This window comes from Dyella sp. 333MFSha (assembly GCF_900102405.1).
Taxonomy (GTDB): Bacteria; Pseudomonadota; Gammaproteobacteria; order Xanthomonadales; family Rhodanobacteraceae; genus Luteibacter; species Luteibacter mycovicinus.
In genome coordinates this window covers 1-54,001 of record NZ_FNBR01000008.1, presented here as the reverse complement: position 1 = coordinate 54,001, position 54,001 = coordinate 1, and the positions used below count along the sequence as shown (strand labels likewise).

63 protein-coding genes and 1 pseudogene (1 of these 64 cut by a window edge) are annotated in these 54,001 nt (G+C 64.4%); 9 read left to right on the top strand and 55 right to left on the bottom strand.

From position 1 onward, the window contains the following. Positions 1-288, bottom strand: the 5' end (the start) of a protein-coding gene (locus tag BLT40_RS19310) for a hypothetical protein (protein WP_090356057.1). 1,314 nt of this gene lie to the left of the window's left edge; only the first 288 of its 1,602 coding nucleotides appear in the window; the start codon lies at positions 286-288; its stop codon lies off the left edge, out of view. After that, positions 288-749: a DUF3574 domain-containing protein gene (locus BLT40_RS19305; RefSeq protein WP_090356054.1), complete on the bottom strand. Its 462-nt coding sequence runs from the start codon at positions 747-749 to the stop codon at positions 288-290. The genes BLT40_RS19310 and BLT40_RS19305 overlap by 1 nt, the downstream gene beginning before the upstream one ends. Before the next feature lie 298 nt (positions 750-1,047). Between BLT40_RS19305 and BLT40_RS19300 the strand changes: the two genes are divergently transcribed. Beyond that, positions 1,048-3,480, top strand: coding sequence for a TonB-dependent receptor plug domain-containing protein (locus BLT40_RS19300; RefSeq protein ID WP_090356050.1), 2,433 nt, complete (start codon positions 1,048-1,050; stop codon positions 3,478-3,480). A gap of 278 nt (positions 3,481-3,758) precedes the next feature. On the opposite strand, the gene BLT40_RS20390 is transcribed toward BLT40_RS19300, so the two are convergent. From BLT40_RS20390 to BLT40_RS19285, 3 genes are all read right to left on the bottom strand, one after another. Further along, a complete protein-coding gene (locus BLT40_RS20390) occupies positions 3,759-3,929 on the bottom strand; it encodes a hypothetical protein (RefSeq protein WP_176167876.1) in 171 nt (56 codons plus the stop codon). 275 nt (positions 3,930-4,204) lie between these two features. Beyond that, a complete protein-coding gene (locus BLT40_RS19290; RefSeq protein ID WP_036115365.1) occupies positions 4,205-5,302 on the bottom strand; it encodes an OmpA family protein in 1,098 nt (365 codons plus the stop codon). Positions 5,303-5,499: 197 nt separating this feature from the next. Then, entirely contained in the window at positions 5,500-6,951 is a 1,452-nt protein-coding gene (locus BLT40_RS19285; RefSeq protein WP_036115368.1) for a bifunctional 2-methylcitrate dehydratase/aconitate hydratase, read from the bottom strand. A 291-nt stretch (positions 6,952-7,242) separates the two neighbouring features. Between BLT40_RS19285 and BLT40_RS19280 the strand changes: the two genes are divergently transcribed. Then, entirely contained in the window at positions 7,243-7,920 is a 678-nt protein-coding gene (locus BLT40_RS19280) for a TerC family protein (RefSeq protein ID WP_079522685.1), read from the top strand. 86 nt (positions 7,921-8,006) lie between these two features. Here the strand turns inward: BLT40_RS19280 and BLT40_RS19275 are convergent, their stop codons facing one another. From BLT40_RS19275 to BLT40_RS20385, 6 genes are all read right to left on the bottom strand, one after another. Beyond that, a complete protein-coding gene (locus BLT40_RS19275; RefSeq protein WP_239708983.1) occupies positions 8,007-8,861 on the bottom strand; it encodes an outer membrane protein in 855 nt (284 codons plus the stop codon). A gap of 153 nt (positions 8,862-9,014) precedes the next feature. After that, entirely contained in the window at positions 9,015-10,406 is a 1,392-nt protein-coding gene (locus BLT40_RS19270) for an acetate kinase (RefSeq protein ID WP_090356040.1), read from the bottom strand. A 3-nt stretch (positions 10,407-10,409) separates the two neighbouring features. Then, entirely contained in the window at positions 10,410-10,946 is a 537-nt protein-coding gene (locus BLT40_RS19265; RefSeq protein ID WP_090356036.1) for a hypothetical protein, read from the bottom strand. Then, a complete protein-coding gene (locus BLT40_RS19260; protein ID WP_079522688.1) occupies positions 10,943-11,626 on the bottom strand; it encodes a C39 family peptidase in 684 nt (227 codons plus the stop codon). Before BLT40_RS19260 ends, BLT40_RS19265 begins: the two co-directional genes overlap by 4 nt. Then, on the bottom strand, positions 11,623-11,985 hold the full coding sequence (locus BLT40_RS20695; protein ID WP_255364069.1) for a hypothetical protein: 363 nt from the start codon (positions 11,983-11,985) through the stop codon (positions 11,623-11,625). Before BLT40_RS20695 ends, BLT40_RS19260 begins: the two co-directional genes overlap by 4 nt. Positions 11,986-12,072: 87 nt before the next feature. Continuing rightward, positions 12,073-13,020, bottom strand: coding sequence for a hypothetical protein (locus BLT40_RS20385; protein ID WP_090356031.1), 948 nt, complete (start codon positions 13,018-13,020; stop codon positions 12,073-12,075). A 307-nt stretch (positions 13,021-13,327) separates the two neighbouring features. On the opposite strand from BLT40_RS20385, the gene BLT40_RS19245 reads away from it, so the two are divergent. Continuing rightward, positions 13,328-15,346: an NADPH-dependent 2,4-dienoyl-CoA reductase gene (locus BLT40_RS19245; protein ID WP_090356027.1), complete on the top strand. Its 2,019-nt coding sequence runs from the start codon at positions 13,328-13,330 to the stop codon at positions 15,344-15,346. A 161-nt stretch (positions 15,347-15,507) separates the two neighbouring features. On the opposite strand, the gene prpC is transcribed toward BLT40_RS19245, so the two are convergent. From prpC to BLT40_RS19230, 3 genes are all read right to left on the bottom strand, one after another. Next, positions 15,508-16,662, bottom strand: coding sequence for a bifunctional 2-methylcitrate synthase/citrate synthase (prpC, locus tag BLT40_RS19240; protein WP_036115388.1), 1,155 nt, complete (start codon positions 16,660-16,662; stop codon positions 15,508-15,510). Between the two features lie 12 nt (positions 16,663-16,674). Next, the gene (prpB, locus tag BLT40_RS19235) at positions 16,675-17,562 is read right to left on the bottom strand and encodes a methylisocitrate lyase (RefSeq protein ID WP_090356023.1); all 888 of its coding nucleotides are present in this window, start codon (positions 17,560-17,562) and stop codon (positions 16,675-16,677) included. Between the two features lie 77 nt (positions 17,563-17,639). Continuing rightward, positions 17,640-19,253 (bottom strand): alpha/beta hydrolase, encoded by a 1,614-nt coding sequence (locus tag BLT40_RS19230; protein ID WP_090356018.1) that lies wholly within the window; start codon positions 19,251-19,253, stop codon positions 17,640-17,642. Between the two features lie 71 nt (positions 19,254-19,324). Here BLT40_RS19230 and BLT40_RS19225 point away from each other — a divergent pair, with 71 nt between their 5' ends. The 3 genes from BLT40_RS19225 to BLT40_RS19215 are packed head-to-tail and all read left to right on the top strand — an operon-like array spanning position 19,325 to position 21,931. Then, positions 19,325-20,104: a phosphatase PAP2 family protein gene (locus tag BLT40_RS19225; protein WP_255364068.1), complete on the top strand. Its 780-nt coding sequence runs from the start codon at positions 19,325-19,327 to the stop codon at positions 20,102-20,104. A 40-nt stretch (positions 20,105-20,144) separates the two neighbouring features. Further along, positions 20,145-21,092 (top strand): diacylglycerol/lipid kinase family protein, encoded by a 948-nt coding sequence (locus tag BLT40_RS19220; protein ID WP_036115397.1) that lies wholly within the window; start codon positions 20,145-20,147, stop codon positions 21,090-21,092. Continuing rightward, positions 21,089-21,931: a metallophosphoesterase family protein gene (locus BLT40_RS19215; RefSeq protein ID WP_090356014.1), complete on the top strand. Its 843-nt coding sequence runs from the start codon at positions 21,089-21,091 to the stop codon at positions 21,929-21,931. Before BLT40_RS19220 ends, BLT40_RS19215 begins: the two co-directional genes overlap by 4 nt. Here the strand turns inward: BLT40_RS19215 and BLT40_RS19210 are convergent. Further along, positions 21,922-22,728 (bottom strand): SDR family oxidoreductase, encoded by an 807-nt coding sequence (locus tag BLT40_RS19210; RefSeq protein ID WP_090356009.1) that lies wholly within the window; start codon positions 22,726-22,728, stop codon positions 21,922-21,924. The genes BLT40_RS19215 and BLT40_RS19210 overlap by 10 nt on opposite strands. A 165-nt stretch (positions 22,729-22,893) precedes the next feature. Between BLT40_RS19210 and BLT40_RS19205 the strand changes: the two genes are divergently transcribed. Then, positions 22,894-23,925 (top strand): oxidoreductase, encoded by a 1,032-nt coding sequence (locus BLT40_RS19205; RefSeq protein ID WP_090356006.1) that lies wholly within the window; start codon positions 22,894-22,896, stop codon positions 23,923-23,925. Positions 23,926-23,949: 24 nt separating this feature from the next. Here the strand turns inward: BLT40_RS19205 and BLT40_RS19200 are convergent, their stop codons facing one another. From BLT40_RS19200 to BLT40_RS19190, 3 genes and pseudogenes are all read right to left on the bottom strand, one after another. After that, positions 23,950-24,810 carry a sulfurtransferase gene (locus BLT40_RS19200; RefSeq protein ID WP_079522697.1) on the bottom strand — a complete coding sequence of 287 codons (861 nt, stop codon included), beginning with the start codon at positions 24,808-24,810 and terminating at the stop codon, positions 23,950-23,952. Further along, a pseudogene (locus tag BLT40_RS19195) lies at positions 24,804-25,609 on the bottom strand (CoA pyrophosphatase). The gene BLT40_RS19200 and the pseudogene BLT40_RS19195 overlap by 7 nt, the downstream one beginning before the upstream one ends. A gap of 13 nt (positions 25,610-25,622) precedes the next feature. Further along, positions 25,623-26,345 carry an FKBP-type peptidyl-prolyl cis-trans isomerase gene (locus BLT40_RS19190; protein ID WP_239708973.1) on the bottom strand — a complete coding sequence of 241 codons (723 nt, stop codon included), beginning with the start codon at positions 26,343-26,345 and terminating at the stop codon, positions 25,623-25,625. A gap of 146 nt (positions 26,346-26,491) precedes the next feature. On the opposite strand from BLT40_RS19190, the gene BLT40_RS19185 reads away from it, so the two are divergent. Continuing rightward, positions 26,492-27,274: an enoyl-CoA hydratase/isomerase family protein gene (locus BLT40_RS19185; RefSeq protein WP_090356003.1), complete on the top strand. Its 783-nt coding sequence runs from the start codon at positions 26,492-26,494 to the stop codon at positions 27,272-27,274. A gap of 49 nt (positions 27,275-27,323) precedes the next feature. Here the strand turns inward: BLT40_RS19185 and BLT40_RS19180 are convergent, their stop codons facing one another. The 5 genes from BLT40_RS19180 to BLT40_RS19160 form a co-directional block, all read right to left on the bottom strand. Beyond that, positions 27,324-28,214, bottom strand: a complete 891-nt coding sequence (locus tag BLT40_RS19180) for a DUF1684 domain-containing protein (protein WP_036115410.1) — start codon at positions 28,212-28,214, stop codon at positions 27,324-27,326. A gap of 45 nt (positions 28,215-28,259) precedes the next feature. After that, positions 28,260-30,113, bottom strand: coding sequence for a DNA mismatch repair endonuclease MutL (mutL, locus tag BLT40_RS19175; RefSeq protein ID WP_090355999.1), 1,854 nt, complete (start codon positions 30,111-30,113; stop codon positions 28,260-28,262). 52 nt (positions 30,114-30,165) lie between these two features. Beyond that, entirely contained in the window at positions 30,166-31,917 is a 1,752-nt protein-coding gene (locus tag BLT40_RS19170) for an N-acetylmuramoyl-L-alanine amidase (RefSeq protein WP_255364067.1), read from the bottom strand. A gap of 121 nt (positions 31,918-32,038) precedes the next feature. Continuing rightward, positions 32,039-32,500: a tRNA (adenosine(37)-N6)-threonylcarbamoyltransferase complex ATPase subunit type 1 TsaE gene (gene tsaE / locus BLT40_RS19165; RefSeq protein ID WP_090355996.1), complete on the bottom strand. Its 462-nt coding sequence runs from the start codon at positions 32,498-32,500 to the stop codon at positions 32,039-32,041. Beyond that, positions 32,497-33,969 carry an NAD(P)H-hydrate dehydratase gene (locus BLT40_RS19160; protein WP_090355992.1) on the bottom strand — a complete coding sequence of 491 codons (1,473 nt, stop codon included), beginning with the start codon at positions 33,967-33,969 and terminating at the stop codon, positions 32,497-32,499. The genes tsaE and BLT40_RS19160 overlap by 4 nt, the downstream gene beginning before the upstream one ends. A 35-nt stretch (positions 33,970-34,004) precedes the next feature. On the opposite strand from BLT40_RS19160, the gene queG reads away from it, so the two are divergent. After that, entirely contained in the window at positions 34,005-35,075 is a 1,071-nt protein-coding gene (gene queG / locus BLT40_RS19155; RefSeq protein WP_090355988.1) for a tRNA epoxyqueuosine(34) reductase QueG, read from the top strand. 56 nt (positions 35,076-35,131) lie between these two features. On the opposite strand, the gene BLT40_RS19150 is transcribed toward queG, so the two are convergent. The 32 genes from BLT40_RS19150 to BLT40_RS18995 all read right to left on the bottom strand — a co-directional run. Next, on the bottom strand, positions 35,132-36,133 hold the full coding sequence (locus BLT40_RS19150) for an XVIPCD domain-containing protein (protein WP_079522705.1): 1,002 nt from the start codon (positions 36,131-36,133) through the stop codon (positions 35,132-35,134). A gap of 13 nt (positions 36,134-36,146) precedes the next feature. Next, entirely contained in the window at positions 36,147-36,719 is a 573-nt protein-coding gene (locus BLT40_RS19145) for a hypothetical protein (protein ID WP_143025922.1), read from the bottom strand. A gap of 95 nt (positions 36,720-36,814) precedes the next feature. Then, positions 36,815-38,188 carry a class II 3-deoxy-7-phosphoheptulonate synthase gene (locus BLT40_RS19140; protein WP_036115425.1) on the bottom strand — a complete coding sequence of 458 codons (1,374 nt, stop codon included), beginning with the start codon at positions 38,186-38,188 and terminating at the stop codon, positions 36,815-36,817. 43 nt (positions 38,189-38,231) lie between these two features. After that, positions 38,232-38,732, bottom strand: a complete 501-nt coding sequence (locus BLT40_RS19135) for a disulfide bond formation protein B (protein ID WP_079522707.1) — start codon at positions 38,730-38,732, stop codon at positions 38,232-38,234. 180 nt (positions 38,733-38,912) lie between these two features. After that, positions 38,913-39,299, bottom strand: coding sequence for a 50S ribosomal protein L17 (rplQ, locus tag BLT40_RS19130; protein WP_036115431.1), 387 nt, complete (start codon positions 39,297-39,299; stop codon positions 38,913-38,915). Between the two features lie 210 nt (positions 39,300-39,509). Beyond that, positions 39,510-40,508 (bottom strand): DNA-directed RNA polymerase subunit alpha, encoded by a 999-nt coding sequence (rpoA, locus tag BLT40_RS19125; RefSeq protein WP_036115434.1) that lies wholly within the window; start codon positions 40,506-40,508, stop codon positions 39,510-39,512. An 18-nt stretch (positions 40,509-40,526) separates the two neighbouring features. After that, positions 40,527-41,153: a 30S ribosomal protein S4 gene (rpsD, locus tag BLT40_RS19120; protein ID WP_036115436.1), complete on the bottom strand. Its 627-nt coding sequence runs from the start codon at positions 41,151-41,153 to the stop codon at positions 40,527-40,529. Between the two features lie 11 nt (positions 41,154-41,164). Continuing rightward, positions 41,165-41,551 carry a 30S ribosomal protein S11 gene (rpsK, locus tag BLT40_RS19115; RefSeq protein ID WP_007513384.1) on the bottom strand — a complete coding sequence of 129 codons (387 nt, stop codon included), beginning with the start codon at positions 41,549-41,551 and terminating at the stop codon, positions 41,165-41,167. A gap of 12 nt (positions 41,552-41,563) precedes the next feature. After that, complete coding sequence (gene rpsM, locus BLT40_RS19110; RefSeq protein ID WP_036115440.1) at positions 41,564-41,920, bottom strand: 30S ribosomal protein S13; 357 nt, start codon at positions 41,918-41,920, stop codon at positions 41,564-41,566. Positions 41,921-42,046: 126 nt separating this feature from the next. After that, positions 42,047-43,366 (bottom strand): preprotein translocase subunit SecY, encoded by a 1,320-nt coding sequence (gene secY, locus BLT40_RS19105; RefSeq protein ID WP_036115442.1) that lies wholly within the window; start codon positions 43,364-43,366, stop codon positions 42,047-42,049. Positions 43,367-43,370: 4 nt separating this feature from the next. Continuing rightward, complete coding sequence (gene rplO, locus BLT40_RS19100; protein WP_036115445.1) at positions 43,371-43,802, bottom strand: 50S ribosomal protein L15; 432 nt, start codon at positions 43,800-43,802, stop codon at positions 43,371-43,373. 3 nt (positions 43,803-43,805) lie between these two features. Next, on the bottom strand, positions 43,806-44,009 hold the full coding sequence (gene rpmD / locus BLT40_RS19095; RefSeq protein WP_036115449.1) for a 50S ribosomal protein L30: 204 nt from the start codon (positions 44,007-44,009) through the stop codon (positions 43,806-43,808). After that, the gene (gene rpsE, locus BLT40_RS19090) at positions 44,002-44,511 is read right to left on the bottom strand and encodes a 30S ribosomal protein S5 (RefSeq protein WP_029213879.1); all 510 of its coding nucleotides are present in this window, start codon (positions 44,509-44,511) and stop codon (positions 44,002-44,004) included. Before rpsE ends, rpmD begins: the two co-directional genes overlap by 8 nt. A gap of 127 nt (positions 44,512-44,638) precedes the next feature. Then, positions 44,639-44,989 carry a 50S ribosomal protein L18 gene (gene rplR / locus BLT40_RS19085; RefSeq protein ID WP_036115451.1) on the bottom strand — a complete coding sequence of 117 codons (351 nt, stop codon included), beginning with the start codon at positions 44,987-44,989 and terminating at the stop codon, positions 44,639-44,641. Positions 44,990-45,019: 30 nt separating this feature from the next. Beyond that, positions 45,020-45,547, bottom strand: a complete 528-nt coding sequence (gene rplF, locus BLT40_RS19080) for a 50S ribosomal protein L6 (RefSeq protein WP_036115453.1) — start codon at positions 45,545-45,547, stop codon at positions 45,020-45,022. Positions 45,548-45,558: 11 nt separating this feature from the next. Further along, the gene (gene rpsH, locus BLT40_RS19075; protein ID WP_036115455.1) at positions 45,559-45,954 is read right to left on the bottom strand and encodes a 30S ribosomal protein S8; all 396 of its coding nucleotides are present in this window, start codon (positions 45,952-45,954) and stop codon (positions 45,559-45,561) included. A 167-nt stretch (positions 45,955-46,121) separates the two neighbouring features. Then, positions 46,122-46,427, bottom strand: coding sequence for a 30S ribosomal protein S14 (gene rpsN, locus BLT40_RS19070; RefSeq protein WP_036115457.1), 306 nt, complete (start codon positions 46,425-46,427; stop codon positions 46,122-46,124). A 14-nt stretch (positions 46,428-46,441) separates the two neighbouring features. Continuing rightward, positions 46,442-46,981 (bottom strand): 50S ribosomal protein L5, encoded by a 540-nt coding sequence (gene rplE, locus BLT40_RS19065; protein WP_036115460.1) that lies wholly within the window; start codon positions 46,979-46,981, stop codon positions 46,442-46,444. Positions 46,982-46,993: 12 nt separating this feature from the next. Further along, positions 46,994-47,305 carry a 50S ribosomal protein L24 gene (rplX, locus tag BLT40_RS19060; RefSeq protein ID WP_036115464.1) on the bottom strand — a complete coding sequence of 104 codons (312 nt, stop codon included), beginning with the start codon at positions 47,303-47,305 and terminating at the stop codon, positions 46,994-46,996. 13 nt (positions 47,306-47,318) lie between these two features. Beyond that, positions 47,319-47,687, bottom strand: a complete 369-nt coding sequence (gene rplN, locus BLT40_RS19055) for a 50S ribosomal protein L14 (protein ID WP_036115467.1) — start codon at positions 47,685-47,687, stop codon at positions 47,319-47,321. 14 nt (positions 47,688-47,701) lie between these two features. Then, positions 47,702-47,962 carry a 30S ribosomal protein S17 gene (rpsQ, locus tag BLT40_RS19050; RefSeq protein ID WP_036115469.1) on the bottom strand — a complete coding sequence of 87 codons (261 nt, stop codon included), beginning with the start codon at positions 47,960-47,962 and terminating at the stop codon, positions 47,702-47,704. 11 nt (positions 47,963-47,973) lie between these two features. After that, entirely contained in the window at positions 47,974-48,159 is a 186-nt protein-coding gene (gene rpmC / locus BLT40_RS19045) for a 50S ribosomal protein L29 (protein WP_036115473.1), read from the bottom strand. Then, positions 48,159-48,572, bottom strand: a complete 414-nt coding sequence (gene rplP / locus BLT40_RS19040) for a 50S ribosomal protein L16 (RefSeq protein WP_036115475.1) — start codon at positions 48,570-48,572, stop codon at positions 48,159-48,161. Before rplP ends, rpmC begins: the two co-directional genes overlap by 1 nt. A gap of 11 nt (positions 48,573-48,583) precedes the next feature. After that, positions 48,584-49,306 (bottom strand): 30S ribosomal protein S3, encoded by a 723-nt coding sequence (rpsC, locus tag BLT40_RS19035; protein ID WP_036115478.1) that lies wholly within the window; start codon positions 49,304-49,306, stop codon positions 48,584-48,586. A 15-nt stretch (positions 49,307-49,321) separates the two neighbouring features. Beyond that, positions 49,322-49,657: a 50S ribosomal protein L22 gene (gene rplV / locus BLT40_RS19030; protein WP_036115481.1), complete on the bottom strand. Its 336-nt coding sequence runs from the start codon at positions 49,655-49,657 to the stop codon at positions 49,322-49,324. Next, positions 49,657-49,929, bottom strand: coding sequence for a 30S ribosomal protein S19 (gene rpsS, locus BLT40_RS19025; RefSeq protein ID WP_029213892.1), 273 nt, complete (start codon positions 49,927-49,929; stop codon positions 49,657-49,659). The genes rplV and rpsS overlap by 1 nt, the downstream gene beginning before the upstream one ends. A gap of 13 nt (positions 49,930-49,942) precedes the next feature. Beyond that, complete coding sequence (gene rplB, locus BLT40_RS19020) at positions 49,943-50,764, bottom strand: 50S ribosomal protein L2 (RefSeq protein ID WP_036115484.1); 822 nt, start codon at positions 50,762-50,764, stop codon at positions 49,943-49,945. Positions 50,765-50,782: 18 nt separating this feature from the next. Continuing rightward, positions 50,783-51,076: a 50S ribosomal protein L23 gene (gene rplW / locus BLT40_RS19015; RefSeq protein ID WP_036115487.1), complete on the bottom strand. Its 294-nt coding sequence runs from the start codon at positions 51,074-51,076 to the stop codon at positions 50,783-50,785. Further along, entirely contained in the window at positions 51,073-51,675 is a 603-nt protein-coding gene (rplD, locus tag BLT40_RS19010) for a 50S ribosomal protein L4 (protein WP_036115490.1), read from the bottom strand. Before rplD ends, rplW begins: the two co-directional genes overlap by 4 nt. 11 nt (positions 51,676-51,686) lie before the next feature. Further along, positions 51,687-52,328 (bottom strand): 50S ribosomal protein L3, encoded by a 642-nt coding sequence (rplC, locus tag BLT40_RS19005; protein ID WP_036115493.1) that lies wholly within the window; start codon positions 52,326-52,328, stop codon positions 51,687-51,689. Between the two features lie 20 nt (positions 52,329-52,348). Then, positions 52,349-52,660: a 30S ribosomal protein S10 gene (gene rpsJ, locus BLT40_RS19000; protein WP_014402136.1), complete on the bottom strand. Its 312-nt coding sequence runs from the start codon at positions 52,658-52,660 to the stop codon at positions 52,349-52,351. Between the two features lie 460 nt (positions 52,661-53,120). Then, positions 53,121-54,001, bottom strand: an 881-nt coding sequence (locus BLT40_RS18995; protein WP_143025921.1) for an elongation factor Tu, incomplete at its 5' end; no start/stop codon positions are given.

Genomic DNA, 54,001 nt, shown 5'->3' with positions numbered 1-54,001 from the left:
GATGGTCGTCGGTGCGTCGATGCCAAGCGGCATCGCGGTGACGTCACTTCGACCCGTGCGAGCCGCGAGCCGCCGCGCCATCCAGGTGTAAGCGAGGTTGCCGAGGAGCACGCCGAAAGCCGTGCCCGGGAACATCTTCCGGAAGACCAGATCCGCCGGCATACCGAAGATGCCGATGAGTGCCGTGGCGAGAAACGCCAGGAGTGAGAGGTTGTCGACGACGAGGCCGAGAACGCCATTGAGGTCGCCGCCACCGAAGCGACGGCGCGGTGCGATCGTGGTGGCCATCAGAACGACACATCCGCAGGCTGGGTGACGCGGAGCACCGACTGGTCACCGGTCTTTGCCTTCCAGGCGCTGCGAATGGCATCCACGGCCTCACGGTGCGCCGGCGTGTCCTGATAGAGCAGCACCAGCAGTTTGGAACGCAGGCGCTCGGGGTGCGACTGCTGCTTCCCCTGCCACTGGCCATAGGCATCGATGACCGTGAGGCCGCTGGGGAAACGTGGGCTCACTTCCTTGTCCAGGAAGGCGCGCCATGCGGCTTCGTCGACGCCGTCGTGTCCGTCCGCCAGCCCGAGACCGAAGTACAACTCGGTGCGAACCCAGCCCGTGGTCGCATCCGGATGGGCCAGGTCACCGCTGAGCGTCGCGCTCGCGTTCGCCGCGACCGGCGCCCGCTGCGCAGGACTGGCACACCCCGCCGTGGACAGCGAAACGGCGAGTAACAGACCGGCGAACAGCTTCATAAGAACCCCTTGCACATGCATTCTGAAACGGACGTCCATACGGCTAGGCGTCCGACCTATTGACACAGCGTACACCGCAATGCAACAAATAGTGAAAGGTTCGCACGTTCCTGCGACCACTGGAACCACCCGCCGTGATCCCGCGCCCGCCCCGTTCCGCCGTCGTCATCCGCCGCCCCGCGGGCGATACGCGATGTCGCCCGGGCCGCGCCGCGCGCGACTGACGCCGCAATCCGTCAGCCCCCTCTGTCGTCCGCCCCTCGGCGGCAACGACCCCGTGTGCCCGCCAGGATCCTTCATGCGCCCGTCCCGTCTCACCTCCGCCGTTCTGATCGCCCTTGCCGCCCTGCCCGTCGCCGCGCAGGAAGCCGATCGCGCCAACGCGTCGACCCTCGACCAGATCGTGGTCACCGGCACCCATGCCAAGGATCGTACCGTGCTCGATTCGCCGGTGCCGATCGATGTGCTCACCCCGGAAGACCTGCGTTCCGCGGGCGCGGTCAACGGGGAACTCGGCCAGGCGCTCGCGACGCTGCTGCCCTCGTTCAACTTCCCGCGCCAGTCGAACTCGGGCGGATCGGACCATGTACGCGCCGCGCAGCTTCGCGGCATGAGCCCGGATCAGGTCCTCGTACTGGTCAACGGCAAGCGTTTCCATACCTCCGCACTGGTCAACAGCGACACCAAGATCGGTCGTGGTACGACACCGGTCGACTTCAACGCGATCCCGATCAGCGCGATCAAGCGCATTGAAGTGCTGCGCGACGGCGCCGGCGCGCAGTACGGCTCCGATGCCATCGCCGGCGTGGTCAACATCATCCTGGACGATTCGCCAGATGGTGGCGAGGTCAACGCCACATACGGCGCGTATCACACGAACTTCCGCCCCGGCGATCGCACCATCACGGACGGCCAGAGCGCCTACGTGAGCGCCAAGGCCGGGACGAAGCTCGGCGGCGACGGTGGCTTTCTGCGGGGAGGTTTCGAGGGCAACGACCGTCAGGCGACCAACCGCGCCGGTCCCGATCAGATCCCCTCGTGGGAGAACCCGTCACCCGCCAATCTGGCGCTCCAGGGCAGGCGTAACTACGCCGCGGGCGACCCGCGCAACGAAAACTACAGTGGCTGGTTCAACGCGGAACTGCCCTTCGGCGACAGCGTGCGTGGCTATGCGTTCGGTACGTACACCCAGCGACGGACGATCGGCGACAACTACTTCCGCTATCCGGACAGCGACGCCAACGTGCCATCGATCTATCCGGATGGGTATCGTCCGGAGTCGCTGGGCTACAACCGCGACGTCAACCTCACCGCCGGCGCGCGTGGCCGCGCGGGCGAATGGGATATCGACGGCAGCCTGACCTGGGGACGCAACACCTTCGACTACGACCTGCGCAACACGGTCAATGTGTCGCTCGGCGATGACAGCCCCACCCGCTTCAACATCGGCAAATACGACAACACCCAGGGGACCGCGAATCTCGATCTCAGTCGATCCGTCGAATGGGGCTCGAAGCTGTTCACCCTGGCGACGGGCGCGGAGTTTCGTCATGAAGGGTTCAAGACGTATGCGGGCGACACTGCCTCATACGCGGTCGGACCCATCGTCGGTGCCCCGACGGGAGCCCAGGCCGGCGGTGGCCTCACGCCACAGGACACGGCGGACCTGCGTCGCAACGTCAGCGCTGCCTACGTCGACCTCTCCGGCGACGTTACCGACCGTTTCTTCGCCGACGCCGCCGCGCGCTACGAGCACTACGACGACTTCGGGTCCGCCTGGACGGGGAAGCTGAGCGGGCGATATGCGATCACCGATGCGGTCGCGATTCGTGGCGCCGCATCGAACAACCTGCGTGCTCCGTCACTGAGCCAGGTGGGTTTCGAGTCGACGTCCACCGGCTACGGCGCCGACGGCACCCTCGTCCAGGGACGGATTCTTTCGGTCAACAATCCGGTGGCCCGCGGCCTCGGCGCGAAGGATCTCAAGCCGGAGAAATCGCGCAACTACAGCCTCGGATTGACGGCGCGCATCGGGGATCGCTTCGACGCGTCGTTCGATGTCTATCGCATCGACGTGGATCACCGCGTCACGCTGTCGGAGACCATCGCACCCGATGGCCTCGAGGACTACATCGCCACGCGCTTCGGCGTCCCCGGCGTACAGAGCGTCGCTTTTTTCACCAATGCGGTAGACACGCGCACGCGCGGCGCGGAACTGGTGACAAACTATCGGCAGCCGGTCTACGGCGGCAACCTGACACTCACCGCGACGTACAGCTACAACCGCACGTCGATCCGCAAAGTACGCGATACGCCGCCGGAGCTCGCCGCACTCGGTGCGGATGCCGTGCTCTTCGGTCTGGAAGAACGCAACACGTTGACCGACGCGGCGCCTCGCCAGCGCGGGTCGTTTACCGCGAAATGGGACAGCGCGCACTGGTCGCTGCTGACGCGTGCCACGCGCCAGGGGACGACGACGCGCGTGTTCGATTTCGGCGATGGCTATGTTTTGAAGCAGACGTACGCCGCGCGCTGGCAGATCGATGCCGAGGCAGAGTGGCATGCGACCGACCGACTGTCGATCGCGCTGGGCGGACAGAACATCACCGATCAGTACCCTGACCGCTCGATCCCGGACATCGCGTATGCGGGCAACTTTCCGTATGACGTGATCTCGCCGATCGGGAGCAATGGTGCCTACTGGTACGGGCGGGTTCGTTACGCCTGGTGAGTGACGTTGACGTAGCGAAGGAGGCTGCTCCTCGCCCTGCTGGGGAAGGTGCCGCTACCGCCGAAGTCGTCTGATGGATATCGCAACTTTCCATACAGCGCACCCGAGTACTGCATCACTCAGCGCAAGCCAGCCTCGGGGATCCACCCACTTATCGAGATTCTCCTGACGACCGAAATAAGGCGGCCCATCGCCGAAGTACTCCTGGTAGATCACGATATTCAGGTACGCCGCGATGGCGATAAGGACGCCAATGATCGCCACCGCGGCCCAGCGCCTCACTTGCGAAACGCCAGGTTGTAGTCGACGGTAAGAATGCAGTACACCGCCTTCGGTTCGCTGATGTGAGTCTTCATGATGCTCAGCGATCCTCCGTTGAACGTCAGGCGGAGGGAGCTGCGAACGTATGCCAGATTAGGCCAGTATCTTTCGCCTGCATAAGATCCCATGGTGGTGCTTCCTATCCGTGGTTGTTGGGAGCGCAACCTTGGCAGGCAGTGGCATGCCCTGTAATGAGAAATCGGACCGATTTCCGCGCCGGATGAATTTGCGTCGAGGACGCGTTTGAGGAATCTGTTTGCGTGCGGCTTGCGGCGTGCAGGGCAAGGCTTCCCCGCCCTGTTGGCTTCGCCAGCAGGGCTGGCTCCTACAGGGGCAACGGCACAAAAAAAGAGCCCGGCTTTCGCCGGGCTCTTTCATGGAACAGTTACCGATCTTGCAAGGATTACTGCTGAACCTGCAGTTCCGTGCGACGGTTACGAGCGCGGCCTTCGGCCGTGTCGTTCGTGTCGATCGGGTTGTTCTCGCCGTGGCCGATCGGGCCTTCCAGACGATCCGCACCGATACCGTGCGAGGTCAGGTAGTCGAACACGATCTTCGCGCGACGCTCGGACAGGCCCTGGTTGTAAGCGTCCTTACCGACGCTATCCGTGTAACCAGCGACCGTGACCTTGACGGCCGGGTAACGCTGCAGGGTGTCGACAGCCTGGTCGAGGACGCCCAGCGATTCGCTGGTCGGCTCCTGCAGGGTCGGACCGATGTTCGTCTCACCCTTCTTCGGGCGATCGAACTTGAAGTTGACGCCGCGCAGGTCGATGACGACCTTCTGCGGGCAACCGTCCGGACCGACGATCGTGCCAGCCGGGGTGGCCGGGCACTTGTCGTCGCAATCGTTCACGCCGTCGCCGTCGCTGTCGAGCGTCGAGCAATCCGGAGCGGTCGGGACAGCAGCGGCGACCGGAGCGGGAGCTGCCGGCGGCTCGCCGAAGCGCGAGACGATCGAGAAGCCGAGGAACCAGTCACCGTAGCCATTCTCGGACTCGACAGTCTTGTCGTCCCAATCGTAGCGGTAGCCGGCTTCGACGCGGAAGTCGGAGCTGTCGGTGATGGTCTTGGACACGCCGACGCCGAGCTCGGCAGCCGGGGACCAGCCGTTGTCAGCCGGGTTGTGGTGGTACGAGCCCATCACGCCAGCCAGCAGGTACGGACGCCAGCTGTCCCACGCGCCAGCGTAGAAACGAGCGGCAACGCCGTAGCTGTTGTTCGACCAGTGGCCGTTGCCATCGTTATCGCGCTTGGTGCGATCGGCAAAGATGTCGATCGACGCGTTGTTCGAGATGAACTTGCCGAAGCCCAGGCCGTAGTAAACCTGGCGGCTGTTGGTGTTGCGGTCGGTGTCGTTGTAGTAACCGCCAACCGTCGGTGCGATGTACCAGCGGCCGTCATAGCCGTTACCCGCCGTGTCAGCGGATTCCTGCGCATGAACGGCACCCACGCCGCCCAGGGCCAAACCGATCAGCAAAAACAAGCCCTTACGTTTCATCGGTGTCTCCTCATTATTGGTATTCGCGTCCGCGCTCCACCCCAGACGGAAATCGCGCGTAAATCTCATATCGAATCCGGGGACTTCATGCCGTCCCTCGCTTTGATACCCCTTCAACGGGCGGCGGCAGTTTAGCAAAAATCAAACAATTGAACACGTGCTAAAAACCGCCGTTCATACTTGAGTCACGGCCATTATCAAGCCGTGAAGAGCGTCATGAACTCGTGAATGGGCATCGCGTCCAGTTTTTCGGCCGACGAAGTGACCTCGAGAACCCGCTCAACCCGCTCCGCAGGCCACTCGGCACGCAGCGCGGACTCGAATTTCTTCAGCAGGACCGGAATGCCTTCGGCGCGACGCTTACGGTGTCCGATCGGGAAGTCGATCGAAACCTTTTCGGTTTTCGACCCATCCTTGAAGAAAACCTGCACCGAATTGCCGATGTAGCGCTTTTCGGGGTCGAAATAATCCTTCGTAAACTGCGGATTCTCGACCACGGTCATTTTGTCGCGCAGCGCGTCGATACGGGGATCGGCGGCGACGGAATCGTTGTAGTCGTCGGCCGTGAGACGGCCGAAAATCAGCGGCACGGCGGTCATGTACTGGATGCAGTGGTCACGGTCGGCGTAGTTGGCCAGAGGGCCCGTCTTGTCGATGATGCGGACCCCGGCTTCCTGGGTTTCGATCACCACCTTCTCGATCTGGTCGATGCGGTCGGCGACCTGACCATGCAGCGCCATGGCGCACTCGACCGCCGTCTGAGCGTGGAACTCGGCCGGGAAACTGATCTTGAACAGCACGTTCTCCATGACGTAGCTGCCGAACGGACGCTCGAACTCGAACGCGTTGCCCTTGAAGGCCACGTCGTAGAAGCCCCAGGTCTTCGCCGTGAGCGCCGACGGGTACCCCACCACGTTGCGGTAAACCGCGTTGATGGCGTGCGTGACGGCGCGGCGGCAGGCATCGCCGGCGGCCCAGCTCTTGCGCGGGCCGGTGTTCGGAGCGTGGCGATACGTGCGCAGGGCGCCGTTGTCGATCCAGCTGTGCGAGACCGCCGTCGTGATCTGCTCCTTGTCGCCGCCCAGCATGGCCGTGGCGACCGCCGTGGACGCCAGGCGCACCAGAATCACGTGGTCCTGGCCGACACGGTTGAAGCTGTTCCTGAGGGCGTAGCAGCCCTGGATCTCGTGCGCCTTGATGGCGTAGCCCAGCACGTCACGCACGGTGAGCGGCTTGCCGCCTTCCTTCACTGCCTTGCGCGACAGGTAGTCGGCAACCGAGAGGATGGCACCGAGGTTGTCCGAGGGGTGGCCCCACTCGGCAGCGAGCCAGGTGTCGTTGAAGTCGAGATAACGGATCTGGGTGCCGATGGCGAACGCCGCCTGCACCGGATCCAGCTCATGCGCGGTGAAGGGCACGCGGGTACCGCCCGGCATCACGGCACCGGGAACCAGCGGGCCGAGGTGCTTGACGCAGTCCGGGAACTTCATCGCGAGCGCCGAGCAGGCCAGCGAGTCGAGAAGCATGTAGCGCGCGGTGTCGTAGGCCTCCTGCGAGTCGATCTGGTAGTCGGCCACGTAGTTGGCGATATCCACCAGCGGCTGGTCCGGATCGGGACGCGTGGCGGAACGGATGTCGTGTGCGCTCATGGATTTCACTCGCGAGGGGTTGGGTTAGCCGCCGATTTTAACCGGTGCCCCCGGGGGAATGTCTTGCCGCAGTGCATCCCAAGCCGCACAATGCACCCCACTACCAACCCGAAGGGGAGTAGTTCCACGGAGTCCCCGGGCTTCGTGCGCGACGGTCGTCAATACGGGTGCCCCACGCACCCCGGTCGTCGCGGTGGCTTCCGTGCCAGGAACGAGACTTTTGTGGTGACGACGGGCGCGCGTACCCGTTGCCGCCGCATTCGATCTCACCACGCGCGAAGGCCACCCAGCATGGATTTCCTCACCCCCGAATTTTTCTCCGGCCTCGCCGCCATCATCCTGCTGGACCTGGTCCTGGCGGGCGACAACGCGATCGTCATCGCCCTGGCGGCGCGCAACCTGCCCAAAGCGCTGCAGAAGAAGGCCGTGTTCTGGGGCACCTTCGGCGCCATCGCCCTGCGCATCCTGCTGACCTTCGCGGTCATCTGGCTGCTGAAGCTGCCCGGCCTGATGCTGGTCGGCGGTGCCTTGCTCATTCCGATCGCGTGGAAGCTGCTCAAGCATGACGACCACGACCCCGAGGTCAGCGCCGCGTCGGGCTTCTGGGCAGCCATCCGCACGATCGTCGTGGCCGATGCCCTGATGGGCCTGGACAACGTCCTGGCGATCGCCGGGGCGGCCAAGGGCCACATGGGTCTGGTCGTGCTCGGTCTGGCCATCAGCGTGCCGCTGGTGGTCTGGGGATCGACACTCATCCTGAAACTGATCGAGCGCTTCCCTGTCGTGATCTACATCGGAGCCGCGGCCATCGCATGGACGGCGGCGCGCATGATCGCCCACGACGGTCTGGTGGCCCCCTGGTTCGATGCACGCCCCTGGGCGCCGTGGCTGCTTGACGCCGTACTGGTCATCGGTATCTGTGGCGGCGGATGGCTCCGGGCTCGTCGCAACGCGGCGAAGCACGCCTGAGCGCTAAAAAAAACGGGCCGCCCGAAGGCGGCCCAGGATTCCCCCCGGCGAGGCGGACGGCATTACGCCGCCCGCCAACCGGCTGGTCAGAAGCGGAAGCGGACGTAAGCAGCCGGTCCGTTGAGCTTCATGTCGAGGTCCAGGTCGTAACGGCTCTTGTCCTGGTTGAGCTTGATGCGGGTATAGGCGTATTCCGCACCGAAGCCGACGTTCTGCCACGGGAACCACTCGAGGCCGAGCGCGACGTCGTAGATGTGGCCGTTGAGCGAGCCACCGTTCTTCTTCACGCCCGACGCATTGAGGTACATGCGGAGCTGATCGCTGAACGCGTGACGCCAGCCGATCTGCAGGTTGGGCGCCCAGGCGTTGGTCTTGGTGGAGTTGCTGCTGGAGAAGTTCTGGCCGAATGCCGACGCGTTCGCGTCGATGCTGGCGTCGATCTTGTAGTACGCCGCACCCAGACCCAGGCCGAACACGTCGTTGCCCGTGCCGAACCACCACTTGTAGGCGGCGCTGCCGAAGGTGAACTTCAGGTCGCCCTTGACCTGCGCGGCGGCGCTGATCGGGTTACCGAGGAAATTGATCTGCTCGTCCAGCGACTTGGAGTGCGAACGATCGACCTCGTAATAGTCGAACGCGAAGCCCTGGTGGGCGCCGATGAGGAAATCGAGGCGGACGCGCGGCACCGTCTTGTGCTTCTTGAAGTCGAGATCGTCTTCGAGATTGACGTCGCCGCTGGTATTCAGGATGCCGGTCTTCGCGCCGATCGTGGTGTCATTGTTGGTGTAGTAACCACCGACCCAGACGCTCACGTTATCGAGAGCCGGCGACTGCGACTTCTTCTCGCTGTCCTGCGCATGCGCGGCCGCACCGAAGGCGGCGAGCGAAGCGATGGCAAGACCCGCAGTGAACTTGCCGTAACGATTGTGACCAGTGCGCATGAACAAAACTCCCTGCAAATGTTTCAAGATTGTTAGTAACCCCCGATTGAAATCTTAACGAACGGTTGTGTGTGCGCGGCGTGCACGGGAACCTTCGCGTGTTTGAAACGCGAGGCTTTTTTTCATGAAATTCAGGTGAAAGTGCGACCGGCGTCACAAGGTGATGGGGAGTCGCACCGTAATCGTCGTGTCCGGCGTATCGCGCGTAATACCCACACCGAGGGTGACATTGAGCGTTTCTCTCGCGTTATAGCGATACGAACCGCCGATCAGCAGCGACCCCAGCGTCGCGCGCGCCGATCCCGGCAACGGATGCCCGTCCTGCTCCGTACGAGCCACGAAGGCCTGGTCGTAGCCGATACTGATCGACGCCTTTTCATTGAGCGACAGACCCATGCCGATGCTGATATCCGCGATATCGCCCGCTTTCACGTCGCCCAGAAACTGCTTGCCGGCAAGCAGGACGTTGCGGCTGACGTTCTTCCGCTCGAAGTTGTGCAAATAGCTGATGTTGCCGAAAAACACGACCGGATCGGACGGATACAGCCACGTCATGCCCAGCTGCGCCGAGTAGAAGCCCGACCCGGTCGGACTCTGCAACGGAAGCCCGGTGCCCGTGACATTTTGTACGCAGCGCGTCACACAGTCGCTGGTGACGTCGAACGGATCGCGACCGGTGCGCGACTTTGCGCGGAACCAGCCGATGTAATACGGCTTGTCCGCACCGCCGTCGTTGATCTGGTAGCGCAACGTGGCTTCCACGTCGCCGATGCCTTTGCCGCTGGTGGTAAAGAGGTTGTCCTGCGCCGTCCCGGTGAAGATTTCCCGGCTGATCGTGTCGGTGTGCGTGTCCACGTAAGGCACGCGCACCTCCAGCTCCATGCGATTCGTCAGGCCGTAGCGAAAGGCCAGCGCTCCGGTCTGCGTGGTCGTCTTGACCTGGCGCACATCGACCAGGCCGATGAGGATCGCGGGAATGACGGTGTAGCCCACCAACGCCACGCGGTCGCTCGATGAATAACCGTACTGGTACGACGGTTCGATGATGAGCTTGCCGCGTGGCGTGAGCACACCCGGCTGGTCGAAGATGGGCGCGACCTCGGGCGGCCTCTCGTCCTCTTCGGGTCGCTTGCCGACCGGCTGCGTCGCTACCGTCTGCGGGGATGTCGCCACCACGGGATTCGACGGCGGAAGTCCGCCGGACCGGTCCTGCGGCAAGGGTGCCTGAGCATCCGGATCAGCGACCGCCAACGATCCGCCGCGTGCGTCCTCCAGGGCGTTCAGGCCGATCGCCTTGCGCAGGTCGTTGTATTGCACCTCCTGCGACGCCAGCTCGCGCTTCATCTGCTCGAGCTCCGCCAGCTGCTCGGCCATGCGGCTGCGCATCGCATCGATCTTCCGTCCCTGCGATTCGATCTTCTCGCGCAGCGCCGGATCCACCGGGGATTCCTGCGCGAGGCACGCGCCGATCCACATCGGCAGAACCGCAAGCACCAGGGCGCCCGCGCACGTTTTTGCCTGCATCACCCTGCCATTGCGATACATGCGTCAGTTCCCCCGAGATTGAATCACCGCATCGTTGACCGATTCCGCCACACGCATGTTCTGCAGCATGCGTGCCGTGTTCACGGACGCATCGATCGTCGTGTTGGCCGTGATCGCCTGGTTGTCGAGCGAGTTCTGGATGACGAGGCCCGGCGTCATCGAGTTCGGCAGGACCGCGGTGACGACCGCCGCGGCGGCTGGCGCAGGCGACACCGCCGACGACTGACTCCCGATGCCACCGGCGCCATTGGTGATGACCATGGTCTGCAGCGCGCTCTGCAGCGCCGCCGCCTGATCGTGGGTGATCGCGGCGACGTCCGGCACCGAGATGGTGGTGCGCAGCGCCTCCATGCCATTGATGAGTACCGTACGCTGGAGCGCGAACGACACCTTGAGGTTGTCCCCGAGGTCGAAACCGCCGCGGATGCGGTCCAGCTCGGCGTCCGCCACGGCGCGGTTTAACGGAAAGTCCACTGCGTGCGCGCCGGCGCAGGCAAGTGCGCACGCGATCGGCAGCAGCCGGAAAAGTCGGGTGTTCATATGTCCCCCGGTCCGCGCTTGGGCATCACGATCGGCGCGAGCCCGTTACGCTCGATACCCCCGGAGATAGGTGCCGCGGGAGCGACCGCCCAGTCACGCGGACTGTTGAAGATGGCGCGGTCGCGTTCGTTGTGAATGACGAAAACGATGTGATTGGTCCACATCGCGTCGAAACGACGCCTGGACATCGAGCGCGTTCCGCGTGCCGGGTCGCCGACGAGAACACGCCCGGCCTTGTACCCTTTCACCACCACGAAATGGTGATACCCGCGCTCGTTGATCAACACGATGGCAGGGATGCCGTCGTCGTCCAGTTTATCGAGCGGGACGTCGAAACCATCCGCCTCGAAGCCGCGCGACGCGAGGAAGCGTTTGATGTCCAGCAGGGAAAATCCCTCGCGCCCGATCTTCGCGCGATCGCCATTCGCGTACATCACGTCGAACGCGGATTGCTCGTCGACCGGATAACCGTACTGATACGTCAGCAACGTCGCCACCGCGGCCGACCCGCAGCTGAAGTCGTATTTCTGTCGGATGGTGTTGCGGAACCGCGCTTCCTTGAGGCTCGTCAGCCGGACCGGATACGACGTACCCTGCCCGGTCTGCACGTCGGCCTTCATCGCGCTGACGGCGGGAGCCGGGAGCATGACGAGCAGGGCCAGCGCGCAGACGATCTTCATGGATTCATCCGCACGTTGACGATCGTGGAATTCTGGATCAACACGTTGTTGCCGGAGTTCTGGATCACCGTGGGCAGGCCCGCCGCGTTGCCGAACGCGCTACCGGACACGATGTTTCCGCCGCTTACGGTGTCCCGCGCCTCCGTGTCACTCATCGTCCCGTTGAGGGTCTGCTGACTGACGTTGTTGGTGACGTTGCTGCCGCCACTCATCGCCTTCAGCGTGTCGGCGGGGACCGCAGCGCCGAAGCCGGGCGGTGGCGCTTTTTCCGCTGGCGCGGCAGCCGCCGCCCCGCCGGTGCACGCGATACCGATGCAAGCCAGCACCGCGCACCTTCGATACAGGTAGTTCCGCCACATGGGTGCTCTCCTGAAGGTCGTTCGATGTCCCTTCGGATCGCCACGGGGCGACATGCGCCCCGTGACTCCCGTTACCCGCCCCATGCCTCAGGGCGAAGAGCCCACGCTGAGATTGGCCTGAACGTTGACACCCTGCTGGATCAGCGACGCCGCGCCGCTGTTCTGCGCAAAGTTCGAGATGCCCGCCGCTGCCGCGCCCGCACTGCCCATGCTGTTGGCCATGCTGAAGCTGCCCGCGTCCGCCATCGACGTGCCGCCGGCACCGCCCGCGCCACCGCCCGCACCCGAACCCGCACCGCCCGTGCCGTCGCCCGCCGCCGCGCCCGCGCCACCGGCACCCGCCGTGGACGTCGCCGTGCCGCCCGCGCCACCCGTTCCGGTCGAGGCGCCGCCAGCCGCCATCGCCGTGGCATCGCCCGAGGTGCCCGCGCCACCGGTACTCGCGCTCGCGCCACCCGTGCCGGCCGTGGAGCCACCTGTGGGCGCACCGCCGCCCGCGCCGCGAGAGCGAGCCGCACCGCCGTCTCCGTTGGAGTTACCGCCATCCCCGGAGGCGTTCCCGCCCGCCGATGCGGTCATGGATCCCGCATCGCCACTGCTGGACGACGCGCTGCCCTCGCCGCCGACCGCGCCGCGCGCACGCGAGTTGCCGCCGCTTCCGCCGGCTCCGCCGTCGCCACCGTACCCCGTGGCCCCGTAGCCGGCGCCGCCGGATCCACCGCGTCCACCTGCCGCGGACCCGTAGTTATAGGCGTTGTTGCCGATGCCACTGACGGTGACGCCGCTGACACTCCCGTTGAGCGTGGTGTCGGAAATGGCATTCGTCGTGTTGTACGAACCCCAGGTGGTGTTCGTCGTCGTGTTGCTGTGAGTCGAACTGTCGGAATAGGTCGAGCTATCCGAGTACTGATACGCCGTCGAGTTACGCTGGGCGGTGGCGCCCGCTGCTCCGGTCTGGCTGCTGTCCTGGGCGACGGCGGGCAAAGCGAATCCGAGAGCGAGGCAGATCGCCGTGGCAATGAAGGTCTTACGCATGGGAAAGTCTCCTGTGAGCGACGCGAAACCCCTGTTTTCGTCGTGATCGCCGGGCGCCCTGCCAACGCGCCGGGTGACAAGAAGGAGCAAGTTGCGTGCCTTGCGTCGTCGCTTGCTCGAGACCCTGTTCCAAGGCGGCTTCGGGCGCTTTTCGCACCTGAACGGACGACGCGATTTGTAACGGCCGCGATACACGCCGTAACGCCCATGGGTTAGCCCGGTCCGCGTCGGTCATTGCTGCGCCCACCCTTGCTCCGCGCCTCCGATCCGGGGATCATTCGAACGATCGTTTGAACCGGATCCGACCGTGTCCTATCCCCACCTGCTCGCCCCGCTCGACCTCGGCTTCACCACCCTGCGCAACCGCGTGCTGATGGGCTCGATGCACACGGGCCTGGAGGACAAGGCGGCCGACTACGACAAGCTGGCGGCTTTTTTCGCCGAGCGTGCCCGCGGCGGCGTCGGCCTGATCGTCACCGGCGGTATCGCGCCCAATATTCAGGGCTGGCTGAAGCCGTTGTCGGGGACGATGTCGATGCCCTGGCACGTGGCGCGCCACCGGAAGGTCACCGCCGCCGTCCACGCGGAGGGCGGCAAGATCTGCATGCAGATTCTCCATGCCGGTCGCTACGCCTATCAGCCGTTGTCGGTCGCGCCATCGAAGATCAAATCGCCGATCACGCCGTTCACGCCGAGGGCGCTCGGCACACGTGGCGTCGAGCGCACCATCGATGCCTTCGTCCGCAGCGCGCAGCTTGCCCGCGACGCCGGCTACGACGGCGTCGAGGTCATGGGCTCCGAGGGCTACCTCATCAACCAGTTCCTGACCGCGCGGACCAACAAGCGCACGGATCGCTGGGGTGGCTCGGCGGAGAATCGCATGCGCTTCCCCATCGAGATCGTTCGGCGTATGCGTGAGGCGGTAGGGAAGGACTTCATCATCATCTACCGGCTCTCGATGCTCGACCTCGTCGACGATGCGCAGCCGTGGGCGGATATCGTCACGCTCGGCAAGGCCATCGAAGCCGCCGGGGCGACCATCATCAACACGGGCATCGGCTGGCACGAGGCGCGCATCCCCACCATCGTGACCAGCGTGCCGCGTGGCGCCTTTTCATGGGTCACGCGCCGCATGAAAGGCGAGGTCGCCATTCCGCTGGTGACCACCAACCGCATCAACATGCCGGATGTCGCCGAAAGGATTATTGCCAACGGCGACGCGGACATGGTGTCGATGGCACGCCCCCTGCTCGCCGACCCGGAGTGGGTCAACAAGGCGCGCGCCTCACGCCCGCAGGCCATCAACACCTGCATCGCCTGCAACCAGGCCTGCCTCGACCACGTGTTCGAGAATCGCCGCGCGTCGTGTCTGGTCAACCCGCGTGCCTGCCATGAAACCGAACTGAAGATTCTCCCCGCAGCGGCCAAAAAACGCGTCGCCGTGGTGGGCGCCGGTCCGGCGGGACTCGCCGCCGCCACGACACTGGCCGAGCGCGGACACGCCGTCACGCTGTTCGATCGCGCCAACGAGATCGGTGGTCAGTTCAACATGGCCAAACGCATTCCGGGCAAGGAAGAATTCCAGGAAACCCTGCGCTACTTCGATCACCGCCTGACGGAAACGGGCGTCACGCGCCAGCTTGGCGCCGAAGCCAGCGTGGACGCGCTGGCGGCCGGAGATTTCGACACCGTGATTCTCGCTACCGGCGTGTTGCCCCGCCCCTTGTCGATTCCCGGAGCCGATCATCGCAAGGTGCTCTCCTACCTCGACGTGCTTCACGGCAATGCGCCGGTCGGCGGCAAAGTGGCCGTGATCGGCGCCGGCGGTATCGGCTTCGACGTCTCCGAATTTCTTACCGAAGAGATCCCCTCCCCCACCACGGACATCGCGCGCTGGACGAAGGAGTGGGGCGTCGACATGACGATCGCGGCACCGGGAGGATTGATGCCGGCGCAGCCGGAGAAGCCCGAACGCGACGTATGGCTCCTGCAGCGTAGTGCGGGACGCCCCGGCGCCCGTCTCAACAAGACCTCCGGCTGGGTGCACCGCGCGACACTGAAGAACAAGCGCGTGAAGATGATCGGCGGCGTGACCTATGAACGCATCGACGATGCCGGATTGCACGTGATCATCGACGGACAGCCGCAGGTGCTCGACGTGGACAACGTCATCGTGTGCGCAGGGCAGGAGCCGAACCGTGCCCTGCGCGATGCGTTGCTGGAGCGCGGTATCGACGTGCGACTCGTCGGTGGCGCGGATGTCGCGGCCGAACTGGATGCCAAGCGGGCGATCGACCGGGCGACGCGGATGGCGGCGGAGATCTGAGGTTGTCCGCGGGGTAGCCGGGGCGCGGCGTCATCGCGCTTTTGGCCTTTCGCGCGCAGGGCGCGCTCCTACCATGCGGCTCTCGTAGGAGCGACAACGCGGCTTTGGTAGGAGCGCGCCCCGCGCACGAATCAATAACGACGTGGCAACGCCGCCTCGATTCAGCGCTTCTCGATCGGCGTATACACCTGGTCTTCCGGCCCCGTGTAATTCGCGCTCGGACGAATGATCTTGCCGTCCTGACGCTGCTCGATCACGTGGGCGCTCCAGCCCGACGTACGCGCGATGACGAACAACGGCGTGAACATCGCCGTCGGCACACCCATCATGTGGTACGCCGACGCCGAGTACCAGTCGAGGTTGGGGAACATCTTTTTCAGATCCCACATCAGTTTCTCGATCTTCTCCGACACCTCGAACAGGCGCGGATTGCCACCGTCGGTGCAGAGCTTGCGCGCGATCTCCTTGATGATCTCGTTGCGCGGATCGGACACGGTGTACACCGGATGCCCGAATCCGATGATGATCTCCTTCCGCTCCACGCGCGCACGGATATCGGCTTCCGCCTCACCGGCATCGCGGTAGCGCGCGATGATTTCCATCGCGACCTCGTTGGCACCGCCGTGCTTGGGACCGCGAAGCGCACCGATGGCGCCGGTGATGGCTGAATACATGTCCGAACCGGTGCCGGCGATGACACGCGCCGCGAACGTGCTGGCGTTGAACTCATGCTCGGCATACAGCACCAGCGAACGGTCGAGCGCGTGCGAGTGCAGATCGCTCGGCTTGCGACCGTGCAGCAGATGCAGGAAGTGCCCGGCGATCGAATCGTCTTCGGTCTCCGTCTCGATGCGCTTGCCGTTGTGGCTGAAGTGGTACCAGTACAGCAGGATCGAACCGAAGCTCGCCATGAGACGATCGGCGATGTCGCGCGCGCCCGTCACATTGTGATCGTCCTTCTCCGGCAGCACGGTGCCGAGCACCGACGCACCGGTGCGCATCACGTCCATCGGATGCGTGGCCGCCGGCAGCAGTTCCAGCGAGGCCTTGACGGGCGCAGGCAAACCGCGCAGGCGCTTCAGCTTGGCCCGGTAGGCGTTGAGCTCCATCCAGTTCGGCAAGACGCCATGGACGAGAAGGTAGGCCACCTCTTCAAACGAGCCCTTCGCGGCGAGGTCATGGATATCGTAACCACGGTAGTGCAGGTCATTGCCGCTGCGGCCGACCGTGCACAGCGCGGTATTGCCGGCGGCGATGCCGGACAATGCGACGGATTTCTTCGGCTTCGGGCCGGTGGTGGTTGCGGTGTCGCTCATGAGTGACTCTCCTTAACCCTTCTTAGAGAACAGCGCGTCGAGGTGACGCTCGTATTCGTGGTAGCCGATGCGGTCGTACAGTTCTTCGCGCGTCTGCATCGTGTCGATGACGTTGCGCTGGTGACCGTCGCGGCGGATGCTGGTGTACACGTTCTCGGCGGCCTTGTTCATGGCGCGGAACGCGGAAAGCGGATACAGGACGATGCCGACGCCGACACTCCCGAGCTCTTCGGTGCTGAACAGCGGCGTCTGGCCGAACTCCGTGATATTGGCCAGCACGGGCACGTTGACCGCATCGACGAAACGCTTGTACGTCGGCAGGTCGTAGGCGGCCTCGGCGAAGATCGCGTCGGCGCCCGCTTCCACGCAGGCGATGGCACGGTCGATGGCGGCATCCACGCCGAGCACGGCGATGGCATCGGTGCGCGCGATCAGGAAGAAGTCCGGATCGGTCTTCGCATCGGCGGCGGCCTTGACGCGATCGGCCATTTCCTCGGTCGTGACGATTTCCTTGCCGGGCCGGTGACCGCAGCGCTTCGCGCCGACCTGGTCTTCGATGTGGCAGGCCGCGGCGCCGAACTTGATCAGGCTTTTGACGGTGCGCGCGATATTGAACGCGCTCGGGCCGAACCCGGTGTCGATATCGACCATCAACGGCAGGTCGCACACGTCGGTGATGCGACGCACGTCGGTGAGTACGTCGTCCAGCGTGTTGATGCCCAGGTCGGGCAGGCCCAGCGAACCCGCCGCCACACCGCCGCCGGAAAGGTAGATCGCGCGAAACCCGGCGCGCTTCGCCAGCAACGCGTGGTTGGCGTTGATCGCGCCAATGACCTGCAGGGGCTGTTCCGCCGCAAGCGCGGCACGGAAGCGGCCGCCGGCCGAGGGAAGCTGCGCCATGAAACTCTCCGGGGCAAAGACCGGCATTTTAGCCCAGCCCTTGGTGAAGGCCTTGCTGCGTCGCGGCGTGACAGGCCTCAACCTCCGGGCTTGCCCTGCCCCGGCCGCGCTACCCCGTACATCTCCCAGGCGATCTTCTTCAGCAGCGCCTGCCGGTCATCCCCTTCGGTATAGAGGTCGAAATGCGTCTTTCCGGGCAGGAACCGGAAATCGCTCTTCGCGTGCAGGCCGTCAAGCGTATCCTTGAGCAACTTCGCCGACCCATCGAGGTAGAACGTGTCGGCCGTGCCGACGATCAGATGGATCTTTCCGTCCAGGTCGGGCCTGAGCGACGGCCACTGTGTGCGCATGCGCTGGGCGATGTCGTAATGGTCGCGCCAGTACGCGACGACATTCGCATCGATCGCGCCGGTATCACGATTGAACATCGGCTGCGGCCGTCCGTCGGCGCCGCGCGGCGAGAACACCCACTCGAACGATGCCAGCTGGCCACCATAGGCGCCGAGCACGCGCTCGAGATGCGCGAAGGTCTCGAACGTGGCGATCACCTTGCCCTTGTCGCGGATCAGCGGGTACGGCGTGCCATCGGCCGCCTTATAGGCGTTGGCGTGGGGCGCGTAGAGGTCGATGCCGGTGAAGTCGTGGAAATCGCTCGGATCCGGAGAGGTCGACCAGGTGCCGCCGAACACCTTCGGATAACGCGTCTGCAGCCACAGCGTGGCCCAGCCGCCGGACGAATGACCATTGAGGAAGCGACCGCTCACCCTGGCGTCCATCTTGTAGCGGGCCTCCAGCCACGGGATGTATTCCGTGGTCAGCGCCTGGCCCCACGGACCGTTGTTCACCGAATCGGCGAATTCGTGCGTACCCGTAGGACCGGATTCATCGAGCAGGACCCAGATCATCGGTGGCATCTGATTGTTGGCCATGGCCGACCATACCGACGCGATGGTCCCCGTGAACCGGTCGAAGCCACCCCCGAAGCCGTGTGTCAGATAGACCGTGGGATAACGTGTCGAGGCTTTGGGGTCGTAGCCGGGCGGCGTGACGACCCAGGCACGGATCGACAGGGGGCGACCGGCGAAAGCCGTCAGAGCGGGACTCTCGAACACCTCCGCATGCGCATGCTTGCGCGCCTCGGGCAGCGCGTCGCGGATGGCCTGCGGTGCCGCCGGCGGCAGGTTCCAGGGGTCCTTCGCGGGCACGGTGGTATCGAGAGTGAGCGTGGGCAGGCTACCGCCCGGCGTCAGCCTGACGGCCGTGACCGGGCTGATCAGATCGCCGGCATGGCGTCCGCTGTAGTTGTAGTCATGCCCCACGTCGAGCACCGCCTGGAAAAGGTAATCGCCTGGCGGAAGGCTCGAAAAGCCCGCGGGGAACGCCTCGCCGTCCGTGTCGAGGTCGACCGTCTGGCCGCCACCGATCCAGCCGACGTCCCTGGCCGCGACCGACACCGCGGTCGGCTGGAACGGGTTGGTGTCCACTTCTTCCGCCTTGCCGTCCTTCGCCGCCGAAGCGGGCATAGCGAACAGGATCAGACGGCCGGAAGTGCCCTGGCTTGCCGCCGGCAGGCCGACGCGCACGATGCGATGCGCCAGCGGCGCGCCGTCGGCATGAACGGCGGAGGCAGCGCCCGCGAGAAGGGCCAGCGCGAGCACCGCGCGAGCCAACGAAACCTTCGACATGTTCATCCCCTTTTCGGGCCGCGAGGTCGCGGCGTGGCAACATGCCCGATCCTGCCATGAGACGAGGAGCGATCGCAGTGCCATTGGATTGGATCAGCCGCCACGCCCTGTCGGTCTGGGCGCTCCTTCTGGTCGCCGCCCTGTTGGGCGCCGACGTGGCGTGGCGCCGCGCCGTGCGGCGGCGGGAAGGACTGGACCCGGCGGCCCGCGCCTTCCTGCGCCCCACGACCGCCATGGTCGTCATCGTCGCCATGCTGGTGATCGCCACGGCGATCGCGGTGGAGGTTCGCGAGCAGGCAGGCCTGACCGTCTTCGACGCCAGCCTCGCCGCCGACCTGCGCGCCAACCTGCCCCTGCCCGTGCTGCGTGCGATCGCCTGGGTCACCCATACGGGCGATCCCGTCGTCGTCGGCGTGGCCACGGGCGTCGTCTTCCTCGCGCTGTTGCTTCGCCGGCACGTGCGCCTCGCCATCACCTGGATCGCCACGCTGGTCGGCACCGCCGCGATCAACAGTGCGCTCAAGGGCTGGTTCCAGCGCGAACGGCCGCTGCACGACCATGGCTTCATCGTCGAACACAGCTACAGCTTTCCCAGCGGCCATGCATCGGGGTCGATGGTGTTCTACGGCATGCTCGCGTATGTCCTGCTGGTGCTTTGCCCACCTCGCTGGCACCGGGTCATCGTGATCGCTGCCGTGGCCATGATCACGGTGGTCGGCATCAGCCGCATTCTGCTCCAGGTGCATTACTTCAGCGACGTGATGGCGGGATACGCCACGGGCCTTGCCTGGGTCACGCTGTGTGTCGGCAGCGCGGAATACCTCCGCCTTCGCGAGGGCCGGCAGGCCAGGACGTAATTTCATGCGGCCGTAACGAGGCGAATGCTTCGATCCAGCGATGTCCAGTCCAGTCTCTTTCGCCATTGTCATGAATGCCGGCTCCGGCCGACAGGACGCCGCGGCGGCACGCGACGAGATCGCCTCGATTCTCGATGCCGCCGGACATCCTCATGCGTTTTTTCTCATCGACGACGAGCACGACATCGTGGACGTCGTCCGCGACGCCGCCGCGTACGCCAGCGAGCAGGGTGGCGCGATCGTGGCCGCGGGCGGCGACGGCACCATCAACTGCGTTGCCGCCGCGGCGTGGCGCGAACAGCTGACCATGGGCATCCTGCCGCAAGGTACCTTCAACTTCGTCGGCCGGACGCACGGCATTCCGACGGACACCCGCGGCGCCGCCGAGGCGCTCGTGCGGTCTACGCCGATCAACGCGCAGATCGGCATGGTCAACGATCGCGTGTTCCTGGTGAATGCGAGCCTCGGTCTCTACCCGCAGGTGCTCGAAGACCGCGAGACGTGGAAACAGCGTTTCGGCCGGCACCGCATCGTAGCGTTGTGGTCGGGCCTGTCGACGCTGATGAAGGGTTTCCGGCCGCTTCGCGTCGAAGTGACCGACGGCACGCGGTCGCGTCAGCTGCGCACGCCGACACTGTTCGTCGGTAACAATGCGCTGCAGCTGGAGAAAATCGGTCTGCCCGAGGCGGTGGACGTGCATCGCAACGATGGCACGCTGGCCGGGCTCGTGCTCAAGCCCATCGGCAAGCTCACCATGCTCCGCCTCATACTCAGCGGCGCCCTGGGCAAGCTCGGCGAAGCGGACGACGTCGTCAGCTTTCCGTTTCGCGAGATCACGGTCAAACCGAAACACCACCGCGCGAAGATCAAGGTGGCCGTCGATGGCGAGATCGTCTGGCTCGATCCGCCTATCGTTTTCCGCGCCGCGCCGCGCCCGCTCGTGCTGCTTACCCATGGGGAGCGCCAGCCAGGGGAGGATCCCGGTTGAGCACGCTGGTACAGATTTCCGATACGCACTTCGGCACCGAGCGTCCCGACGTGGTGTCGGCACTGAGCGAACTGATCATCTCGATGCGGCCGGATCTCGTCATTCTTTCCGGTGACGTGACGCAGCGCGCGCGGCGCAGCCAGTTCGATGCCGCCCGCCGTTTCATCGACGGCTACGGGCGCCCTACCCTTGTGATTCCGGGAAACCACGACGTCCCGCTACTGAACGTCTTCGCGCGCATCTTCGATCCGTTCGGTGGTTTCCGCCGCGTCTTCGGGGCAAACCTGGAGCCCGGGCACACGGACGACGCGTTGCTGGTCATCGGCGTCAACACCGTCCGGGCGCACCGGCACAAGAACGGCGAGGTATCCGATGCGCAGATCGAACGCGTCAGCCAGCGGCTACGCGAGGCCACCGCCGATCAGTTGCGCGTCGTCGTAACGCACCAGCCGGTCCATGTGATACGGGAGAAGGATGTCGAGAACCTTCTGATCAACCATGAGCGCGCGATCGCCGCCTGGGCCGCCGCCGGCGCGGACCTTGTGCTCGGCGGACACATCCACCTGCCTTATGTCAGGCCGCTCAATACCGAAAAGCGTGCACTGTCCAGTGAGTTGTGGTCGGTACAGGCGGGCACGGCGTTATCGACGCGCATTCGCGAAGGAATCAGCAACTCCTTCAATGTCATCCGCCACGACCCGACCACCGATCGCTCGACATGCGTGGTCGAGCAGTGGGATTACAACGAGGCCAACGGGCGATTCGATCCCGGCGGGAAGACGACCGTGCCTCTTCAGCGGCACAGCGGCATGCCATCGTCGGCAGGGCTTCAGACGTAATGCATCTTCCGCGCAACCCCACCGTCGACGGTGAAGTTCTCGCCGGTGATGAACCCCGCGTGCGACGACAACAGGAACACCGCCAGCGCACCGATGTCCGGCGGAATACCCGCCCGCCCGACCGGGTGCTGCGCATGATCCGCCGCTGACAGCTTCGGCTTGTGGCGCGCCGATGGCTTCTTCCAGTCATCCACCACGATCCACCCCGGATTGATCGCATTGACGCGAACCGGTCCCACACTGATCGCGAGCGCGTGCGTCAACGCGACGATGCCGCCCTTGCTCGCCGCATAGGCTTCCGTGTCGGGCTCGGACTGGTGCGCGCGCGACGAGGAAATATTGACGATGGCGCCGTTGCCCTTCTTCAACGCAGGCAAGGCGTGCTTGCTGCAGAGAAAGGTCCCACCGAGGTTCGTATCGATGCGCCGCTTCCATTCGGTCCAGTCGAGCTTCTCGATCGGACCGTTCACAGGGTTGGCGATGCCTGCGTTATTGACCAGGCCATCGATGCGACCGAAGCGTCGCAATGACGAGGCCACGAAACGCCTGACACTCGCTTCCTTCGCGACATCCAGCACGAGAAACGCGGCGCGCTCGCCCGCGTCCCATTCGTCGATACAGGCCTTGCCGGCTTCGGCATCCAGATCGCCGATGACCACGGAGCCACCGGCGGCCAGTACCGCTTCCGCGATGCCCTTGCCCACACCTTGCGCACCGCCGGTCACAAGTACGACCTTGCCGGGCCACTCACTCGTCGCGGCGGAGGGTATAGGCGCGGCTTTCTTTGCTGCCACCATGGGTCATGTCTCTTATGGGAGTTCGCCGCCGATGCTCTGCGTCGCCCCGTGCAGGGAACGTCACGCTGGGCAACGATCAGAGGCGACAGAAAACCGCGAATTCCTGAACGAAACGCTCAGGCGGCTCGCGCTACGCTTGTTGACAGGACTACCTCAGGAACGACTATGCAACCGATTCCCACCGGCCTCATCGGCTATGGCACAGCAGGTGCCTTCTTCCATGCGCCACTGATCGCCGCGGCGGAAGGCCTTCGTCTCGCCGCCATCGGCAGTCGCCGTGCGGAACAGATCGCCCGCGACTTTCCCGAGGCCACGGCGTATGAACATCCTCACGACCTGATCGCGGACCCGTCGCTCGAGCTGATCGTGATCGCTTCGCCCAACGAGAGCCATGCGCCACTGGCGCGCGCCGCGCTGGAAGCAGGCAAGCATGTCGTGGTGGACAAGCCGTTCACGCTGAACGCCGCCGAGGCCGATGCCCTGATCGCGCTGGCCGACCGCGTGGACCGCCGCCTTTCCGTCTTCCAGAACCGTCGCTGGGACAACGATTTCCTGACCGTTCGTCGCCTCGTCGACGACGGCCGCCTCGGCGAGGTCGTCTACTTCGAGGCGCACTTCGATCGCTTCCGCCCCGAGATCAAGCAGGGGTGGCGCGAGACCGAGGTCGCGGGATCCGGCCTGCTCTATGACCTTGGCGCGCACCTGATCGACCAGGCCCTGGTGTTGTTCGGCCTGCCTCAGGCGATCACCGCGGATGTCGCGCGCCAGCGCGCAGCCGCAAAGGTGGATGACTACTTCCATCTCGTGCTCGATTACGGCCATCGGCGCGCGGTGTTGCATGCGTCGGTCATGGTCCGCGACCCGGGCCCGCGCTATCTCGTCCACGGCGATGGCGGCAGCTTCGTGAAGTACGGCATCGACGGCCAGGAAGCCGCGCTTCGTGAGGGCCGCCGCCCGGGCGGCGCGAACTGGGGCGAGGACGAGCCGGCGTCGTTCGGCCGGTTCACCGATGCCGATGGCAGCACCACGGTGATCGATACCCTGCCCGGCCGTTACACGGCGTATTACGAAGGTGTGGCCGCTGCGATTCGCGAGGGTGCGACCTTGCCGGTCGCCGCACGCGAGGCCCGCGATGTCATCCGGGTGATCGAGGCGGCGCAGCTGAGTGCGCGCGAGCGGCGGACGGTGTCGCTCTGACCCATCGCCGGCGAGGAGCCGACCTCAGCCCTCGCCGGTCGCCACACCGCGCGACCGGTCGCTCACCCAGCCACTCCACGACGGCGCATACAGACGCGATCCGCACAGCCCCGCGTACTCCATGGCCAGCAGGTTATGGCATGCGGTCACGCCGGAGCCGCACATGTGTACGACGTCTTCCGCCGGGTGCGGTCCGATCACCCCTTCGAAGGCGCGACGAAGGTCTTCCGGTGAGCGAAACCGGCCCTGCGCGTCGAGGTTGTCGGTAAACGGCCGGTTGCGCGCTCCCGGTACGTGCCCCGCCACGGGATCGAGCGGTTCGACGTCGCCCCGGTAGCGCGGCGCCGCACGCGCATCCAGCAGAACGAAGCGCCCGCTGGCGACACCATCGGCGAGTTCATCCGCACCGACCGTGCCCGCGTCGTCGAAGGCCGCGTGTACCGCCGTCGCATCACGCGAAGCCACCCTCGCATCGACGGGAAGCCTGGCCGCCTCCCAGGCGGCCCAGCCTCCGTCGAGCACCGCGACATTGTCGAGGCCGGCCAGACGGGCCAGCCACCACAGACGTGCCGCCGCCAGTGCGCCGCCTGCCGCGTCGTAAACGACGACCTGCAAATCGGGGCGCCACCCCGCGCGCGACAGCCACGCCGCGAACGACGCCGCGGACGGCAACGGATGTCGCCCCCGGCCGTTCGCCGGCGTGGCCATGTCGGCGAGGTCACGATCGAGGTCGGCACGCACCGCGCCAGGCACGTGCGCCTGTGCGTAGTCCTCATCCCCCTTCGACGGCTGCGCCAGGTCGAAACGCGCATCGACGAAAAGCACATCCTGCGCCGGCAGGTGCGAAGCGGTGATGGCGTCTATCAGCGTGCGCGAGATCAACATGGGTGATGCCCCATTCGCTTGAGCAGGTTGAGAAGAATGGCCGCCGTGACACCCCAGATGCGGTAACCCGCATGGAGAAATTCGACCATGTCGCGGCGGTGGCCACGGAAATCCATCGTATAGCGGCGGAGGTTTTCGGGCTCGAGAAAGAAGGCGAAAGGGACCTCGAAGACCTCGGCCACCTCGCCGGGATCAGGCGTCAGTGTCGCCTCGGCCGCGATACGCGCAACCACCGGCGTGACGGAGTAACCGCTGATCGTCTCGAAGGATTCCAGGAACCCCAACGGCGTTACCATGCGCGCATCGAGCCCGATTTCCTCGTGACTTTCGCGCAAGGCCGTGGCGACCGCGTCCTCGTCGTGATCCTCCACCCGGCCGCCGGGAAAGGCGACCTGACCCGCATGCTGCTGCAGCGTGTCCGTGCGTACGGTGAGCACGACACGCTGCTCACGGTCGTCACGAATACCGATCAGCACCGCCGCGGCACGCCTTGGTGCATCGCCGATCAGCTCGGCCATGTCCTCATGATTCCAGCCGCGCGGTCCCGGGGGCGCCTCCAGGGGAAGCAGCGCGCCGTGCAGCCGGGCGAGCAGGTCATCCATCAGGCGCCCTGCCTGCCTGGCAGGATCCGGTCCATCAACCAGAGCTTCTGCTCGTCGTCCATCGTGGACCAGCGGGCGATTTCGTCACCCGTGCGCAGACAGCCCTCACAGAGGCCGCGCGCGTCGAGCCGGCACACGCCGGTGCAGGGAGTCAGGGGCAGCGAGGAGGAAGAGACGATGGCCATACCGTCGGCCATTCTAGCGCGACGGTCAGGGCTTGACGTCGATGAGCTCGAGGTCGAACAACAACGCCTCGTTGGGCCCGATGCGCGGCAGTTCGCCGCGCTCGCCATAGGCCAGCGCCGGTGGAATCACCACTTTCCACTTGTCACCGACATGCATGCGCGGAATGACGTCCTGCCAACCGGGTATGACGCGGTTGACCGTGAAGGTCACGGGCTTGCCGTGCGCGTACGAGCTGTCGAACTCCGTACCATCGATCAGCGCCCCGCGGTAATTCACCACGACCGTGCTGGTGACCTGCGCCTGTGCGCCGTTGCCCTTGGCGAGCACGGCGTACTGGATGCCGGAGGGCAACGTGGTCACACCGGGGCGGGTGCGATTGCGGGCGAGGAAATCCGCGCTGCGCTTCGCATTGGCGGTGGCGACACGACGGAATTCGACCGCCGAGTCGCGCTGGACCTTGGCATCGAAGTTGACGAGCTGCTGCTGCATCACGTCGATCGGAACGCCTGGCGCACGCTTTGCATAACCATCCTGCAGTGCCTTGACCAGCACGGCGATGTCCACGTCGGGCTGCGCGCTGTTGGCGAACTGCGTGCCGATCTGATAACCGATCGCATACGACAGCTTCGTCTTGTCGATGACCGGAGCACCGGACGCAGGCGCCGTCGACGGTGCCTGTGCCAACGCCGGGAGGGCGGGCAGGCACAGCAGTGCGGCGATCGTGACCAGCAAACGCGAGGATGGCATCCCGTTCTCCATGAACCCGGAACCCTGGGCGTGCGTGGAGGATAATCCATCGGTCGCCGCCCCGTCCGTACGCCATAAGACGCCGCGCAGGGGGTAAAGGTTCCCCTGCTACCATCCGCCTCCTTGCCCAACCGCCAGGAACCGCCATGGCCTTTCGTACGCTTACCACCGCCGACCGCGGCGCCGTGCGCCACATCACGGTCAACCGCCCCGACAAGCTCAACGCGCTCAACCGCGAAACCATCGGCGAGCTGACGCTCGCCTTCCGCCAGGCCGCCCAGGACGATGCCGTCCGTGTGGTGGTCCTCGCCGGCGCTGGCGAGAAAGCCTTCGTCGCCGGTGCGGACATCTCGGAGATGACCGTCTGGTCCCCGGTGAAGGCGCAGGCCGCTTCACGGGCCGGGCAGGACCTCATGCTGACCGTCGAACGGCTCGGCAAGCCGGTGATCGCCAAGATCCAGGGCTACGCACTGGGAGGCGGCATGGAACTGGCCATGGCGTGCCACTTGCGCGTCGCCAGCGACAAGGCGCGCTTCGGTCAGCCGGAAATCGGCCTCGGCCTGATCCCCGGCTTTGGCGGCACGCAGCGTCTCACCCGCCTCGCCGGTCGCGGCATCGCACTGGAGCTGTGTCTGCTCGGCCAGCAGATCGACGCCGCGCGTGCCGAACGCGTCGGGGTCGTCACCCGCGTCGTGGCGGCCGATGAACTGGATGCCGCCGTGGATGCCATGGCCGAACAGCTTGCCGCCGCCGCGCCGCTCGCGCTGAAGGGAATTCTGGAAGCCGTGATCGAGGGTGGTGAGTGCGCGATCGATCAGGGACTGGCTTTCGAGACCCAGGGCTTCGCCATCGCCTTCTCGACGGAAGACATGCAGGAAGGCACCAGCGCGTTCCTGGAGCGGCGCAAGCCGACCTTTAAGGGTGCCTGAGCGCATCCGACTCTGACGCCGGCCTGCCCGCGCGTGGGCGAGCCTGGCGTCAGCCGTGGCCGCCCGCGTACTTCTTCTCGCCCGCCGTCACCCGGACATCCAGCCGGTTTTCGGGCGGTGCCAGTGGGCAGGTGGCGTACGGCGTGAACGCACAGGGCGGATTGCGGGCTTCGTTGAAATCGAGCACGAGTTTGCCGTCCTTCGCCAACGGAGTATCGAGAAAGCGTGCGGCGCCGTACGTCTCCTTACCGCTGGTGCGATCGGCGAAGACGAAGAACAGCGAGTCGGGTTCTTCCTGGATCGGGAAGAGCTCGTAGGTGTGCCCGTCGCGCGTGAACACCGCTTTGCCCGGTACCTTTTCCTTGTCGATCGTGCCAAGCACCGAGCCGATCTCGATCTCATGCGGAGGATCGAACGGTACCCACTCCGCTTCGACGCGCCACGACGGATCGACGGGGAAATAGTCGAGGCCGACGAAGTGCGTGCGGGTCTCCGCCTTTTCGTCCTTTACGCGCAGCGCTTTCTTGCCGTCGCGCGCGATGACGAAGAAATTGGCGGAGCCGAAGCGCACTTCGGTCGCCTTGCCACCGTTGCCGCCGTCGTCCACCAGGGTCGCCCGCTGCACCTCGCGACCGTCGACAAGGACACCGCTGCCCCTGGCGACTTCCAGCGTGACGTTACCGGTGTCGTCCAGCGTGACGACGCCGAGGTGTGCCGGGCCGGCCTTGAGAACGATGTCATTGTCCGCGGCGCTGCCGACGCGATTCGCTCCCGGCTGCAGCCATTCCAGGCCGATCAGGCTGAGCCATCCGGCCGGCGCCTTGAGGGTTTCGAGGCGCGACGCGCGGACTTTTTCCACGGCGGCGGTATAGGCATCGCCGGCAATGACACTGCCGGACGTGACCGCCACGACGGAGGCGAAGGCAAACGAACGGATCATGGCGATACCCCGGTTTGGACGTCTATCCGTCCAGCATACACGGATTCAGCGACCGCGCAGAAACAGCCTGTCCAGCTCCCCCAGCGACAACTGCACCCAGGTCGGCCGGCCGTGATTGCACTGACCGGAGCGCTCGGTGGCTTCCATCTCGCGAAGCAAAGCGTTCATTTCAGGAATGCCCAGGCGTCGGCCAGCCCGTACCGAGCCGTGACACGCCATCGTCGAAAGCAACTCGTTTTCGAGCTCCTCGAGACGACGTGAGCTGCCGTGCTGGGCGAGTTCCCCGAGCACGTCGCGGGTCAGCTGCGCCACATCGGCACCTTCCAGCAGCGAGGGGATACGCCGCACAACGACGCCCGACGGGCCGCTGCGCGACAGCTCCAGGCCCCACTCACCCAGTGCGTCCGCATGCTCTTCGGCAGCGGCGGCTTCGCGCGCGCTGACCGCGATCGACAACGGCACCAGTAGCATCTGCGAGCGCAGGTTGGCGGTGACGCGACCGTTCTTGAGCTTCTCGTAAGTGATTCGCTCGTGCGCCGCGTGCATGTCGACCAGCACCATCCCGTGCTCGTTCTCGGCGAGTACGTAGATGTTCTTCAGCTGCGCGATCGCATACCCCAGCGGCGGGACGTCGCCACCCGACTCCGGCTCGTTGTCGGCTGGCGGCGTCCACGACGTCGAGGGGCGCGGCGCCGATGCGGTGCTGCCGAACAACGTGGCATAGCCGGCGAGCGGCTCGTCGCGGACACCGAGTGTCAGGCGCGACTGACTGCCCGCCTGCGGCCAGGCGGCCATCGGAGGAGCCGACGACTGGGTGGCGGTAAAGCCGGGCTGTACGAAGCCCGAGCCCACCGTGCCCACCATGGCCACGGAGCCTTCGCCCGCCGCTGCGGCGACACCGGCGCGTGTCTGCGCGAGCGCCTCGTGCAAAGTCCGGAAAAGAAAATCGTGGATGAGTCGCTGTTCGCGAAAGCGCACTTCACTCTTGGCCGGATGCACGTTCACATCGACGCCGACCGGATCCAGCGTAAGGAACAGCACGAAGACCGGATGACGACCATGAAACAGCACGTCGGCATACGCCTGGCGTACGGCATGCGCGACGATGCGATCGCGGACGAGGCGCCCGTTGACGTAGAAATATTGCTGGTCGGCCTGGGAACGGGATGCCGTGGGCAACCCTACCCAGCCGGACAGGCGCAGACCGGCCGCCTCGTGATCGACCCGCAGTGACTGGCCCGGAAATTCCGGACCGAGGACCTCGGCGACACGGGCCAGCGCGGCATGTTCGTCGCGGGCCGGCTTCAGCAGCCGCACCGGCTTGCCATTGTGCGACAGGCGGATATCGACGCCTTCGCGCGCCAGTGCCAGCGATTTCAGCAGGTCGTCGATGTGAGCGAACTCGGTGCGCTCGGCGCGGAGAAACTTGCGTCGGGCCGGCACGTTGTAGAACAGGTCGCGCACCTCGATCGTGGTACCCGGCGGATGCTGCGCGGGACGCGCTTCCTGCAGGCGACCGCCATCCACCTCGATACGCCAGGCGGCGTCTTCACCGGTCGAACGGGACGTCAGCGCGAACCGCGCCACCGATGACACGGAGGCCAGGGCTTCACCGCGGAATCCCATGCTCGCGACGCGCTCGAGGTCGTCGAAGCTGCCGATCTTGCTCGTGGCATGCGACGCCACGGCCAGGGCAAGCTCGTCGCGAGGAATGCCGCCGCCGTCGTCGCGCACGCGGATCAGGCGGGAGCCGCCCTGCTCGATATCGACCTCGATGCGGCGGGCGCCTGCGTCGATGCTGTTCTCGACGAGCTCTTTGACCACCGAGGCGGGCCGCTCGATGACTTCGCCGGCCGCGATCTGGTTGATCAGCTCGGGCGGCAGGGGGCGAATGGGCATGGCTTACGACCTGACTGCGTTCAGGTCGAAAGGATAGCCCAAGGCGACTCCGTCAGCTCGACGGAATGACCATCACCGACCCGATGCGGACGTTGTTGTCGTTCATCTTGTTGGCGCTCTTGAGCGCGCCGACCGACACGCCGTACTGCTGGGCGATACCGGTCAGCGTCTCACCGCGGTTGACGCGGTGCAGGTCGCGCACGTTGTCATCGGCGCGGCCGGCGGGCGCCGCCGGCTTCGGCGGGGCGTCGACGGTCTGCACGACGATGGCGTCGGATGGCGGACGTTTGGCCCCGCCCTTGAGGGGCGCGGGTTCTGGTCGGGATGCGGGCGTCGGTGCCCGGCTGGCGGGGGCTTTCGCGACAGGCTCACGACTGGCGACCACCCGGGTCGTCGCCGCCTTGACCGCGTCGGATGCCACGGCCCCGGCGTCCGAGGCCACGGCCGGCGCGGCGGGCGCACTCGCCGCCGTCGAAGCCAGCGACGTGCCGTTGCGCCGCGCGGCCTGCGCGGCAAACCACGTACCCGGGGGCGGCATGGACTCGAAATAGTTGCGCACGCCGCCGAGCACCGCGGTCGCCAGCTCACGACGGTGACCGTCGTCGCGCAGGCGCTTTTCTTCGGTGGGATTCGTGATGAAGGCCGTCTCCACCAGGATCGAGGGGACGTCCGGCGAACGCAGCACCACGAAGTTGGCGCGCTCGACGTAGCCGCGATGGGTCGGGCCCAGGCGGCCTAGGGCCTTCAGCACGTTGCCGGCAATGGATTCGCTGGCCTGCATCGCGTAGCCCTGCTGGAGATCCAGCAGCACGGCGGCGAGGGAATCGTCCTTGTCGTCCAGCGAGACGCCGCCGACCAGGTCGGCGCGGTTTTCACGGTCGGCCAGCCAGCGCGAGGCCTCCGACGTCTTCCCGCGAGGGGAAAGCACCCAGACCGACGAACCCTTGGCGTCGCCGTTCTTGAACGCATCCGCGTGAATCGACACGAACATGTCCGCGTTGTGCTCGCGAGCGATCTGGTAGCGGCGCTTCAGCGGAATGAAGTAATCGCCGTTTCGGGTCAGGACGGCCTGCATGCCGGGCTGGCGGTTGATCTGGTCCGCGAGCTCGCGCGCCACCTGCAGCGTGACGTCCTTCTCGCGCAGACCTGTAGCGCCCCTGGCACCGGGATCTTCGCCGCCGTGGCCCGCATCGATCGCGACGACGACCTTGCGCTCACCGGTCAGCATCGGCGGCGAGCCGGCTGAAATCGTCTTTGCCGTCTTTCCAGCCCTGCCGCGTTTTCCACCGGAGGGCGCAACCGTCGGCGTATCCGCGGCGGCTTCCGCATCGGCCTGCGCGGCAGCCTTCGCAATCGCGGGCGTGTCGTTGTCCGTTGGACTGTTATCGCCGGGGTCGCTCTGCCCGCCCGGATAGAGGTCGAGCACCAGCCGGTACCCGTAGTCCCCGGCCGGCTTCAGAAGGAAACTCTTCGGCTTCGCCCTTGCATCGACGCTGGCGACCAGGCGGGCGCCGCCGCCCTGCCTGCCCGTCGTCATCGACTTGAACAGGCCCTGCGCGCCTGGCGCGGAGAAATCCCCCGTCACCGAGCTGCCGGCGATATCCAGCACCACGCTGCCCGGGGTGTCTCCCTGGGACATCTTGTAGGTCGCCGGACCGGAGAGATCGAAAACGACCCGGGTGTATTCCGGGCCCGCCCAGACGCGGGCTGCCTTCACGTCGGCCGCATTCGAGGCGGCAGGAGCAAACGTCGCGACGGCGGTCACGCACGCAAGCAGGCCTAATTTGTTAGTGATTCCCCTCATATGGCCCGGATTGAACTCCATGCGCCCGACGAATGCAATATCTTTTCCCTTGATAATCCATAACCTGCGAAACCTTCGTCAACGCGCGTACAGGAATGCGCTCCAAACAGCGACAGGAAGGTCAGTCGCCGAGGGCTTCCAGAAGTCGCCGACCCGTGGGAGTCCGCGCCTCGAGCCGAACGGCGCGGCCGCCGTCGGCATGTCGGAAGTACAGCTCCAGATCGACAGGCGGTAATGCCCCAGCGCCGCGCTCAGGCCATTCCACGAGGACGATGGCGCCGGGCTCGGCCAGGCTGTCGAGGCCCAGCCATTCGAGTTCGCCGGGATCCGCGATGCGATACAGATCGAGATGAAAGGCACGACGATCGCCGATGTCGTAACCCTCGACGAGGCTGTACGTCGGGCTCTTTACGCGCTCGCCGACACCGAGCGCGCGAAGAAACGCTCTGGCGAACGTCGTTTTCCCCGCGCCGAGATCGCCATGCAGGAAGGCGACCAGACCGCCGGGAAACGCCCCGGCCACACTGCGGCCGAGGGTGAGGGTTGCTTCCTCGTCAGGGAGAATCCGCTCGGCGCCGCTCATGAGGGTAGCCCGTTGACGAGCCGGCGAAGCGGCTCGAGCAGGTCGCCGGCAAGCAGGCCACGCTCGCCGGCTCGCGCCGCCACATCCGCGGCGCGCGCATGCAGCGCCACGCCGAGGCAAGCGGCTTCATAAGGTCTACATCCCTGCCCCAGCAAGCCAGCGACGATACCGGTCAGGGTATCCCCCATGCCGCCACTCGCCATGCCCGGGTTCCCCCACGGGCACACGGCGACCTCGCCCTCGGGCGAAGCGATCAGGCTGCCATTGCCCTTCAGGACGACGACGGCGCGGTAGCGCCGGGCCAGCTCGCGGGCCGCCGCGAATCGATCGGCCTGAATCGCCGCGGTGTCGACGCCGAGCAGGCGTGCCGCTTCCCCGGGGTGCGGGGTCAGGACAATGTGTTCCGGAAGTGCGCGCGGCTCGGCGTGAAGCAGATTGAGCCCATCGGCATCCAGCACCGTGGGCAAGCCGGCGTCCAGCGCGGTGGTCCAGAGAGCGTGCCCCCAGGCCGCCTGGCCGAGTCCGGGACCGAGGGCCACCACCGATGCCTTGTCGAGCATGGGCTGCAACGCCTGCGGGCCGTTGACGCCATGTGCCATCAACTCCGGGCGCGCGGCATTCATCGCCAGCACGTTCTCCTCGCGGGTGGCCACACTGACCAGTCCCGCGCCCGTTCGGAGCGCAGCCTCGGCAGCCATGCGCACGGCACCGCCGGTACCGTGGTCGCCGCCGATCGCGAGGATATGGCCGTTACTGCCCTTGTGGGAATCCCGCGGACGACGCGGCAACGAGGCTTCGATGAGCAGGCACGCGTCCGGCGACTCCAGGGCGCTGTCCGGCAGGTCGAGTGAATGGAGCTCGATATCGCCCGCCACCTCGGCCCGATGCGTATGCATGCCGCGTTTGTGCACGATGAAGGTCGCCGTGGCGTCGGCGCGGACGACCACACCCGGACAGTCGCCCGTGTCGGCGTTCAGTCCCGAGGGCACGTCCAGCGCGAACACGGCAACCTTCGCGGCATTGAGCGCTTCGATCGCCTTGCAGGCCTCGCCCTCCGGTGCGCGATTGAGTCCCGTCCCGTAGATCGCATCCACGATCAGTTCGGCGGCCGGCAGCGAGGGCCACGCCTCGAAGGCCTCAACGCGGCCGCCCACGGCCTCGAAGGCCTGCCGTGCCTGAGAGGCGTCCGCGCCACTGGGTACGCCGAGTGCCAGGAGGTCGACGGCCAGACCATCTCGCAGCGCATCGCGCGCGACCAGATAGCCGTCGCCACCGTTATTTCCCGGGCCGCACACCACTCTGAGTCGCCGGATTTGCGGCCAGCGCAGCCGGAGCATCCGATAGGCGGCCGCCGCGGCACGCGTCATCAGTTCGAAGCCCGGGATGCCGAGTTCGTCGATCGCGCGCCGGTCGATGGCACGGGCCTGCCCGGACGTGAAGAGGGCGATATCGAGGTTGGGTGCGGTCATCGGAGGATTATAGGAGGGCCAAGTAGAATGCACGTATGCCCGCCACCACCGACACCGACTACGCCGCACTCGCCACCGACATCAAACGTTGGGCGCGCGAGCTCGGCTTTGCGGACGTCGGCATCGCCGGCACGGACCTCGGCCACGACGAGGCGTACCTGGAACGCTGGCTGGCCGATGGTCACCACGGCGAGATGGATTACATGGCGCGCCACGGGACACGTCGCAGCCGCCCGGCTGAACTCGAGCCAGGCACCTTGCGCGTGGTGTCGGTACGCATGGATTACATCCCGCCCGGCACGGCGAACGCCTGGGACGTGATCCATGACGGCGAAAAAGCCTACGTCGCTCGCTACGCACTGGGACGCGACTATCACAAGGTCATGCGCAACCGCCTGCAGAAGCTGGCGGCGAAGATTGGCGAGCGCATCGGCGACTTCGGTTATCGGGCGTATGTGGATTCGGCGCCGGTGCTGGAGAAGGCGCTGGCCCGTAACGCGGGCCTAGGCTGGATCGGCAAGCACACGGTTCTGATCAACAAGCGCGCGGGTTCGTATTTCTTCCTCGGTGAGCTGTACACCGACCTGCCGCTGCCCGTAGACGAACCCGCCAGCGCGCATTGCGGCAGCTGCCGCCGTTGCATCGACATCTGCCCGACCCAGGCGATCGTGGCGCCGTATCGACTCGACGCTCGTAAGTGCATTTCATACCTGACGATCGAGCTCAAGGGCAGTATTCCCGAGGAGCTGCGCGCACCGATCGGCAATCGTGTGTTCGGCTGCGACGACTGTCAGTTGATCTGCCCCTGGAACAAGTTTGCTCAGGAGGCCACGGAGCCCGACTTCGCTCCGAGGCACAGCCTCGATGGCCCCAGGCTGATCGATCTCTTCGCATGGAGCGAGCAGGAATTCCTGTCGCGCACCGAAGGGATGGCGATCCGCCGCACGGGCTATGAGGGCTGGCTGCGTAATCTGGCCGTCGGCCTGGGCAATGCGCCGACTACCGACGAGGTCGTCGCGGCACTTCGCGCGCGCACCGGGGACCCCTCGCCTGTCGTACGCGAGCATGTCGCCTGGGCACTTGGGCGACATGCGTCAGCAACTTGATACTCTCACCACGCAGCCGGCACGAGGCCTCGTTCGAAGTCAAACCGATGGCGTGATCACCCCAGTCGCATAGTCGGGGCGGCATGCTGCTGGCTCGACTGGACATCGATAGACGGCTGCAATTGCGCCTGTTGCCGACTGGCAAGCAGTCCGGACTGCGCAGCGTGTTGAGTCCATTCGCCACTACTTTGGGCGATCGGTGTGTTCAGCGCCTCGGTGGTTTGCAATTGTGCGACCTTACGATCAAGGCCGTGGGAACTTTGCAGATTCCCTTGGACAGCAAAGGTCCTGCTACCGTCATCGCTCAATAGAACGTGGTCCACGCGGTCCAGACCTTGCGCTTTGGCACCCGCCGCAATCGATGCTGCGAAGTCCTTATCGCGATCCGACGACTCCACCCCATGCTTCGCATTTAGTGAATCGACGCCACTGTACGCCTGACGATACATACCGTTGCCCGGATGAAGAGGATCGTCGATACCGCGCTTTTCCTCGCTCAGCATCCACTGAAGCAGGCTCTGGTTCTTTGGCATGGGATTGCTGTGCTGGGAATTGAGGCTACTGCCCGGCACGGGATCTTTGATGCTTTTGAGCCCATCCACGTTATGGGACGGCCTCAGGGCATCCGGACCGTCCTTCTCCACTGACTGCTTGTCCTTGCCTATCTCGGTGCGCTTGATGTTCGCGTGATTCAGCGCCGACCACGTGAAGTCGACACAGTTGTTTCGGGCATCTTTGTAATACGTGTCGAAGCCGTTCTCCTTCGGACGATTGCCGTAGTCGTTCAGCTTGTCATATTGGTCCTTCGATACCTCCATGGTTCTCGAATACAGAGGATCCTTGTAGTTGGCTACGTCGTCCCGGACGACACGTCCCGGACCATCCATAGACCCGTGCTTGACGGGGGCGAACCCGTAGCTCTGCGGCTCTTCCCCGTTTTTTTGCGTGGTGTAATACATGTGGCCAGGGGTGGACGTGGCACCCGGCTCCTTCTCTTGCGTAAGAGGCGTTCCGGGGGCAGCCGCATAAACCGTTACGGTGTACTTATCCTTGTCCATGTACGTCCCTTCGTTATTCGCCGGTATTGTAATAGTCGTCTACACGTACTGTGGTCGCGACGCCCTTGAATGCGGGCATAGCCTCGATGGTCGATATCTCGGCGACGTAATGCCCGTCGCGCCTCGCGTAGAAGCCACAGATCGAAATGTTCGATTCACTATCGATCCCCGCGTAAAGATGCAGACGGCACAGCGTCGGATCTGCGCGAGGGCGTGGCTTACCCGTATTCCCGGCGATGATCGTCTCGGTGTCTTCGGTTTCGATCGGCACATGGGTGCCATGGTCGTCGTACACGACCCGGACGCGGAGCAACCGGACATGAAGTCGGACGTCGTCGACCGCCGGGAAGTCCGATGCATGAGGTACATCCACTCCGATCATAAGGTGCCGCTTCGCATCCGCATTGCCACCATTGACGTCGAATGGAATGGTGATGCTCCTGCCCGCGGTATCCAGCGCGAAAGGCGTCGACACGGGAAAAGTGCCCGGTGCGTTGCGAGGTTCAGACATGGCGCAGGCTCCCGCTCCGATGGTTATCGCACATACGAATAGCAGTCCGGTCACGGCTTTAGCTTTACTCTGCATCCGGCGGTCCCTTTCCTAGTGGCTCATGGTTGGATCTTCGCATGCGCGATACGAGTCCTAAAAAGGCTCCGTTTCCGGAGCCTTTTTCTTTCAGGTCAGGCCATACCGCCCGACTTCCTCACAATCAACATCGCTAGTTCAAGCGACTGTTCATAGTTGAGCCGTGGATCGACCATCGACTTGTAAGCGCGATCGAGGTCCGTCTCGACCAGACCGCGCGCGCCACCGAGACACTCCGTGACGTTTTCGCCGGTGAGTTCGAGATGGACACCGCCAAGACGCGTGCCGGCGGCCGCATGGATGTCGAACGCCTGGTCTAGCTCACCCGCGATATTGGTGAAGCGACGTGTCTTGTAGCCGTTGCTGGTGCTCTCGGTATTGCCATGCATCGGGTCGGCCACCCAGAGGACGCGGCGCCCCTCACGCTTCACCGCCTCGAGCAGCGGCTGCAGCTGCGTACCGATCTTGTCGTTCCCCATCCGATGAATCAGGGTCAGACGGCCCGGCTCCTCCGTCGGATTCAGCACATCGATCAGCCGGATGAGTTCGTCCGGCTGAACGGTGGGGCCGACTTTCACGGCGATCGGGTTGCGGATGCCGCGGAAGTACTCCGTGTGAGCGCCGTCGAGTGCCGCGGTGCGCATACCGATCCACGGGTAGTGCGTCGACAGGTTGAACCAGCCGTCCTGACGCGGGACCTGACGAGTCAGAGCTTCCTCGTAGTGCAGGAGCAGCGCTTCATGCGAGGTGTAGAAGTCCACACGCGAGTAACTGGAGATCGACTGGCCGGCCAGCGTTTCCATGAAACGCAGTGAGTCGCCGATGGTCGCGACCATGCGCTTGTATTCGGCAGCCAGCGGCGAATGGTCGACCCAGGCGAGATCCCAGTATTCCGGGTGATGCAGGTCGGCAAAACCGCCGTCGATCAGGGCGCGGACGAAATTCATCGTCATCGCCGAACGCGCATGCGCCTTGATGAAGCGCTGCGGATCCGGGCGACGCGCCTCCGGAGTGAACTCCGGACTGTTGACCAGATCGCCACGGAACGCCGGCAGCGTGACGCCGTCACGGGTCTCCGTGTCCGCCGAGCGTGGCTTGGCATACTGACCCGCAAAGCGACCCACCCGGAGCACCGGCTTCTTCATGCCGTGCACGAGCACGAGGCTCATCTGCAACAGCACTTTCAGGCGGTTGGAGATGATCGGGCTGTTGCAGTCGGCGAAGCTCTCGGCGCAGTCGCCACCCTGAAGCAGGAATCGCTCGCCGTCCTGCGCCTCGGCAATGCGCTGCTTCAGCGTGAGGATTTCCCACGACGTGACCAGCGGCGGCAGTTCACCCAGCTGGCCCAGGGCACGATTGAGCTCCGCCTGATCTTCATAGGTGGGCTGCTGGAGGGCGGTCCTCGACCGCCACGACCCCGGCGTCCATTCGGCGGACGGGGGAACTACGGCTTTGAGGGAGTGCTGCATGACGGCGGTGCCTTCGTAATGGCGCCTTGGCGGCGCGAGAAAATCAGCGAACGGTGCGGCGAATGGCCAGGAGGGCCCAGACGATCAGAATCACGAACCAGAGCAGGGTCCAGCCCGGCATGGGGATGCCCAGGATAGGTTCGATCCTGGCGCACTCACCCGAGCCGGTGAACGCGAGCTTGAGCATCTTCGTGAACGGAAATGCGTCGAACAGATAGCCCAGGCCGGGACCGCACGCGGGGATCTGATCGGCTGGGAGGGACTGCAGCCAGAGATGGCGTCCCGCCGTAGCGATGCCCCAGAGTCCACCCAGCGTGATGAGCGTCGCATAGACGACACGGCCTGACCGGCTCTTCGGCGAATGAAAGCCACCGATGAGGAAGAACAGACCCATCGTGCAGACGGCGATGCGCTGAAAGATGCACAGCGGGCACGGATCGAGATGCATGACGTACTGTGCGTAGAGCGCGAAGGCCATGAGGCCGGCACACACGACGAAACCCAGCAGGAAACGCGAACGGAGCGACAAGGTAGAGAGGGCCATGGGGGGTTGGTGCGTTGCGGGACACCCACGTTAACCCGATGTGCATGCCCTTGTCAGTAGGCGCGTGAAGTTTCTTTTGTAACCATAGATCAAGCACTTGCGTAGCTGACAGCCCACCGGGCATAAAAAAAGCCCCGGCAGGTTACCCGGCCGGGGCTTCTTCACTTTCAGCCGCGAGGCTTACTCGGCGTCGGCAGCCGAAGCGGCGGCCGGGCGATCCACCAGCTCGACGTACGCCATCGGAGCGTTGTCGCCCGGGCGGAAGCCGCACTTGAGGATGCGCAGGTAGCCACCGGGACGCTGCAGGTAGCGGGGACCAAGCTCGACGAACAGCTTACCGACAGCCTCTTTGTCGCGCAGACGCGCAAACGCGAGACGACGGTTGGCAACGCCATCGGTCTTGGAGAGCGTGATGAGCGGCTCAGCAATACGACGGAGTTCCTTGGCCTTGGGAAGCGTGGTGCGGATAAGCTCGTGCTTGATCAGCGACGCGGCCATGTTCTTGAACATGGCTTCGCGGTGGCTGCTCGTGCGGTTGAGCTTGCGACCGGATTTCTGGTGACGCATGGCGATAACTCTCTATGTCTGTTGTTATGAAAAGCCGGCCAGGATGAGCCGACTTCCCGCGGTTACCCGCTGATGCGAGGCTGTCATAACGCCTCGCTGTAAGAGCACGGCCTCTTTGGACCGCTTTGAATATCCGGAGGAAGTGCGCGACGGCATCCACCGGATGGAGCAAAGAATCGGGGCGATCGAAATGCGATCGCCCCGTTTGAATCAGCCCAGCTGCATACCGTGCGACAAGCCCGGCGGCGGCCAGTTTTCGAGCTTCATGCCCAGTGCGAGACCACGCCCGCCCAGGACATCCTTGATTTCCGTCAGCGACTTCTTGCCAAGGTTCGGCGTCTTCAACAGCTCGACTTCGGTCTTCTGGACCAGGTCGCCGATGTAGTAGATGCTTTCGGCCTTGAGGCAGTTCGCGGAACGGACCGTCAGTTCGAGGTCGTCGATCGGACGCAGCAGAAGCGGGTCGAAGCCGCCCTTCTCCGCCTTGGTCGAATCGCTCTCGCGGCGCGAGAAGTCGCCGAAAACCGACAGCTGATCGTTGATGATTTCAGCCGCCTTGCGGACAGCGTCTTCAGCACCGATCGTGCCGTTCGTTTCGATATCGAGCACGAGCTTATCGAGGTTGGTGCGCTGCTCGACACGAGCAGCGTCCACTTCGTAAGCGACGCGCAGGACCGGCGCGAACGACGCGTCGAGCTGCAGACGGCCGATCGGCCGCGTCTCGTCATCCGGGTGCTGGCGGGCGCTGGCCGGCTGGTAGCCGACACCGCGACGCACCTTCAGACGCATGTTCAGTGCCACATCCTTGGTGAGGTGGCAGATCACGTGATCCGGATTGACGATTTCAACGGAGTGGTCGACGGCGATGTCGCCTGCCGTGACCACGCCCTTGCCCTTCTTCGACAGCGTCAGGGTGACTTCGTCACCGCTGTGCTGACGGATGGCGACATCCTTGAGGTTCAGCAGGACTTCGATCACGTCCTCCTGCAGGCCTTCCAGAGTGGTGTACTCGTGCAGTACGCCGTCGATTTCGACCTCGACGATCGCGCTGCCCGGAATCGAAGAGAGCAGCACGCGACGCAGCGCGTTGCCCAGGGTGTGACCAAAGCCACGCTCGAGCGGCTCGACCACCACCTTAGCGCGGTTCGCTCCAAGCTGCTCGACGCTGAGGCCACGAGGCCGCAGCACACTAGTTGACGAAACTGCCATGCAAGGCTCCGGTGAAGATTACTTCGAGTAAAGCTCGACGATCAGGGCTTCGTTGATGTCGGCCGGCAGATCACCGCGATCCGGCACAGCCTTGAACGTGCCTGCGAACTTCTTGCTGTCGACCTCGACCCAGGACGGACGAAGGTCCATCGTGTCGAAAACCGTCGCTGCTTCCTGGACGCGCAGCTGAGTGCGAGCCTTTTCGGTCAGCGAGACTTCGTCGCCCGGACGGACATGGAAGGAAGGCACGTTGACCTTCTTACCATTGACCGTCACGGCCTTGTGGGCCACGAGCTGACGAGCCTGGGCGCGGGTGACCGCGAAACCCATACGGAACACGACGTTGTCGAGACGGCTTTCCAGGAGGCGCAGCAGGTTTTCACCCGTATTGCCCTTCTGGGTCGAAGCCTTGGTGTAGTAGTTGCTGAACTGACGCTCAAGCACACCGTAGATGCGCTTGACCTTTTGCTTCTCACGCAGCTGCACTGCGTAATCGGAAAGACGGGCGCGCTTGTTGGCGCCATGCTGACCGGGTTTGTTTTCGAGCTTGCACTTGGAATCAAGCGCGCGGGCCGGGCTCTTAAGACCGAGGTCGGCACCTTCACGACGCGCAAGTTTGCAGGTAGCTCCACGATAACGGGCCATGGGTATGCTCCTTAGACGCGACGCTTCTTGGGGGGACGGCAGCCGTTATGCGGAATCGGCGTGACATCGATAATGTTGAGCACTTTATAGCCCAACGCATTCAGTGAACGCACGGCCGACTCACGGCCCGGGCCGGGGCCCTTGATGCGAACTTCCACAGTCTTCACACCGTAGTCGCCTGCAGCGCGGCCAGCCTTCTCGGCGGCAACCTGGGCAGCGAACGGGGTCGACTTACGGGAGCCGCGGAAACCCGCGCCGCCTGCAGTCGCCCACGACAGGGCGTTGCCCTGACGATCGGTGATCGTGACGATGGTGTTGTTGAAAGAAGCCTGCACGTGTGCCACGGCATCCGTGACGACGCGCTTGATCTTCTTCTTGGTTTTAACCGGCTTAGCCATAATCGGTATCCGTTACTTCTTGATCGGACGACGCGGACCCTTACGGGTACGGGCGTTGGTACGCGTGCGCTGGCCGCGCACCGGCAGGCCACGACGGTGGCGCAGGCCACGGTAGCAACCCAGGTCCATCAGGCGCTTGACCGCCATGCCGACTTCGCGGCGGAGGTCACCTTCGACCGTGTACTTAGCGATTTCAGCTCGGATCTTTTCGACCTCGCCTTCGCTAAGCGACTTGATGGGCGTGGTCGGAACCACGCCTGCATCCACACAAACCTGCTTCGCCCGCGAACGGCCGATTCCGAAAATGCTCTGCAGGCCGACCCAGACATGCTTCTGGACTGGCAAATTGACACCCGCGATGCGCGCCATGATGTACTGTCTCCGATGCGTTTCGTGCGCGGTAAACGCGCAATTTTAACCTGAATTAACCTAAACGGGAAGTCCTGCGGCGCTGGGCGCCAAGGCCTCCCCTACTTGGGGGCTTATCGCCCAATCTCAGCCACGGCGGAGATTGGACTTCTTGAGCAGACTCTCGTACTGGTGGCTGACGAGATGGGCCTGGACCTGAGCCGTGAAGTCCATCACCACCACCACCACGATCAGCAGCGAAGTGCCGCCGAAATAGAACGGTACGTGCCAGGCGTTCTGCATGAACGTGGGCACCAGGCAGACCAGCACGATGTAAATCGCGCCAACACCGGTAAGCCGGGTCATGACGCCATCGATGTAGTCAGCCGTCGCGCGACCCGGACGAATACCCGGAATCAACGCGCCCGAACGCTTGAGGTTATCCGCCGTTTCCTGCGAGTTGAACACGATCGCCGTATAGAAGAAGGCGAATCCGATCACCAGCACCGCGAACACGATGTCGTGGACCGGCTCACCCGGGCTCAGCGCCGTGGTCAGCCACTGCAACCAGCGCGACTGATTGGCTGAGCCAAACCAGGTCGCGGCGGTTGCCGGAAAAAGCAGAAGGCTCGTCGCGAAGATCGGCGGAATGACGCCCGCCATGTTGATCTTCAGCGGCAGGTGCGAGGTCTGGCGCTGGAACTGGCGCTGGCTGCCCTGCTTCGCGTAGTTCACCGTGATGCGCCGCTGGGCGCGCTCCATGAACACCACGAACGCAGTCACCGCCAGGATCAGTGCCGTCACCATGAGCAACTTCAGAACCGACAGCTCACCGTTGTTCGCCATGGTCAGCGTGTGCGCGATGGCACCCGGCAGACCCGCGACGATACCGGCGAAGATCAGCATCGAGATACCGTTGCCGATACCGCGTTCCGTGATCTGCTCACCCAGCCACATCAGGAACATCGTGCCGGCGGTGAGGCCGACGACCGATGCCATGACGAAGCCGGCACCCGGCATGTAGACGACCGGACCGCTGGCGCCGACCTGCTTCTGCAGGGCGACCGCGATACCGAAAGCCTGAAATGCCGCCAGACCGACCGTGCCGAAACGCGTGTACATGGTCATCTTGCGACGACCCGACTCGCCTTCCTTCCGCAGAGCCATGAGCGACGGAATGACCGAGCCCATCATCTGCACCACGATCGATGCCGAGATATACGGCACCACACCAAGCGCGAACACCGAGAAACGCGACAGCGAACCACCGGAGAACATGTTGACCATGTTCAGCAGGCCGCCGCCGCCTTCCACCAGGCTCGTCATCGCCTCAGGATTCACGCCCGGAACCGGGATGAACGAACCGAGGCGGAAGACGATCAGCGCACCGATCAGGAAGAAGATGCGCTGACGCAGTTCCGTCAGTTTGCCCAGCGAGCCGAGCGTTGTGCCCTGCGCTGCAGCCACCTGATTACTCCACGCTGCCGCCGGCGGCTTCGATAGCCGCCTTGGCGCCGGCTGTCGCAAGCACGCCCGAGAGCTTGATCGCGCGATTGATTTCACCCTTCAGGACAATCTTGACCTTCTTCGCGCGGCTGGTCACGAGACCGGCGGCGTGGAGAGCGATCAGATCGATCGTGTCGGCTTCGATGACGGCGAGCTGGTACAGCATGACCTGCTGCGTGTCGGCCTTCTTCAGCGAGCGGAAGCCCACCTTCGGAAGACGACGCTGCAGCGGCATCTGGCCGCCTTCGAAACCCACGCGGTGCGTGTTACCCGCACGGGCGTGCTGACCCTTGTGACCACGGCCGGCCGTCTTGCCGAGGCCGGAGCCGATACCGCGAGCGACGCGGGTACGGGTCTTGCGAGCGCCCTTACCGGGCCTGAGATCGTTAAGACGCATGACTTACTCCTCGACCCGAACCAGGTAGTAGACCTTGTTGATAAGGCCACGGACCTGCGGGCTATCCTTCAGTTCGCGGACGTCGTTGAGCTTGCCGAGGCCGAGGGCCTTGACGCTCAGACGATGACGACCCTGCACGCCGCGCAGACCCTTGACCAGGCGCACGCGGACGGTACCGCCAGCGGCGGTTTCATTCTTCTTAGCCATTGCCGAGAACCTCTTCGATCGTCTTGCCACGCTTGGCGGCGATGCGCTTCGGCGAAGCAACGGCCTGCAGACCCTTGATCGTCGCGCGGACGAGGTTGATCGGGTTGCGCGAGCCGACAGCCTTGGCGAGCACGTCCTTCACGCCAACCACTTCGAGGACAGCGCGCATGGCGCCGCCGGCGATGACGCCGGTACCCTGCGAAGCAGGCTGCATGTAGACGCGAGCCGCACCGTGGTTGGCCTTGATGGCGTACCACAGCGTGCCGTTGTTGAGTTCGATGGACACCATGTTGCGGCGGGCGCGCTCCATGGCCTTGGAGATGGCAACCGGCACTTCACGCGCCTTGCCATAACCAAAACCGACGCGGCCTTCGCCATCGCCGACAACCGTCAGCGCGGTGAAGCTCATCTGGCGGCCACCCTTGACGGTCTTGGCCACGCGGTTGACGGCGATAAGCTTTTCAAGCATGCCGTCCGAATTTTCGCGATCTGTCGAGGACATCTCTTTTCCTGATAGCCCGGCATGGTAGTTAGCCGGGACTTCTGTTTACGGCTCGGTCGCCGCTTGGAGTTGTAGTTACAGCGGGCGGCACCGGCCCCTGAGGACCGATACCGTGGCCTGACGCCTCTTAGAACTTGAGGCCGGCCTCACGAGCCGCATCGGCCAGAGCCTTGATGCGACCGTGATAGCGGAAACCCGAGCGGTCGAACGCGACAGCTTCGATACCGGCGGCCTGGGCGCGCTCGGCAACGATGCGACCCACCGTGGTGGCGGCTTCAATGTTCTTCTTGCTCTTGAGACCTTCGGCAACCGAGCTCTGCACGGTCGAGGCGGCTGCCACGACGGTGCCGTTCGGCGCGAAGACCTGGGCGTAGATGTGCTGACCGGTGCGGTGCACGCTCAGGCGGGCGACGGCGAGCTCACGGATGTGGGCACGGGTCGACTTGGCGCGGCGCAGGCGGGATGTATTCTTGTTCATCGTCTGGTCTCCAGAAAGCGGATAGGCCGATTAGGCCTTCTTGGCTTCCTTCAGGATGATCTTCTCGCCGGCGTAGCGAACGCCCTTGCCCTTGTAGGGCTCCGGCGAACGGAAAGCACGGATCTTGGCGGCCGTCTGGCCCACGAGCTGCTTGTCGGCACCCTTGATAAGGATTTCCGTCTGCGTCGGGACTTCGATGGTGATGCCTTCCGGCGCATCGAACACGACCGGGTGCGAGAAGCCGAGGGAAAGGTTTACGGCCTTGCCTGCCAGCTGCGCGCGGTAACCGACGCCGACGAGCTCGAGCTTCTTCTCGAAGCCGCTGGCCACGCCGGTCACCATGTTGGCGATGATCGCGCGGGCGGTGCCGCCGAACTTGTCGTCTGCACCGTCGGCCAGAACGATCGTAAGGACGCCATTGTCCTGCGAGAGCGAGACGCCCGGCAGCTCGTGGGTCGTCAGGGTGCCCTTCGGGCCCTTGACCGAGACCGTGCCATTGGCGACGGAGACTTCAACGCCCTTCGGGAGGGTGATGGGGAGCTTGGCTACGCGTGACATATCGGGACTCCTTACGCCACCTGGCCGATGACTTCGCCGCCCAGACCCTTCGAACGGGCCTGCGCGTCGGTCAGGAGACCGGCGGAAGTCGAGATGATCGAGATACCCAGGCCACCGAGGACCTTCGGCAGCTCGTCCTTGCCGCGGTAGACGCGGAGACCGGAACGGCTGACACGGGAAATGGTTTCAATGGCCGGACGGCCTTCGAAATACTTGAGCTTGATCTCGAGGACCGGCTTGCCCGCTTCGTCAGCGGTACGGGCGTCGAGGATGTAGCCTTCGTTCTGAAGAAGCTTGGCCAGGGCCAGCTTCACTTTCGACGACGGCATACGTACAACCGCTTTGCCAGACGCCTGGCCGTTGCGGATGCGCGTAAACAGATCGGCGATGGGATCAGTCATGCTCATAAGAAAAACCCTTGAGAGTACCGATATCCGTATGACCGGAAATCTTAAATTGTAGTGCCGACAAATCGTCGGTCTGCATTGCGCAGACCGACGACTATAGCAGCATGAGGCGGCCTGGACAAGTTTTGTCCAGGACCACCCTCCCCCGCCGGAGCGGAGGCTGTTTTTTACCAGCTAGCCTTGCGCAGACCCGGGACGTCACCACGCATGGTGGCTTCGCGGAGCTTGTTGCGGCCGAGGCCGAACTTGCTGTAGACGCCACGCGGGCGGCCAGTCAGTGCGCAGCGGTTACGCTGGCGCGACGGGCTCGCGTCACGGGGAAGCTTCTGCAGCTTCGTCTGGGCTTCCATCTTCTCGTCGTACGAAGCGGTCGCGCTCAGAACGATCGCCTTGTATTCCGCACGCTTGGCAGCGTACTTCTTGACGAGCTTGGTGCGCTTGAGGTCGCGCTCGACCATCGAGGTCTTGGCCATGTTCTACCTGTTGATCAGTTGCGGAACGGGAAGCTGAAAGCTTCCAGCAGCGCCTTGGCTTCTTCGTCGGTCTTGGCGGTCGTGGTGATGGAGATATCCATACCGCGCAGCGCGTCAACCTGATCGAAGTCGATTTCCGGGAAAATGATCTGTTCCTTGACGCCGAAGTTGTAGTTACCACGGCCATCGAAGGCACGGCCCGAGACACCACGGAAGTCGCGCGTACGCGGCAGCGAGATGTTGATCAGGCGGTCCAGGAATTCCCACATCTGGGCACGACGCAGCGTGACCTTGCAACCGATCGGCCAGCCATCGCGGATCTTGAACGAAGCGACCGACACGCGGGCCTTCGTCGTGATCGGCTTCTGACCGGCGATCTTCGTCATGTCGGCAACGGCGTTATCGAGGATCTTCTTGTTACCGGCAGCTTCGCCGACGCCCATGTTGAGCGTGATCTTCGTAATGCGCGGAACCTGCATCACATTCTGGTAACCGAAGCGCTCAGTGAGCTTCTGCATTACCGACTCTTTGTAAAACGTTTCAAGACGGGTCATGACTTCGGTTCCTTACGCGTCGACTACTTCGCCGGAGCGGAACACGCGCACCTTGCGCCCGTCCTCGAGCGTCTTGGTGCCAGCGCGCTCGCCCTTGTTCGTGGCGGAGTTGAAGAGCTGTACATTGGAGATATGGATCGAGGCCTCACGCTCGACGATCCCACCCGGCTGGTTGGCCTGGGGGTTCGGCTTGGTGTGGCGCTTGACCAGGTTGACGTTCGAGACGACAACGCGGTCGCCATCGACGCGCAGCACGTCGCCGCGCTGCCCCTTGTTCTTGCCGGTGATGACGACGACGTTGTCACCCTTGCGGATACGGTTCATGTCTGGCCTCCGCTCAGAGCACTTCGGGCGCGAGCGAGACGATCTTCATGAACTTCTCGTTGCGCAGCTCGCGGGTAACCGGCCCGAAAATACGGGTGCCGATCGGCTCGAGCTTATTGTTGAGGAGGACGGCCGCGTTACCGTCGAAACGGATAACGGAACCGTCAGCGCGGCGCACACCCTTGGCGGTACGAACCACCACGGCGTTGTACACCTCACCCTTCTTGACCTTACCGCGAGGAATGGCGTCCTTGATGGTCACCTTGATCACATCACCGACGCTGGCGTAACGGCGCTTCGAGCCGCCCAGCACCTTGATGCACATCATTTCCTTCGCACCGCTGTTGTCCGCTGCGGAAAGCGAGCTTTGCACCTGAATCATGGCTGCTCTTCTCCTTAGACTTCAGCGCGCGTGACGATTTCGACCACGCGGTGATGTTTGGTCTTCGACAGCGGACGGCATTCCGCGATCCGCACCAGGTCGCCCTCGTTCGCACCGGTCTCGTCATGTGCGTGGAGCTTCGTGGAGCGGCGGATGATCTTGCCGAGCAGCGGATGCTGCACCTGACGCTCGATCAGAACCGTTACGGTATGGTCCATCTTGTTGCTGATGACACGCCCCGTGAGGGTGCGCGCCGTCTTCGTGTTATCACTCATGTCCGCCGTCCTTACTTCTTAGCGCCGAGCACGAACTTCGTGCGGGCGATGTCACGCCGAACGCGGCGCAGCTGGTGCGGCTGAGTGAGCTGACCGGAGCCCTTCTGCATGCGCAGATTGAACTGCTCCTTGCGAAGGTCCAGCAGATCCTGCTTAAGCTCTTCCGCCGACTTCTGGTTGATATCTTTGCTGGCCATTACATCACCGCCCTGGAGACGAACTGGGTCTGGACGGACAGCTTTGCTGCGGCCAGACGGAACGCTTCGCGTGCCGTCGTCTCGTCGACACCTTCGATTTCATAAAGCATGCGACCGGGCTGGATCGGAGCGACCCAGAACTCGACGCTACCCTTACCGGCGCCCATTCGAACTTCGATCGGCTTGCGGGTGATCGGCTTGTCCGGGAAGACCCGGATCCACAGCTTGCCGCCACGCTTGACGAAACGCGTGATGCAACGACGGGCCGCTTCGATCTGACGTGCGGTCAGCTGACCGTGCGTCGTCGCCTTGAGGCCGTACTCGCCGAAGCTCACGAGATTGGAGTTGAACGCCAGGCCGTCATTGCGGCCCTTGAACTGCTTGCGGAACTTAGTGCGCTTAGGTTGCAACATGGCAACGCTCCTTACTTGGCCGTCCGCTCGCGGCGGTTTTCACCACCGTCGCGGCGCGACTGCTGAGGCTGCTGTTCTTCCTTCGACTCGGCCGTAGCTGCCGCCAGATCGAAGATCTCGCCCTTATAGACCCATACCTTGACACCGATGATGCCGTACTGGGTCTTGGCTTCGGCGGTGCCGTAGTCGATGTCCGCACGCAGCGTGTGCAGCGGAACGCGACCTTCACGGGCCCACTCGGAGCGAGCGATCTCGGCGCCATTCAGACGGCCGGAGACGTTGATCTTGATGCCCAGGGCACCGAGGCGCATCGCGTTACCGACCGAGCGCTTCATGGCGCGGCGGAACATGATGCGACGCTCGAGCTGCTGAGCGATCGATTCAGCGACGAGCTGGGCATCGAGCTCCGGCTTACGGACTTCGCTGACGTTGATGTGCGTCGGGACGCCCATCATGTCGGTGACTTCCTTACGCAGCTTCTCGATGTCCTCACCCTTCTTGCCGATCACCACGCCCGGACGGGCGGTGTGGATCGTCACGCGGGCGGTCTTGGCCGGGCGCTCGATCTGGATCTTCGAGATACCCGCGGCGGCGAGCTTCTTGCGGAGCATCTCACGGACCTTCAGGTCCGCTGCGAGATACACAGCATACTCACCCTTGTTTGCGTACCACTTCGAGTTCCAGTCCTTGGCAATGCCGAGGCGGATACCGGTGGGATGAACTTTATGACCCATCGTCTCTTACCCCAGTCAGTTGCCAACAACCACAGTGATGTGGCTGGTGCGCTTCAGGATGCGCGAACCGCGGCCTTTGGCGCGGGCGTACATACGCTTCATCGCCGGACCTTCGTCGACGAAGATGCGTGCGACCTTCAGCTCGTCGACGTCGGCACCGAGATTGTTCTCGGCGTTGGCGACGGCGGAGAGCAGCACCTTGCGAACAAGGTGAGCGGCCTTCTTGTTGGTAAAGGCGAGCACGTCGCTGGCTCGGCCCACGGGCAAACCGCGGACCAGGTCAGCCACCAGGCGTGCCTTCTGCGCCGAGATGCGGGCGCTGCGCAGGATCGCTTTGGCTTCGGTGCTCATCACTTGCCCTTCTTGTCGCCGGCGTGGCCCTTGTACGTGCGGGTCACCGCGAACTCGCCGAGCTTGTGCCCGACCATGTTCTCGTTGATCAACACAGGCACATGCTGGCGGCCGTTGTGGATGGCGATGGTCAGACCGACCATCTCCGGCAGGATCATCGAACGACGCGACCAGGTCTTGATCGGACGCTTGTTATTGGCGGAAACGGCGGCTTCCACCTTTTTCACGAGGTGCAGGTCGACGAACGGACCTTTTTTTAGAGAGCGCGGCATGATCGTTTCCTAATTACTTGCGACGACGCACGATGAACTGTTCGGTGCGCTTGTTGTTGCGCGTCTTGTAGCCCTTGGTCGGCGTGCCCCACGGCGAGACCGGATGACGGCCACCGGAGGTCTTGCCTTCACCACCGCCATGCGGATGGTCGACCGGGTTCATGACGACGCCGCGGACGGTCGGACGAATACCTGCCCAACGCTTCTTACCGGCCTTGCCGAGCTTGCGCAGGCTGTGCTCGGAGTTGCCGACTTCACCGATGGTGGCGCGGCATTCAACCGGGACGCGACGCATTTCGCCGGAGCGAAGACGCAGCGTGGCATAGCCCTGCTCGCGAGCGACCAGCTGGACCGAAGCGCCGGCGGAGCGTGCGATCTGCGCACCCTTGCCCGGCTTCATCTCGATGCAGTGGATCGTGGAACCGACCGGGATCGAACGAAGCGGCAGGCAGTTGCCCGGCTTGATCGGAGAGTCGGAACCCGACACGAGACGATCGCCAACCGCCACGCCCTTCGGCGCGATGATGTAGCGGCGCTCGCCGTCGGCGTAGCACAGCAACGCGATATGCGCGGTGCGGTTCGGATCGTATTCAAGACGCTCGACAACGGCGGCAATGCCTTCCTTGTCGCGCTTGAAGTCGATGATGCGGTACGCCTGCTTGTGACCGCCGCCGCGATGACGGGTGGTGATGCGACCGTAATGGTTGCGACCGCCGGTCTTCGACTGCGATTCGGTCAGGGGCGCGTAGGGAGCGCCCTTGTACAGACCTTCGGTCCGCACGCTGACAGCGTCGCGGCGGCCCGGGGAGGTCGGCTTGTGAGTGATCAGTGCCATCTCAATTCAACTCCTGGCTCAGGCCTTGGCCGACACGTCGATCGTATGACCGTCGGCGAGGCGCACGTAGGCCTTACGCTTGCCCTGGCGGTTGCCAGTGCGAAAGCGGAACGACTTGACCTTGCCCTTCGTGTTAACGAGGTTCACATCCAGGACTTTGACGTCGAAGAGATGTTCCACCGCTGCACGGACATCGGCCTTGGTCGCCTCAGGCGCCACGACGAAAACGTACTGGTTATTCTCAGCAAGGCGAGCCGACTTCTCGGAGATGTGCGGCGCGCGAAGCGTATTAAGCGTGCGTTCGGTGCTCATGCGAGCCACTCCTCGACCTTCTTGACCGCGTCCACCGTCATGACGACATAGTCGCTACCGACCAGGCTGACCGGGTTCAGGGCCAGCACGTCAACGACGTGGATGTACGGAATGTTGCGAGCGGACAGGTACAGCGCTTCAGTGGCGTCTTCCGACACCAGCAGCACGCGACCCTTGACTTCGAGCTCGGCCAGCTTGGCGATCATGCCCTTGGTGCTCGGGGCTTCCATCGACAGCTCGGACACGACCTTCAGGCGATCCTGACGGTTGAGTTCGGCGACGATCGAACGGATCGCGACGCGGTAAGCCTTGCGGTTGACCTTCTGCTCGAAGCTGCGCGGCTTGGCCGCGAACGTCACACCACCGCCGACGAAGATCGGGGCGCGGTAATCGCCGTGGCGTGCGCCGCCACCCTTCTGCTTCTTGAACTTCTTGGTCGTACCGGACATCTGACCGCGAGACAGCTGAGCCTTCGTGCCGGCACGGCCAGCCGCCTGATAGGCGGTGACGACCTGGTGCACGAGGGCCTTCTTGTACTCGCCGCCGAACACGTCGTCCGACACGGTGAGCGCCTTGGCGCCAATAACGTTGAGTTCCATGGCGTCTCTCCTCAGCCCTTGGTCGTCGGGCGGATCACGACATCACCACCCGGCGCGCCCGGGACTGCGCCCTTGACTGCGATGAGGTGACGCTCGGAATCGACCTTGACCACTTCGAGGCCCTGCTGGGTGCGGTTGACCGCGCCCATGTGGCCCGACATCTTCTTACCAGGGAACACGCGGCCCGGCGTCTGACGCTGACCGATCGAGCCAGGGGCGCGATGCGACAGCGAGTTACCGTGCGTGGCGTCGCCCATCTTGAAGTGGTGACGCTTGATGGTGCCCTGGAAACCCTTACCCTTCGACACGCCGGCGACGTCGACCGTCTGACCGACAGTGAACACGTCGTCAGCCTTGATCTCGGTGCCGATCGCGTACTTGCCTGCGTCTTCCGCGGAAACGCGGAACTCCCACAGACCGCGGCCGGGCTCGACCTTGGCGTTAGCGTAGTGACCCTTCAGCGGCGAGGTGAGGAGCGAGGCGCGCTTGGCACCCGTCGTCACCTGCACGGCGCTGTAGCCGTCGTTTTCTTCGGTCTTCACCTGCGTCACACGATTCGGGGTCGCTTCAATCAGCGTCACCGGAATCGAGCGGCCGTCTTCGGTGAAGAGCCGGCTCATGCCGCACTTGCGGCCAACCAGTCCGATACTCATCTTCGTATCCTTTTATCCGCTCAGCCGAGCTTGATCTGCACGTCAACGCCAGCCGCGAGATCGAGCTTCATGAGCGCGTCCACGGTCTTGTCGTTGGGGTCGACGATGTCCAGAACGCGCTTGTGCGTACGGGTCTCGTACTGGTCGCGGGCATCTTTGTCGACGTGCGGCGACACCAGAATGGTGTAGCGCTCAATCTTGGTCGGCAGCGGGATCGGGCCGAGGACCGTAGCGCCGGTGCGCTTGGCCGTCTCGACGATTTCGCTGGCCGAACGATCGATCAGACGATGATCGAACGCCTTGAGCCGGATGCGAATCTTTTGGTTCGCCATAAAAACCGTGTCCTGTTATCGAAAGAACGTTCTTGTGATTCGGAATGGCTTCTCGCCACCCCGCACAACCCTTGTTACTGACCTACGGGTGTCGCAACGGGCCGAACTGGAACGGTGTGGCACCGCCCGGAACGACCCGAAAAAGTCAGGCAGGCCGTATAAACGGCCTGCCCAGACAGAAAAGTATAGAATACACAACGACATCGGTCAACAGAGCTCGCGCCCGTTGGCCTGGCTGGCACTCTATGCGGCATCCATGCCTGCGAACTCGAAGCACATTCCGTGCGCCTCATTTCGCGGTGAGCCCGTCCCGAAGGACTTAGGGCTGATATAACTCGGCGAATATAGCCGGTCTGCCGGAGAAAAGGAAGCCCCTGCTCAAAAAATTACCAAAAAAAAGCGGGAGCTTTCGCTCCCGCCTCTTCAACAGCCGGACAGGTCACCCTGCCCCGGCGATTTCTTACTTGTTGATCTTGGCGACGACGCCGGCGCCGACGGTACGACCGCCTTCGCGGATCGCGAAGCGCAGGCCTTCGTCCATGGCGATCGGGAAGCCCAGGGTCACCGAGATCTTCACGTTGTCGCCCGGCATCACCATCTCGACGCCTTCCGGAAGCTTGATCGAACCGGTCACGTCCGTGGTACGGAAGTAGAACTGCGGACGATAGTTGCTGAAGAACGGCGTGTGACGGCCACCCTCGTCCTTCGACAGGATGTACACCTCACCCTCGAACTCGGTGTGCGGCGTGACCGACTTCGGAGCAGCCAGCACCTGGCCGCGCTCGACGTCTTCACGCTTCAGGCCGCGAACCAGCACGCCGACGTTGTCACCGGCCTGACCCTGGTCCAGCAGCTTGCGGAACATTTCCACGCCCGTGACCGTCGTCTGCTGGGTGTCCTTCAGACCGACCACTTCGGCCGGGTCACCCACCTTGACGATGCCGCGCTCGACGCGACCGGTCAGCACCGTACCGCGACCCGAGATCGAGAACACGTCTTCGACCGGCAGCAGGAACGGCTTGTCGATCACGCGCTCCGGCTCCGGAATCCAGCTGTCCAGCGCATCGACCAGCTTGATGATCGACGGCACGCCGATTTCCGACTGGTCGCCGTCCAGCGCGAGGCGGGCCGAACCGTGAACGATCGGGGTGTCGTCGCCCGGGAACTCGTACTTCGACAGCAGCTCGCGGACTTCCATCTCGACCAGCTCGAGCAGCTCGGCGTCGTCGACCATGTCGGCCTTGTTCAGGAACACGACGATGTACGGCACGCCGACCTGACGCGAGAGCAGGATGTGCTCGCGGGTCTGCGGCATCGGGCCGTCAGCGGCCGAGCACACCA

What these genes read in the sequence shown, in the direction of transcription:
- BLT40_RS19305 (WP_090356054.1), bottom strand. Translation starts at nt 749, where the DNA reads ATGAAGCTGTTCGCCGGTCTGTTACTCGCCGTTTCGCTGTCCACGGCG.
- BLT40_RS19300 (WP_090356050.1), top strand. Translation starts at nt 1,048, where the DNA reads ATGCGCCCGTCCCGTCTCACCTCCGCCGTTCTGATCGCCCTTGCCGCC.
- BLT40_RS20390 (WP_176167876.1), bottom strand. Translation starts at nt 3,929, where the DNA reads ATGGGATCTTATGCAGGCGAAAGATACTGGCCTAATCTGGCATACGTT.
- BLT40_RS19290 (WP_036115365.1), bottom strand. Translation starts at nt 5,302, where the DNA reads ATGAAACGTAAGGGCTTGTTTTTGCTGATCGGTTTGGCCCTGGGCGGC.
- BLT40_RS19285 (WP_036115368.1), bottom strand. Translation starts at nt 6,951, where the DNA reads ATGAGCGCACACGACATCCGTTCCGCCACGCGTCCCGATCCGGACCAG.
- BLT40_RS19280 (WP_079522685.1), top strand. Translation starts at nt 7,243, where the DNA reads ATGGATTTCCTCACCCCCGAATTTTTCTCCGGCCTCGCCGCCATCATC.
- BLT40_RS19275 (WP_239708983.1), bottom strand. Translation starts at nt 8,861, where the DNA reads ATGCGCACTGGTCACAATCGTTACGGCAAGTTCACTGCGGGTCTTGCC.
- BLT40_RS19270 (WP_090356040.1), bottom strand. Translation starts at nt 10,406, where the DNA reads ATGTATCGCAATGGCAGGGTGATGCAGGCAAAAACGTGCGCGGGCGCC.
- BLT40_RS19265 (WP_090356036.1), bottom strand. Translation starts at nt 10,946, where the DNA reads ATGAACACCCGACTTTTCCGGCTGCTGCCGATCGCGTGCGCACTTGCC.
- BLT40_RS19260 (WP_079522688.1), bottom strand. Translation starts at nt 11,626, where the DNA reads ATGAAGATCGTCTGCGCGCTGGCCCTGCTCGTCATGCTCCCGGCTCCC.
- BLT40_RS20695 (WP_255364069.1), bottom strand. Translation starts at nt 11,985, where the DNA reads ATGTGGCGGAACTACCTGTATCGAAGGTGCGCGGTGCTGGCTTGCATC.
- BLT40_RS20385 (WP_090356031.1), bottom strand. Translation starts at nt 13,020, where the DNA reads ATGCGTAAGACCTTCATTGCCACGGCGATCTGCCTCGCTCTCGGATTC.
- prpC (WP_036115388.1), bottom strand. Translation starts at nt 16,662, where the DNA reads ATGAGCGACACCGCAACCACCACCGGCCCGAAGCCGAAGAAATCCGTC.
- prpB (WP_090356023.1), bottom strand. Translation starts at nt 17,562, where the DNA reads ATGGCGCAGCTTCCCTCGGCCGGCGGCCGCTTCCGTGCCGCGCTTGCG.
- BLT40_RS19230 (WP_090356018.1), bottom strand. Translation starts at nt 19,253, where the DNA reads ATGAACATGTCGAAGGTTTCGTTGGCTCGCGCGGTGCTCGCGCTGGCC.
- BLT40_RS19220 (WP_036115397.1), top strand. Translation starts at nt 20,145, where the DNA reads ATGTCCAGTCCAGTCTCTTTCGCCATTGTCATGAATGCCGGCTCCGGC.
- BLT40_RS19210 (WP_090356009.1), bottom strand. Translation starts at nt 22,728, where the DNA reads ATGGTGGCAGCAAAGAAAGCCGCGCCTATACCCTCCGCCGCGACGAGT.
- BLT40_RS19205 (WP_090356006.1), top strand. Translation starts at nt 22,894, where the DNA reads ATGCAACCGATTCCCACCGGCCTCATCGGCTATGGCACAGCAGGTGCC.
- BLT40_RS19200 (WP_079522697.1), bottom strand. Translation starts at nt 24,810, where the DNA reads ATGTTGATCTCGCGCACGCTGATAGACGCCATCACCGCTTCGCACCTG.
- BLT40_RS19190 (WP_239708973.1), bottom strand. Translation starts at nt 26,345, where the DNA reads ATGCCATCCTCGCGTTTGCTGGTCACGATCGCCGCACTGCTGTGCCTG.
- BLT40_RS19185 (WP_090356003.1), top strand. Translation starts at nt 26,492, where the DNA reads ATGGCCTTTCGTACGCTTACCACCGCCGACCGCGGCGCCGTGCGCCAC.
- BLT40_RS19180 (WP_036115410.1), bottom strand. Translation starts at nt 28,214, where the DNA reads ATGATCCGTTCGTTTGCCTTCGCCTCCGTCGTGGCGGTCACGTCCGGC.
- mutL (WP_090355999.1), bottom strand. Translation starts at nt 30,113, where the DNA reads ATGCCCATTCGCCCCCTGCCGCCCGAGCTGATCAACCAGATCGCGGCC.
- BLT40_RS19170 (WP_255364067.1), bottom strand. Translation starts at nt 31,917, where the DNA reads ATGAGGGGAATCACTAACAAATTAGGCCTGCTTGCGTGCGTGACCGCC.
- tsaE (WP_090355996.1), bottom strand. Translation starts at nt 32,500, where the DNA reads ATGAGCGGCGCCGAGCGGATTCTCCCTGACGAGGAAGCAACCCTCACC.
- BLT40_RS19160 (WP_090355992.1), bottom strand. Translation starts at nt 33,969, where the DNA reads ATGACCGCACCCAACCTCGATATCGCCCTCTTCACGTCCGGGCAGGCC.
- queG (WP_090355988.1), top strand. Translation starts at nt 34,005, where the DNA reads ATGCCCGCCACCACCGACACCGACTACGCCGCACTCGCCACCGACATC.
- BLT40_RS19150 (WP_079522705.1), bottom strand. Translation starts at nt 36,133, where the DNA reads ATGGACAAGGATAAGTACACCGTAACGGTTTATGCGGCTGCCCCCGGA.
- BLT40_RS19145 (WP_143025922.1), bottom strand. Translation starts at nt 36,719, where the DNA reads ATGCAGAGTAAAGCTAAAGCCGTGACCGGACTGCTATTCGTATGTGCG.
- BLT40_RS19140 (WP_036115425.1), bottom strand. Translation starts at nt 38,188, where the DNA reads ATGCAGCACTCCCTCAAAGCCGTAGTTCCCCCGTCCGCCGAATGGACG.
- BLT40_RS19135 (WP_079522707.1), bottom strand. Translation starts at nt 38,732, where the DNA reads ATGGCCCTCTCTACCTTGTCGCTCCGTTCGCGTTTCCTGCTGGGTTTC.
- rplQ (WP_036115431.1), bottom strand. Translation starts at nt 39,299, where the DNA reads ATGCGTCACCAGAAATCCGGTCGCAAGCTCAACCGCACGAGCAGCCAC.
- rpoA (WP_036115434.1), bottom strand. Translation starts at nt 40,508, where the DNA reads ATGGCAGTTTCGTCAACTAGTGTGCTGCGGCCTCGTGGCCTCAGCGTC.
- rpsD (WP_036115436.1), bottom strand. Translation starts at nt 41,153, where the DNA reads ATGGCCCGTTATCGTGGAGCTACCTGCAAACTTGCGCGTCGTGAAGGT.
- rpsK (WP_007513384.1), bottom strand. Translation starts at nt 41,551, where the DNA reads ATGGCTAAGCCGGTTAAAACCAAGAAGAAGATCAAGCGCGTCGTCACG.
- rpsM (WP_036115440.1), bottom strand. Translation starts at nt 41,920, where the DNA reads ATGGCGCGCATCGCGGGTGTCAATTTGCCAGTCCAGAAGCATGTCTGG.
- rplO (WP_036115445.1), bottom strand. Translation starts at nt 43,802, where the DNA reads ATGCGTCTTAACGATCTCAGGCCCGGTAAGGGCGCTCGCAAGACCCGT.
- rpmD (WP_036115449.1), bottom strand. Translation starts at nt 44,009, where the DNA reads ATGGCTAAGAAGAATGAAACCGCCGCTGGCGGTACCGTCCGCGTGCGC.
- rpsE (WP_029213879.1), bottom strand. Translation starts at nt 44,511, where the DNA reads ATGTCCTCGACAGATCGCGAAAATTCGGACGGCATGCTTGAAAAGCTT.
- rplR (WP_036115451.1), bottom strand. Translation starts at nt 44,989, where the DNA reads ATGAACAAGAATACATCCCGCCTGCGCCGCGCCAAGTCGACCCGTGCC.
- rplF (WP_036115453.1), bottom strand. Translation starts at nt 45,547, where the DNA reads ATGTCACGCGTAGCCAAGCTCCCCATCACCCTCCCGAAGGGCGTTGAA.
- rpsH (WP_036115455.1), bottom strand. Translation starts at nt 45,954, where the DNA reads ATGAGCATGACTGATCCCATCGCCGATCTGTTTACGCGCATCCGCAAC.
- rpsN (WP_036115457.1), bottom strand. Translation starts at nt 46,427, where the DNA reads ATGGCCAAGACCTCGATGGTCGAGCGCGACCTCAAGCGCACCAAGCTC.
- rplE (WP_036115460.1), bottom strand. Translation starts at nt 46,981, where the DNA reads ATGACCCGTCTTGAAACGTTTTACAAAGAGTCGGTAATGCAGAAGCTC.
- rplX (WP_036115464.1), bottom strand. Translation starts at nt 47,305, where the DNA reads ATGAACCGTATCCGCAAGGGTGACAACGTCGTCGTCATCACCGGCAAG.
- rplN (WP_036115467.1), bottom strand. Translation starts at nt 47,687, where the DNA reads ATGATTCAGGTGCAAAGCTCGCTTTCCGCAGCGGACAACAGCGGTGCG.
- rpsQ (WP_036115469.1), bottom strand. Translation starts at nt 47,962, where the DNA reads ATGAGTGATAACACGAAGACGGCGCGCACCCTCACGGGGCGTGTCATC.
- rpmC (WP_036115473.1), bottom strand. Translation starts at nt 48,159, where the DNA reads ATGGCCAGCAAAGATATCAACCAGAAGTCGGCGGAAGAGCTTAAGCAG.
- rplP (WP_036115475.1), bottom strand. Translation starts at nt 48,572, where the DNA reads ATGTTGCAACCTAAGCGCACTAAGTTCCGCAAGCAGTTCAAGGGCCGC.
- rpsC (WP_036115478.1), bottom strand. Translation starts at nt 49,306, where the DNA reads ATGGGTCATAAAGTTCATCCCACCGGTATCCGCCTCGGCATTGCCAAG.
- rplV (WP_036115481.1), bottom strand. Translation starts at nt 49,657, where the DNA reads ATGAGCACCGAAGCCAAAGCGATCCTGCGCAGCGCCCGCATCTCGGCG.
- rpsS (WP_029213892.1), bottom strand. Translation starts at nt 49,929, where the DNA reads ATGCCGCGCTCTCTAAAAAAAGGTCCGTTCGTCGACCTGCACCTCGTG.
- rplB (WP_036115484.1), bottom strand. Translation starts at nt 50,764, where the DNA reads ATGGCACTGATCACTCACAAGCCGACCTCCCCGGGCCGCCGCGACGCT.
- rplW (WP_036115487.1), bottom strand. Translation starts at nt 51,076, where the DNA reads ATGAGCACCGAACGCACGCTTAATACGCTTCGCGCGCCGCACATCTCC.
- rplD (WP_036115490.1), bottom strand. Translation starts at nt 51,675, where the DNA reads ATGGAACTCAACGTTATTGGCGCCAAGGCGCTCACCGTGTCGGACGAC.
- rplC (WP_036115493.1), bottom strand. Translation starts at nt 52,328, where the DNA reads ATGAGTATCGGACTGGTTGGCCGCAAGTGCGGCATGAGCCGGCTCTTC.
- rpsJ (WP_014402136.1), bottom strand. Translation starts at nt 52,660, where the DNA reads ATGGCGAACCAAAAGATTCGCATCCGGCTCAAGGCGTTCGATCATCGT.